Genomic DNA, 57,671 nt, shown 5'->3' on the forward strand with positions numbered 1-57,671 from the left:
CCAAAGGTCAGGGTCACAACTTGTCCCTGATAGCGCTCTAAGACCGCATCTACAAACTGCATTTCCTTTTCAAGGGGCCAAGCCACCATCGCTTCATAAGCATTTGCAAAGAGATCCTTTAAGACTCGTTGCTTGGTGACAAGGGTTGATTGGCGTTTTTTATTTTCGATTTGTTGGGTTTCACGTTGCAATTGACGTTGAATCCGCTTGAGCTGCTCGGAGCGTTGATTGAGTTTGTCTTGAATCAAACGCTCTTCTTGCGCAGTCTCTTCTTTTAGGATGGTTTCCTTGGCCTCTTCTAAGAGTTTACGCCCTTTTTCGTGGGCTTGGGCCAAGATTGAATCCTTTAATTGGGTTTGTTCATCCATATCGTTTTTTCTCCTATTGCATGCGTCTTGTGTTTTTCGCCTCGAAAGGCGAATCCATCAAAGCTAGCTCTTAGCCGACGCGTAGGGTCAATAGGAAGGACACAACGAAGGCCAAGATGGCGTAGGTTTCAACCATGGCCGCAAGGATAACCCCTTTCATCATGTCTTCAGGGCGTTTGGCCAAGATTTGCATCCCTGCTGTCGCTACATTTCCTTGGTGTTTGGCTGAGAAATAACCAACGATCGCAACTGGAAGAGCTGTAAAGAAGTAAGCAACCCCTGTTTCAAGTGGCATATCTGGCTTAATTTGCAACCAGATCAAGATCCCGATAACGAAACCGTACAAACCTTGTGTACCTGGCAACAATTGCAAAATCAAAGCTTGGGCAAATTTTTCAGGTTGTTCTTTCAAGAGTGCTGCTGCTGCTTGACCCGTTTTACCAACCCCAAGGGCAGATCCCATTCCACTAAGTGCAACGGCGATCGCCACACCAAATGCTGCAAAGAAGGCGCCCCCATGGGCTGAAAAATATGATGCTAAAGATTCCATGAATATACTCCTATTTATTAAAGATAATACTTATTTTTTTGTTTTAATATAGCGTTCAGAAGGTTTGAGAGGACGAAATGGCTTGCCTCCTCCTTCGTAGAACTTACCGAAGAACTCCACAAAGATCAGACGGGCTCCATGCACATATCCTGACAAGAAGGACAGGAACATATTAATGGCATGTAGGACGATAAAGAGCACAAGCCCTACCGTAAACCGTCCAAGTGGTGGGAATAGATTGACAATAAGGTTAAAGGCCGAACCGATACTCGCTCCAGACAAGCCCAAGGCCATCAAACGGGTAAAGCTGACCAAGTCTCCGATATAGCCACTAACATTGTAGAGGTTAAAGAGACCAGAAGCTAAACCGGACAGCTTCTTGGCACTGACAATGGAAACAATCAAGATCCCAATGGCATTCAAAATAGCTAACCACTTGCCAATCGGAACTAAAATGCTCATCCCTGGCAAGATATTGCCTACTGCTAGAAGCATTAAACCAAGTAGGATCAAGACCCAAGCAAAGCCAGCATTATAGGCTTCGGTGTAGTCTTTGAGGCGAACATTTTTCATTCCTCCTAGGAAGAGGCCCACTAAGACAGTGACAAAACCAAAGACCACTGAGAGGATCAGGATGGTCATGGCGTTACTGGTCGTACTGATCAAGGCAAAAGGCATCTCAAATCCAAAGAAAGAGCCATAGACCACACCCCAAAGGGCAACTGAAATTCCGAGGAGACTGAAGAAACGAAGGTTCTTGGCTGTAGCAGGCTTGAGCTTGAAGGCTTTAAGGGCAAAACCTGTCGCCAAGGTTAGCAACAATCCATAACCGATATCTGCGACCATCATGCCAAAGAAAACAAAGTAGAAGAGAGAAACGATTGGTGTCGGATCTTTCTCGTAATACTTAGGCAGGGCGTACATCTCTGTGACTAATTCAAAGGGCTCTACCAAGGCATTATTTCGCAACTGGATCGGAACGTCATCCCAATCTTTTTCCGTCACATCGCGCGTCTCTAGTAAGACCCGAGAACCAAAACCTTCTTGCAAGAAATCTCGCAATGAGGCCACTTGGGATGTTTCAATCCAACCCTCTAGGGCTACCAAGCTTTGCGTGCTGGCAAGAAGCGACTTGGCTTCCTCCCGAGCTCCCGAACTCAGCAAGTAATCCATCTGGTACTTAAGCTGGTCCAACTCCTTCTGGGAGTTTTGCAACTCTGCCAGGGTTGCTGCAACGACAGCTTCCTGCTCTTTGATTTCCCCTTCTAGGCGATCCAAGTAGACGGCCGGGACCTGCTCTTCTTCATAGTCCAATTCTTTGAACCCATGATCTTCTAGAAGCTCCTGAACAGCTACACGATCTCCCGAGCGATACAAGATGACATAGCCGTGTTCGGTTTCAGACGTAAAGACTTCTTCTAACTCCAGCTCAGGATGAGCTTTTAAGGAAGAACGAACAGCGTCTGTATCGCTATTTGGAATCGTCCCGATCAAGCCATGCACATAGTGAAAAGTAGCGAGGGCAGCTGGTGTCACCTCTAACGGTCGCCATTTTTCTAAGCGCTCTATCTCTCCCTTTGCATCCGCAATCTTCTGACGAGCCTTGTCTAACACGCGCAATTGGCGTTTCAACTTGGTCAATAGAAGATCCTCGTCTCGAATCATCCCATGGGCCTGCAGATCATCAAAAGACAAACTTAAAGGTTCCTCCTTCAGAGCTTGCAGGGCCTTCTTCTCAGGCATGTAAGGCTCCAGAGTCTGAATCATTTTTTCAACTTGTTCTTGACGTTTTTGTAGCTCTACCAAGGCTTGACGATTGTCCTCTGTCAAGGGTTGAGACAAGGTATTTGTCTCAAAGGCAGCCTGCCACTCTTCCTGTTCACTTAGGTCATAAATCTGGATTTTTGCCTCAGACTGTAGCGCTAGTAGGAGACTGTCCAAGTCATCTTTGGGCAAGATGAGAGACAGTTTTTTCATCTGACTAACGGCCATAGCTTGCTACCACCTTTTCTACAATGGCTTCAACTAACCCAGCTCGCTTGTCGGTCATCGCCTCTTGTACCCTGGCATCATTGCGCGCAACCGTTTCTTCCAGATCTTTCGTTAAACGGACGAGTCTTTCCTGGGCGTTTTTTTCTGCCTCTGTGACCAATTGCTTGGTTTCCTCATCGTAATGCTGTGCCACTGTTGCAAGTCGATCGCGCGAATCCGTTCGGATTTGTTCAACTTGAGCTTCATAGCCTACGATCACGCCCTGAGCAGCTTGCTCGATCTCTTGCATCATCTCGAGTGTTGCATTCGACATCGTCACACCTCCTTATTCAACTATTGTTCTTCCAACAACAGTACAATTATCTTAAATTATACCACAATTCATAGCGTTTGTTCAGGCCCAACCGGGAATTTTCAGAAAATTGTGGACAACCAACAAGCCCCTACTGCCAAGATTGGTAGCGTTCTCTTCTTTTCTTATATCCTGTTCCTAGTTTCAGTATTTCTTGATTTCTTTTACTTGAATAAAGCGGTTACCCATGTTATAATGTGTAATATATTATAGGAGTATCCTGTTATTTCATCTCGTGAGAAAGGAGGATTGCTGTGAAACAAGATCAAGATTTACGCGCCATTATCGCCAGCCATGAAGCTGAGTTAACAGATATGGAACGCGACATTGCCCAATATTTTTTATCGTCGGAAGCACGACAGCACTCCCTGTCCTCTTCTCGTGTAACGGAGTTACTCCACGTCTCAAAGGCAGCTTTAACGCGTTTCTCTCAAAAATGTGGCTTTTCCGGCTATCGGGAGTTTGTCTATCATTTTAATGAGGAAACAAAGAATCAAAAACAGGTGCAAGAGCATGACGAACTCACTCTCAGCGTCTTGCAACGCTACCACCATATCAGTAACGTCACTGAAAGTCTGGTAAAAGATTCCCAATTAGATCGGGTAGCTGAACTAATCGGTCAAGTAGACCGAGTCTATTTCTTCGGGATCGGTAGTTCCGGTTTAGTCGCTCGAGAAATGAAATTGCGCTTTATGCGACTGGGCGTCGTTTGTGAAGCCCTGACTGATCAAGATGGCTTTGCTTGGACGACCAGCATTCTCGATTCCTCTTGTTTAGTCATCGGTTTCTCATTGTCAGGAGGCACCAACTCCATTACAGACAGTCTCCTGGACGCCAAAGAAAAAGGGGCTAAAACGGTTCTTGTGACGGCTAACCCGGCTGCCATCCACCAAGGATTCACAGAAGTGTTACCGGCCGCACCTCTTCCTAGTAGTACCTATATCGATCGAATTTCTGCTATTTTACCACTTCTCATTGTGGTCGATTTGATCTATGCTCATTTCCTTAATAAAAGCCGAGAACAAAAGGAAATTGTCTTTAATAGCTACTGGGAAAACAAAAAACTTTCTAGTCAACGTTCTCGAAAATCTTAATATGGTCTCCCTATTTAAAAAGCATGAAAGATCTGGTTTTCTTCATCTTTCATGCTTTTTTTGATGAATCAAAAACAAGTCGCCAGCGCGACTTGTTTTATGTTTCATGTTTTTGTCTAAAGTGGTAGTAGGCCCCCAACATACCCGCAGCGTTTTGATGGTGGGCAAATTCCAAACGGATCTTATCTGCTAGGCTAGGAACCAGTTCGGCACACAGGGCTTGATAGATTTTTGGCTTGAGGATGGCTTCCTGGGCCATAATCCCCCCTCCAAGAACGATGACCTCTGGATTGACCACATAAACGATATTGGCCAGTCCTTTGCCAAGGTAGGTCACCATTCGATCAATTCCAGCCATACAGATCTTATCTCCTTCTGTTGCCTGCTTAAAGATCCGGCGGCCATTCCACTGTTCCACAGGATCACCGTGATGTTCTGCCACATACTCGACCAAAGCCGTCGTTGAAGCTAGATCCTGAAAGGCACCATCTGGCAAATGAAGATAGCCAACCTCACAGGCTGAATTGCTAAAGCCATGAAAGACCTGACCATCGAGCAAGAGGCAACCGCCGATCCCTGTCCCAATCGTCAGACAAACAGCATTGTTCGATCCTTTTGCATGGCCTGTGGTGACCTCTGCGAGACCGGCACAGTTAACATCATTTTCAATCTCGCAAGGGATCTGAAAGGTCTCTTCGATTTCCTTTTTGAATTGGGTGCCTGCATAGTTGGGAATTTGTGGGCCGGCATAAAAGATTTCTCCCTTATCAGGATCTACCATTCCGGCCGAAGAAATCGCCACCCCTGCCAAGGGATGCTTCTTCAAATAACGGGCTACGATTTCCTTTGTTGTGTTAAGAATGTGAGGTCCTCCTTTTTGAGCCTCCGTTGGCATTTCATGGGTCTCTTGGAGTTGCCCTTTTGCATCGGCTAAACCATACTTGATACTGGTCCCTCCGATATCAATTACAACATATGGATTCATCTAGACCTCCTTTGATCAAAGGAATCTGGCTTTTGTGTCCTGAATGAGTTGAGCAGCACGTTGGATCACTTCTTGATCCGCTTCTACTACTGGCGTCAAAGGGGAGCGAACAGATCCCAAGTCCAAACCTTCATTGATGCGCAAAACCGCTTTGATGACCGCATACATATTGCCATGAGCAGACGTCAAGACTCCGATAATGTCATTGATAGCAAACTGCAAGGCACGCGCAGTCTCTAAGTCTTTCTCAGCAATCAGCTGATTGAGCTTCAAGAAGAGCTCTGGCATCGCACCATAGGTACCACCGATCCCTGCATGTGCTCCCATGAGACGGCCACCTAAGAATTGTTCATCTGGGCCGTTAAAGACAATGTGGTCGTCGCCTCCTAAAGAAGCAAAGGTTTGAATGTCCTGAACAGGCATCGAAGAATTTTTCACCCCAATCACCCGTGGATTTTTCAACATTTCCTTGTAAAGACTCGGTGTCAAAGCGACCCCTGCCAATTGCGGGATATTGTAGATGACAAAGTCTGTATTGGGTGCGGCTGCACTGATTTCATTCCAGTAGTGGGCAACACTGTATTCTGGCAAGCGGAAATAGATCGGCGGAATGGCCGCAATGGCATCCACTCCTAGTTCTTCTGCATGTCGTGCCAATTCCACGCTATCCTTGGTGTTGTTGCAGGCTACGTGAGCAATGATGGTCAATTTTCCTTTAGCTACTGCCATCACTTCTTCTAGAATCAGCTTGCGATCGGCCACGCTCTGGTAAATACATTCGCCAGAGGATCCGTTGACATACAAGCCCTGCACACCTTTCGCGATAAAATATTCTACCAGCGCACGTACCCGCTCCGGGCTAATTTCTCCTTGGTCATCATAGCAGGCGTAAAAAGCGGGGATGACTCCTTCATATTTTTTTAAATCTGACATTTTTTCTCCTTTTGTCGTATCAGTAATATTATTAACCCATGATCTCTGATAATTTAACTTTTCGGTCCTCATTAATGGAACGAGTACAAGCATCAGCAGACGCAATCGCTTCTAACGCCGCTTCTCCGGTTAATAGTTTTTCAAATTCTTTTGATACAGGAGCACCATTCATTATGTCATGAAGGTATTTCATTTCTTTATCAATAACAGAAGATAGCCACAATGGAGTTCGTTTCCCTGGTTTACCATAGGCAATAGCACCATCCATCTCCGTGCTATGATAAATTCTTGTACGGTCATCATCTTCTTCCTGAGATTCATGAATTAAGAAATATGATTCTTTTCCATCTACTTTCAGAGTACCTTTACAATTAAATAGGTCTAATTTTATAGCACCCTTCGTTCCCTGAATCAAGACATAGTGTTCTCCCCAACGATAGGCAGAACCCCATTCAAGCAAGGCAAATCGCTTGCCAGGGAATTCCATATTGACAAAAATCATGTCATCTTCATCACCAAAGTTTTCTCCTTGGTGAGCTACATTTCCACCTGTCATCGTAACTGTTTCAGGAATACCTCCCATTAAAAATTGAACGCAATCCAACTCATGGATATGGTGGTAAAGATGGCCCCCTGATTTTTCACGAATTTTTTTCCATGAAATGGATGGTTGTTGTTCTTCCCAGCCATTTCTCGCTGTATGACAGTATAAAACGTCCCCAATAACCCCTTGATTAATCAATTCTTTAGCATGATGGACACCATTAAAGAAATTCATAATGTGACCAGCCATGAAAATCACACCATTTTCTTTACATGTTTCTACCATCTCTTTACAATCTTCATATGATAAAGCAATCGGTTTTTCACAAAATACATTTTTTCCATTCTGAGCAGCTTTAATCACGGGTTCTTTATGCAAATTATTAGGGGAAGCCACGATCACACAATCCACATCGTCACTTTGAACCAATTCATCTAGTGACGAAGCCACTCGTGCTCCTAATTCTTCTGCTACAGCTTCTGCATTTTCTGGATCATACACAACTGTAATTACTGCACCATCATTTTTTTTCATATATCTTGCTAATTCAGCACCAAAGTATCCTGTGCCGACAACACCATAATTTACAACCATTGTTTTTCTCCTATTCCTATTTTTACTATTTTACGGATCCTTCAGAAAGACCACTTGCGATTTTATTTTGGATAATTGAGAAGAAGATAATTGAAGGCAATACTACAATTACAGATGCCGCCATCATATCTCCCCAATCCAGTATTTCCGAACCATTTAATGAACGCAAAGCCACTGCAACAGTCATCTTACTTGTATCATTGATCAGGATCAATGCATAAAGAAATTCATTCCAGGCATTGATAAAGGTATAGATCGCTGTAGCAACAATTCCTGGTGCTACAATTGGTAATACCACTTTATAGAAGGTGACAAATTTATTCGCACCATCTATTTTTGCTGCTTCCTCGATTCCAATTGGAACTGTTTGAAAGAACCCTACTAACAACCACACTGCATAAGGAACACTAAATGAAAGATAAACAATCATTAAACCAATTAAACTATTGGTCAATCCAACTTTTGCAATGGCGATCGAATAAGGAATTGCCAATAAAATCGGAGGGAAGATATAGGTAATTACAAGCAACCGGGACATAATCGCCCCTAATTTTGGAAAGAATCGAACAATACCATAAGCAGCCATTGCAGAAATGATAATAGCGATAACTGTTGTCGTTAATGCGATTAACAAGCTATTTTTTATATTATTTATAAAATGTAGATCATTAATGACATGCGTAAAATAATCTAGAGTAAACTGTTTAGGCCAAAATCTTGTTGGAAATTGGGTTAATTCTCCTTTTCCTTTCACAGAAGATAGGAGGATCCAAACTAAAGGAAAAATTGCGATAATAGTTGAAATAACTAAAACAACATGTGACCCAATATCAAGGAGTACATTTGTTCTTCTCTTCATCATTTTCTACCCTCCTTCTCCCATTTACTAATTACTCCAAAGTAAATGAAACATACTGCCAATAAGAAAATAAATAGCAAGACTGTTACCGCTGAGGCACGCCCAAGGAGTTTTGTTCCCCATCCGAGATTATATGCAAATATTGGCAATGTTGTTGTTGCGTTTGAAGGGCCTCCACCTGTAATCAGATAGATAATATCAAAGTTATTAAAGATCCATACTGTTCTAAGTACAACAAGTAATCCGACTACTACTTTAATATGAGGTAAAATTACAAATCGAAAAACTTGCCAACTGGAGGCTCCATCAATCCTAGCCGCTTCAAACTGTTCCTCCGGAACCGTTTGTAAGGCAGATAGAACATTGACCATGATCATAGGGGCACCAAACCAAATATTAATAAACACTAAACAGATGAAAGCCCACGTACTTTCTGTCAAAAATCCAGGGACGTGATTCATCAGTCCTAATTTCACAATCAAGTTAGGTAGATAACCATATACTCCATTTAAGATCCATTGCCAAGAAAAGGCAATGACAATAGTTGGGAACGCCCAAGGAACAATCAACAATGTCCTATATAACTTCTTAAAACGTCTAACTCTATGCAATGCAAGTGCTAATACAAAACCAACAAGCACTTGTCCCACAAGAGAAAAGACTGTCCATTTAAGGGAGTTGAAGAAGGCATTGTAGAAATTAGGATCCGATAAAACTGCTTTATAATTTGCTAATCCTACAAATTTATACCGCGGCATGATCAAATGTTTGTTTGTAAAGCTAAAATAAATGCTGGAGAAAAATGGGTAAACAAATAATAGTCCAACAATGATAATAGCAGGTAACACAAACACCCATCGAGTCAAATTTCTATTTTTGACCATATGCTTTTTCCTCTCTAAAAACAGAGGCTACATTATTGTAGCCTCTGCTATTATTATTTAACATCAACTGCTACAGTTTCGAATAAATCGTTCAATTGTTTTTCTGCATCCTTAGCAGCCTCCATTGGATCTTTACCATTTGTAATAATATCTTGGAACATTTGTTCAATGATATGTTGGTTTGTTAACATTCCAGCTTGAACACTTGGACCATTTTCATATCCAATAGCTGTACCTTTTTCTGCTGCTTTTGTAATAACTTCTTCTGCATGTTGGAATTTCTTGCGAACGTCATTATCTTTATAGGCTGGATCATCACTAATTCCTTTGATGGCAGGCAACATTCCAACAGGAGTTGAATCTAAGAAGCTAATATAATCTTTCTTTTCATACAAAGATTCTAAGAATGCTTTCGCTACTTCTGGATGTTTGGAATTCTTCCAAACTACCAATGGAATATTAGAAGTTTCAATACCATAATCTTTATCTGATTCTTTTACTTTTGGAATCGGATAGGCGTCAATTGCATCAATCAATTGAGGGCTATTTGCTTGAATACCACCTACATGGAAACCTGAGTTAAAGTCAAAGGCTGTCTTTCCTTGATAGAACAAAGTAGCTTGCTGCAAGACATTAAAGTTCAATGAATCTTTAGGAGAAAATTCCTTGTACATCTTCACCCAATATTTAATTCCATCTTGGGCCAGCTTGCTTGTCAAGTTAGCTTTCAAATCTTTTGTCAACAGACTTCCGCCACCGCTTCGTACGTAGAAATTTAAGAAGCGTGTACCCATCAGGTCATTTGTCCCAAAAGGAACAGACAATCCATAAACTCCATTTTCTTTTAATTTTTTTGAAGCTTCATACAACTGGTCCCATGTTTTTGGAACTTCAATATTATATTGTTTCAATAAATCAGTGCGAACCCACATGACTTGAGCATGTGAATACAAAGGAACAGAATAAAAATTGCCATCAACCTTCGCTTCATCTAATGCTGTTTTATTAAATTTATCTTCTCCGATTTTCTTAACGGTATCATTCAATGGAACTAAGGCATCTGAATTTACCATTTCCATAACTTGGTTTGGCAAAGCTGTACTAATATCTGGAACATTGCCATTTGCTAATCCAGTCGTCCATTTTGTATAGAAGTCATTCCATGAAAATGTCTCAATCTTGATTTTAACTTTTGGATGCTTCTTCATGAACTCATCAGCTGATTTTTGAATACTTTCTAACCGAGGCCCCTGAGTAAATGAGTGCCACATTACAATTTCACCAGATAATTCTCCAGTTTTATTACTTCCTTCTGCATCATTTTTTGAAGATGAACATGCAGTGACAAACAATGCGAATAACGCGAGAACCAAAGCGAAAAGAATTTTCTTACTATTTTTCATTGTTTTCCTCTTTCTGTTTTAAATACAAAATATGTAATCAGCGCTTTGAAGACTTAACTTCTCCGAAAAAACTAACTATATTGCCTATCTCCTCCATTTTCTATTTAAGACATCTAATCAATCGCAATTTTGAATAAATATTTTCTGACTGTTTCTTCCTGACCTGAATAACCATTTGGTTGGTGAGGTTCACCAGGGAAGAAGACTGCAAAATTATGATAGCCCAAATGAAGTGGATAGAATTTCTCACAATGAACAAAGCCAATATCACTTGCTTCATCAAATGGAATAGCTTCATCTAGGATACGGGAACCGTAGCTAGAGAATTCATGCCCTTCAACTAATAAATGAAGGTCGGCATAACGGCGATGATGTTCAAAGCGATTATTTTCATCTTTGTTAAGGGTGTTTTCTTGAACAACGAGAAAGACCTTGTCACCGTCGATATCATATCTCCCTAGCTCAAAAGAATCTTTCCGGTGTTCATAGAGAAAATCAATCGCTTGATCCAGATTAGGATGAATCCCTTTGTACAATTTTATGTTTGTTAAATCATCAAATATCATCTATTTCTCCTTTAACACTAGATTTATGTTACAGAAAGTTAAGCAAATATGACTTCCTTCTTGAAATCTACATCGTTATCCCTTCACTGAAACATTCTCATTAAATGAATTCGACTACTCTCTATTGGGTCTCCTCCTCCTTCAATCTACTGTTTTGTTTTCTCATTTTAAGGCTGCGACAAAGCGCTCGGTGATCTCTTTTGGTCGGGTAATGGCGCCGCCTACAACGATCCCACGAACCCCAAGATCATGGATTTTCTTGGCCTGATCAGGATAGTGGATCTTGCCTTCTGCGATGACATCCACTCCTGCTTGACAGAGGCTATGGATCAGTTCAAAATCTGGCCCATCAACCTTCGGACTGTAGTCCGTATAGCCCGAAAGGGTCGTTCCGACAAAGTCTACTCCCGCTTCGACTGCTGTCAATCCTTCTTCCAGAGTAGAGGTATCAGCCATCAAGAGTTGGTCTGGATATTTCTCTTTGACTTGATGGATAAAATCACTAATCGAAAGACCATCATGACGGGGACGTTTGGTACAATCAAGAGCAATGACTGCGATATCCAAAGCTGCCAGCTCATCGACTTCTTTCATAGTAGCCGTGATAAATGGTTCTTCAGGTGGGTAATCACGTTTGATAATCCCAATAATTGGTAACTTGGTCACTTCCTTGATTTCCTTGATATCCCGGACACTATTGGCTCGGATTCCGACAGCTCCACCCTGTTCAGCCGCTTTGACCAAGAGAGGAATGACTCCTCCTGCTTCTGTATAGAGCGGTTCATGAGGGAGAGCTTGACAAGAAACAATGATGCCGTCTTTGATTTGTTCAATCAGTTCATCTTTTGTAATCTTTGACATAACTCCTTCTCCTTTGATAATAAGGCAACTCGAGTACTTGTAAATTGATTATAATCTATTTTTAAAGCGCTTACAATATTAATCGTGCAATTGGATTATAGTTTCACATTTTAGGGAAAAATAAAAAGATCTCTGAAACTAGTTTCAGAGATCTAGGACATGGTGATTCCCTAAGCCATCTTTTGAGTCGCTTTTTCCTTTACAACAAATACAAAGCCGATAGAGCCAACGACAGCTCCAAGCAAGATCCAATAGGCCATATCTGATGACGCAATTGGGCCTGCCAAGAGACCTGCTAATAAAAAGAGATCGATATAGAGTCTGATATCCCGATAGAAGGTCCAATTGAAATGGTAGCTACCTTCCGTGTACTTCCGTGTCGATACAGGCGGTTGAAAGACCTGCAACAGAATCAAAATCCCAACAAAAGCAAGATAAGCGAGGCTAACTACCGAAAGCGGAGCCCGCATCGTCAAAGCTACAGCCGCTAAAAGCAAGACCAAGATCCAGAAATGAAAGTCCAACCAGAATTCACGATGGTAACGAAAGCCCTTCATAAGATCACACCTTTCTATCCATATAATCGTTTTCTACACTTATATTATAAGACAAAGAAATTTTTTTGCAAGGAGAAATCGGTTAGCTGGAACTGAAAATAGGACCAGAATATCTCTGGCCCTACTAAAAAAACTATGAACAAAGAGTAATGAGCACATCATTCACTGATGTCATTTTCGATAATAACCTTGAGTGCATTGTTTTCACCCGCATGTTTAAAGACATCATAGGCCTTTTCGACTTCTGAGAGTTTGAAGTGGTGGGTAATGAGCTTGGTTGCATCGATCTTACCAGATTTTAGGACATTGAGCAACATTTCAGTGGTGTTGGCATTGACGAGACCGGTGTTGAGGGTAATGTTCTTGATCCACAATTCGTCCAAATTGAAGCTAACTGGTTTTCCGTGAACACCGACATTGGCGATGTGACCGCCGACAGAGATGACGTTTTGGCAGACATCAAAGGTAGCAGGATAGCCCACACATTCCATGGAGATATCGACACCACGACCTTCGGTCACTTCATTGATAAAGGCCTTGATTTCAGCGATATCGCTGGAGCAGATGGTGTGAGTTGCTCCAAATTTCTTAGCCGCTTCAAGACGAGATTCAGACAAGTCCACCATGATAATCGTAGCTGGTGAGAAGAACTGCACAGTCAAGAGAGCTGCAAGACCGATCGGACCAGCTCCAACGATACAGACATTGTCCCCAGGTTTTACATGAGATGGGAGGACCCCGATTTCATAAGAGGTTGGGAGAATATCTGAGAGCATGACCAAGGCTTCGTCATCCACAGTTTCAGGCGCATGATAAAGACTACCATCCGCATGTGGAATGTGGACATACTCTGCTTGGGTTCCGTTGATCAAGTGACCCAAAATCCAACCACCATCTTCACAGTGAGAAGGCAAATTACGTTTACAGTAGTAGCAGGTATTACAAGCTGTGACACAAGAGATGATGACCTTGTCGCCTACCTTGAAGTTATTCACTGCATCGCCGACTTCTTCGACGATCCCGATTCCTTCGTGGCCTAAAATCGTGCCTTCTTTACAAGCTGGCACATCTCCTCCTAGGATGTGAAGGTCTGTCCCACAGATGGTTGTCTTCAAGACACGCACAATGGCATCCGTTGGATTTTTGATCACTGGTTTTGGTTGATCCAGCAGTTGCAGATTGCCTGCAGATACATAAGTTGCAGCTTTCATAAGCGACTCCTTTTCTTTGTTGGTTTGATAAAACCATTTTATTTTCGTTTCTTTGTGAATATTATAACATATTAAGTAAACGCTTACAAGATTTTATGAGCACATTTTTAAAAGTTTTTTGAGCAAACAAAAACATTCCTCTTATCTCTACCAGAGGAATGTTTCAATCACCTTGTTCTAATTGTTGGCGCTGCTTATAGTACTCTTGCTGCTCGCGCTCACGTTCTTCTTCTAAACGCTCTTCATAGCGCTTTAGTTCTGCCTCAAACTCTTCTTGCAAGGCAAATAAACGCTCCAAGCCACTTTGAGCCTCCGCACTTGGGGCTTGAAAATGCAGGGCACTCAGCCAGTCTACTAAATTTTCTGTATGTTGGCGGACATCCATACGCATATCCGCATAATCCCACTCCAACTCGCTAAGTTTCTGGTTGAAGCGGTAATGTCGATCTTCTAGTTGTTCTAATTCACTATTTCCTGAATGGTACATCACATACCTCCTTTAATCGGACTCAATAAAATCGGCTTTTTCACTGATTTCAGTGCTGCTTCTGCCGCGTCCGCTGCTCCTCCTGTAAATCCATCTTTCAAATCATTAACTAGAGTTGTTGTAGCAAAAGAGCGCATTTTTTCGGATTGACCGCTCAAAGTCACCTGCAAACTCATCCCTTCCAACATCATCAAGGCTTTTTGCGTTGCAATCAAACTCCGAATTGCAATCCGCTCTTGCTCCTTTTTAATCTCTCGATGGAGCTCCTCAATTCGTTCTCTATCCTCTCCCAGGATCTCTAACATCTTTTTCTCCTACTTATGAAAATCAAAGGCCACTGCTTGTCCCTTATCCAAGTTCACCAATTGGGCTGATGCAGCTTCCAGTTGGCCTGCCAAATCTGACAGACGTGTCGAGTAGACCTTTGCTTGGGCCAGGTTTTCCGCCTCGACCGCTTGGTCCCAGCAAGTATCCATGGAGAACTCTCCTAATAATTGCTCCACTTCTGCATCTGTTAAAAATTGAGCCATGCTGTGGGCCATTTGAGACACCTCAGCAACCTTATGGGAAACCGTCTCCTTGGCCACTTCTAGCTGATCTTTGAGCTCGGCCTCAAAGACCGTCGCTTGCGCTGAAGCATTTTGCGCTACTGCCAGTACCAATTCCTCTCGTAATTGAATGGTCTGGGTACCAGATGCTCCTGCCAATTGCTGATGGAGACTCGGAATGCTGGGCCTTTCCTGCCCATACATGGAGACCACCGAAGCAGATGATGGCTGATTTTCTGAAGCGGACGTTGCCCGATCTCGTTGGGGCATTTCAATAATTTTCTGGGCCTGATCTTGCACTTCACCTTCTAACTCCATTTGAGATGGCCTCCTTTCTTGGATTTGTTTTTTCGTTTCCTATAACTGAAAAAGGATCCTAACCCTTCAGCTACAAGCAGATTCACACACTATAGGGTATCATAAATTAGCCCGGAATGCTATAAAAATAACACAATTTCTGAAAAAAAGTCTAATTTTTATGAAAAACGGTTCGGAGGTCTGAAAAGCAAAAAAAGACAGGCAATCCCTCAGCTCCCTTTTTTCGATCGAAACCTGAAAAGGCCATCAAAAATCCCCCGCTCTTTTGAACGAGGGATAGCTGATAAACATCAGTTGTTCGTTGGCGTCTTATTTACGACGTCCTGGACGTTCCTTGTAACCATAGTAAGCATCTTCGATGATTTCTTGCATATGGTCTACCATTGGAAGACGTGGGTTAGCTGGTGAACATTGATCTTCGTAAGCAAGGAAGGCCAATTCACGAGAATGTTTCTTCCATTCTTTTTCATCAACCCCTTGTGCTTTGAAGTTCATTTCAATACCACAGCGTTCACCAAGTTCGTACACAGCTTTTGCGTAAGCATCAACGGCTTCTTCTGGTGTAGAGCATGGAAGTCCTAACATACGAGCGATATCTTGGTATTTTTCATCTGCACGGTAGTAGTTGTACTTAGGCCATGTAGCTGTCTTGGCTGGGCGTGTACCGTTGTAGCGGATAACGTACGGAAGCAAGATCGCATTGGTCCGTCCGTGGATGGTATGGAATTGCGCACCGATCTTGTGGGCCATTGAGTGAGAAATACCGAGGAAGGCATTGGCGAAGGCCATACCTGCAATAGTTGACGCATTGTGCATCTTTTCGCGTGAATGGAAGTCCGCATTCTTCACTGAGCTTTCCAAGTTTTCAAAGACAAGTTTAATAGCTTGAAGGGCAAGACCATCTGTGAAGTCGCTAGCCATTTGTGATACGTAAGCTTCTGTCGCGTGCGTCAAGACGTCCATACCAGTGTCTGCTGCAACAGATCCAGGAACTGTCAATACCAAGGCAGGGTCTACGATGGCTACTGTTGGAGTCAATGAGTAGTCTGCGATTGGGTATTTACGGTTGTTTGCTTTATCAGAAATAACGGCAAATGGAGTTACTTCAGATCCTGTACCAGATGTTGTTGGGATGGCGATGAATTTAGTCTTCTTACCAAGCAATGGGAACTTGAAGGCACGTTTACGGATATCCATGAATTTTTGAACCAAGTCACGGAAGTCCACTTCTGGTTGTTCGTAGAAGAGCCACATAACTTTGGCCGCATCCATTGGTGACCCACCACCGAGAGCAATGATCGTATCTGGTTTGAAGGCACGCATGATCTCTGTACCACGTTCAACAGTTGTGATATCTGGATCTGGTTCTACGTCTGCAAAGATTTGGTAAACCACCTTGTTGCGACGAAGGTCAAGCTGTTCGATGATACGATCAAGGAAACCAAGCTCTACCATAGCGTGGTCTGTAACGATCATGACACGTTCAACGTCACGACATTTTTGTAAGTATTCAATTGAATCACGTTCAAAGTATGTTTTTGAAGGAAGTTTCATCCATTGCATGTTATTTCTCCGGCGTCCGACTTTTTTAATATTCAAGAGGTTGATGGCACTAACGTTGTCCCCAACAGAGTTGCGTCCGTAAGAACCACATCCAAGTGTCAATGATGGCAAGAAGGCATTGTAAACATCCCCGATACCACCGAAAGTCGAAGGAGAGTTGCAGATCACACGAATGGCTTTAACTGCTTTACCAAATTCTTTGGTCAATTCTTCATCAGCAGTATGGATGGCTGCTGAGTGGCCAAGACCGTTGAATTCAACCATTTGGCGAGCTTTGTTAATTCCGTCTTCACGGCTTTCAGATTTCAAAACAGCGATAACTGGTGACAATTTTTCACGAGTCAACGGTTCTTTTTCACCAACTTCTTTACATTCTGCAGCAAGGATATTGGTTCCTTCTGGGACTGAGAAGCCAGCTTGTTCAGCGATCCATGCTGCTGGTTTCCCAACGATGTCCGCATTCAACTTCGCACCCGCACAGTTTTTGCTGTTAGCTTTTACGCCGAAGCAGAACTCTTCAAGAAGGGCTTTTTCTTTTTTGTTGACAAAGTAAGTATGGTAAGATTTGAATTCTTCAACAAACTCATCGTAGATTTCTTTATCGATGATAACCGCTTGTTCAGACGCACAGACCATACCATTGTCAAATGATTTAGACATGACGATATCGTGTGCTGCTTGGCGGATATTGGCTGATTTTTCAACGTAAGCAGGAACGTTTCCGGCACCTACCCCAAGAGCTGGTTTTCCACAAGAATAAGCGGCTTTTACCATGGCGTTACCACCGGTCGCAAGGATGGTCGCAACTCCTTCATGGTTCATAAGGGCACTAGTTGCTTCCATAGAAGGTTGGGTAATCCATTGCACACAGTTCTCAGGTGCTCCAGCTGCAATTGCCGCATCGCGTACGATTTGTGCCGCATGAGCAGATGATTCTTGAGCAGATGGGTGGAAGGCAAAGACGATAGGGTTCCGTGTTTTCAATGAAATCAAGGCTTTAAAGATTGCTGTTGAAGTTGGGTTGGTTGTAGGTGTGATCCCGCAGACAACTCCGACTGGCTCAGCAATAAGGGTCAAACCAGTGACGTCATCTTCTGAAATGACACCAACTGTTTTCGTGTGACGCATGTTATTTACTACGTGTTCACAAGCGAACAAGTTCTTAGTCGCCTTGTCTTCAAAGACTCCACGACCAGTTTCTTCATAGGCATGAAGAGCGAGCTCACCGTGAGCGTCAAGAGCCGCTACAGATGCTTTCGCCACAATGTAGTCCACTTGCTCCTGATTCAATTTGCGCATCTCTTCAAGCGCCACCAGCGCTTTTTGCACCAACTCGTCTACGTGTTTTTCAGCAGCGAGTTTCTTTTCTTCAGGTGAGAGAGTTTTTTTATCAGCCATTTGATGCTTTCCTCCAATATTTGAAACCCTTATCCTTTTCTAGAACTTTTTCATGTTTTCGGAAATTTTCAAGAATAGTGTAAGAAATTTCGATTTGTTAATTATTTCACAATATAATTGTACTCTATTTTGAGATTTTTGTAAACACTTCCAAGCAACTTTCACAAAGAATTTTTCGAAGTTTGTGAAAACTTTATCAATCGTATTGCTGTGAAAGCAATTCTTTAGCAAAATTGTGAAGAAATAATTAAAAAATTTTTTTCTTCACAAAGTGATATTTTCAATTGATTTTTGTAAGCGTTTTCTTAATCTTACTAAAAAAAGCAGCTTTTTACAAGTAAAAAGTTGCTTTTTGTTTTATTTTGTTAGGATTTGTTTTGTTTCAGTTTCAGAGAAGCATTGTTACTTCTTGACCGGACCCTTTTCGGCCTTATCAAGGGCTTCTTTGACTGTTTGAGCATAGAGTTCCCCACCATTGGTTTCCATATTGAAGTGAACAGAGTCTGTTCCCACCCAAATGTTTGGATTTTCAATTGCTACTTGGTACCAGTCCGCAATGGTGATAAAGTCGTATTTCTTAGCTAGTTCCAACTCATAAAGACGCGTTTGAACCGATTCACTGGACTGATCGTTGGCATAGCGCCCATCATATGGTGTCACAAGGATCAAGCGACGGCCTTTTGGAAGTTTCTCAACATACTGATCCAGCAATTCTTTGTAGTTGCTTACAGTATTGGTTCCTAGGGCAATGACCACATTTTTTAGGAGAACTTTATTGGAGATATCGGTCTCAAAGACCTTCATTCCATTTTCCAACTGACGGCTCACCACTGCATCGATCTGGATGCCCGGGATCGCTTTGGTTAGGTAGTCCTGCGCTCGCAAGTTAACGGAATCACCGATCATGGTCACACCATTTGAGACGTTATAGTCTGTTGCAGTCGCATTGTCCACCTGCGTCCGCGTAACCTGCATTTTGCTATCTGCTTGATTGAGCCCACTCACTACCAAACTCTCATCAAAAGCTCCAACGGTTGGTGCAAAGGCGGAGATTCCGACCATCAAGAGAGCCAGAGGAATCATGAGGTAAAAGATCGGCTTGGTCAAAAAACTGAGATCCATCTTCATACCAAAGACCCGAGGTTCCTTGCCTGCAATGGTTGGCTCCAAAATATAGAAGGACAGAGCCGTTAGAATCAAGGAAACGATCGTCGTCACAAGGGCTGCCATCATATTTCCCAAATGTTGAGAGAAGATGATAAAGAAAGGCCAGTGGAAAAGATAGACACCATAACTGGTATCTGCCAAGAAATTGAGGATGGCTGGTTCTTTTTTATCTGGCGTCTTTTCGTGGAGAATACGGGCCGACAGAATCATGGCACAAGCTGCGATTGTCGCTGCTAAAAAGCCAAACAGATAGGTCCACAAGCTATCAAATGGCAAGAAAAGACTGAGCACAAACAAGAAGGCAAAGCTTCCACCCAAGACCGATAAGGTCTTTTTCATGCTCCAAGACTGCACCAGCTTTGTAAAGTTAGGGCTGACATTGGCAATCCCTGTCACCGTTGCTAGGCATGATCCCGCAAAGAAGGGGAAGATGTGAGTGAAGCTAGAAAAATAGATAGTAGAGAAATTAGCTGTCAGAAAGGCGCGGATGAACATGGACAAGAAGGTGAAGAGAAAGAGCCCGCTGGATGCCAGGAAGAGCATGCCTCGGTACTTTCCAACCGTCTTAGCCCGCTTAGCCAAGAACCATGCCAAAAGTGCCCATAGCACATAGTAATGCACTTCTAGAGCCAAACTCCAGGTATGAAGGAAGAGATGTGGAATGAAGTTGCTTTCGTAACTACCACCCGTTGCCATCTCAAAGAAATTGGTCACAAAACCGAAGACCGCCGCAATCTGAGTCCCAATACCAGCCACGTAGTCCCGTTGGACCATAAAGGTAAAGGGCATCACGACCAAGACCATAAAGACAAGGGGTGGTACGATCCGGTAAAAGCGCCGTTTCAAGAATGCCAGGTAGTCGATTCCTTGCTTGCGCGCAAATTCATCGATCAAGAGCGCTGTAATCAAAAATCCTGAGAAGGTGAAGAAAATATCTACCCCAATGAAGCCTCCAGGAAAGGCTTTTTGGAAGAAATGGTAAAGCAATACCAATAAGAGTCCTGTAACACGGACTAGTGAAAACCATTTAATGCGCATTTTGATAAATCCCCTGCTTGAATGTTCCTTTGTATACGACGTTGGCTTCTGTGGTTAAGGTGCCTTTGCCCTCCGGCTGGCCGTTAACAAACTGCCCTTCATAGGTCCAACCATCCTTGGACTTAAACTTACCATAGCCGCTAAAAGAGCCGTTGACGAGATTACCTGTATAGGTATCCCCATTTTTAAAGGTGACAGTTCCCTTGCCATTCATCTTGCCACGGACCAGACTTCCGTCGTAACGGATCGCCCCCTTGTCCAAGGTCAAGACACCCTGACCTGGAATGGCCGAAAAGAAAACCATCAAAGCAGATAAGACAATCACTACCAATGCTGCTATTTCTAAATTTTTTCGCGTCAGATAGACCTTATAGGTCTCATAAAATTCTTTCATATTCTGTATTCTCTCACATATCAAACTCTTAAGAAGTTGCTAGCTGATCCAACCAGGCCTTACAGCCAGTCAGAACTCTAGAATAGGTCTCTTCAAAATCACCGGTATACCATGGATCTGGCACACTTTCAGCAGCAAACAGATGAATCTTGTGCTCTGTCCCTGCAGGAGCCATTTGCTTCAGATCTGCTACATTGTTTTCGTCCATCCCTAAGATCAAATCAAAATTGTAAAAATCCTCTTCTTTGATCTGTAAAGAAGTCTTGGCTGGATCATACGGGACCTGGTGTTGTTGAAAGATTTTCTGGGTTCCCCTATGGATGGGATTGCCATGTTCCCAGCTAGAAGTGGCCCGGCTTTCAATCTCATACTGATCCGTCAAGCCCTTCATGACAAACTCTGCCATAGGGCTCCGACAAATATTTCCTAAGCAGACAAAGACGATTTTTTTCATGATTCCACCTAACTCCTTGTTCGGACTGCCCAACCTAGCTGAGCTCTTGGCTTTCCACTATGGAAAACCAGCATACTATTACCATTATAACAAAAATGTGACAGAAAGATGACAAAGGGACTCCATCATTTTAAAGAAAAATCAGATTCCTTTTTCAAATCTGATCTGTTTCTCTATTTTGGAAAACGAACCTCTAATGGAGGCCATTTACTCTGCCAATCCTTCTTTTTCATCCGCTCTGTATAAACCGCTAAACGCTCGGGGCTGGCTAAAAAATGTGGAGTCGGCTGAACGATGAAGTCTTCGATATCCTTTGTCCCATAAGGGAGAAAGAGCTCTAGCTGACCCTCTTTCCTTAAGCGAACCGCAAGAGCCGTACACTGCTCGGGGTATTTGGAAACCGCATCACAGGCACTATGATATGGAGCCGTCCCCGGGCTATGCTGGTGCATGTAGACTTGATTTTTCACTTCCCAAGCGTACTGGGGATAGGTCTTCTTTAATTCCTGCTCGATCTGGAGAGTCTCCTCATAGCTGATCTCAGGGTCATAAAAGACCAGATCCATATCGGTCGTCGCATCAAACCCTGGTTTTCCAGAGAGCTGGTTCCAGATGAAATTTCGCACCGCGCCCGCTGCTAACCAGGCATCTGCCAAGTCGAGATCTCGAATAATGGCCAAGACAGTCATCATCTCCGGATCCGCTTGGATCTGTTCTACTATCACTTCTTCCGTCAGCATCTTCTTTTAGTCTCCATTGTAGGGATATCCCAGGTGTTCATAGGCCTTGCGGGTCGCCACGCGCCCTGTTCGGGTCCGCATGATAAAGCCTTTTTGAATCAAGTAAGGCTCATACATGTCCTCAACAGTCTCTCGCTCTTCAGCAATATTGACCGATAGAGTCCCAAGCCCGACCGGGCCACCGCCGTACATTTCAATCATGGTACGCAGGATCTTTTGATCGACATAGTCCAGTCCTTCATGGTCCACATCTAGCATAGAGAGAGCCTTGTCGGTAATGGTATCGTCAATCAAGCCGTCGCCCATAATCTGGGCAAAATCGCGCACCCGTTTGAGCAACCGGTTAGCAATCCGAGGGGTCCCACGACTACGAAGAGAAAGCTCTTCGGCAGCTTCGTGGGTAATTTCCATCTCAAAGATTTCGGCGGTCCGCTCGACAATCTCTGTCAAATCATCTTGCTCATAGTATTCCATGTGCCCCGTAATTCCAAAGCGAGCACGCAAGGGATTGGACAGCATACCAGCTCGCGTTGTCGCCCCAATCAAAGTGAAAGGAGGAAGGTCCAGATGGACACTCCGGCTGCTCTCCCCAGCGCCAATCATAATGTCGATGTAAAAATCTTCCATGGCGCTGTAAAGCACTTCTTCGACTGACATAGGAAGACGGTGGATCTCATCGATAAAGAGGACATCCCCCGGTTCTAGATCATTGAGGATAGCTACCAAGTCACCGGCCTTTTCAATGACAGGACCAGAAGTCTGCTTGAGATTGACGCCCAGTTCATTAGCGATGACAAAGGCCATGGTGGTTTTCCCAAGCCCCGGAGGGCCAAAAAGAAGGACATGATCCAGCGCCTCATCCCGAAGCTTAGCCGCCTCAATAAAGATTTTCAGCTGGTCCTTGACCTTATCTTGACCGATATATTCATGTAAATATTGCGGGCGCAACGTCCGTTCAACGGCCTCTTCATCGCCCATGATTTCATTGTCTAAAATTCTACTCATACAGTCTATTATAGCAAAAAATGATACCTTCGGTACCATAAATAGAATGTGTTTTTTAAAGATCCTGGTTCTCACTAGCGTTCGTTAGAATAAGTTGAATGGTTGCCCTCATCGCCAACCTTTCTTTTTATTATACAGTCCCTTCTTCTTCTATCGCTCACCATTTCACTTTATAATTATTTCCTTTAATGATAAAATTAAAGCAACAACGTTTAGGAGGTAAATTTATGTTTACTAAAACAAAGAAGATCCTTTTCGGTTTCTTGGCATTCTTTGCAGTGCTCCTTATTGCAGGATGTCAGTCTTCTCCATCGCAGTCTTCTAAAACAAATAAGTCTTCTCAAACAGATAAATCTCCTCAAACAATCAAAGCACCACAAGATCTTACAAAGGATCAACAAGGAACTTGGAAATGGACTGACCAACAAATGACCATTCAAAAAGTATTCCTAGCTTCTAATATCAAAAAACTTGCCGCTGTACTAATGCTTGATGACTTCGATAAGGTTAAGATGACGATGACCATTAAAGATAAAACCGTTGAATTGAAGTACCATTTTGATTACAGAAAACTGTATGAGGATCAAGCATTTGCAACAGGAGAGAACAAAGCGAATTATGAATCGTATTTAAAAAATAAAACTGCTGAATTTAAGAATTATATTCCAAATTTGAAACATACAAAGATTACTCTTGACGAACCTAATTATGCCTATGATTACTCTCTAACTGGAGAAATCGATACACAGAAACATACTATTACGTTCCCTGAAACACCTACATTTTTAAGTAGAATTGTTATGGGAACCACGTATAATTCACTTGTACCCATTACTTATACTTACACCGTTGAAGGTAAGCAAATAACACTTTATGCTGAAGGGAAAGATGAACAAAGTCATTTTAGAGTAATGCGTCTTCGTTTCAACTACGTAGGAGACAATCATTAGAAGGAGTGATCAATCATGAACAATATGAAAAAAAGTTCCCTATGGATGTTTTCCCTTCTTGCTCTTCTATTTGTATCAGGATGTGGGCAAAAACAACAGAAACAACAGCAACAACAAACAACAGCTGAGACTACAACAGTTGCAGAAACTACCACAGTAGCACCGACCCCAGTCTCACTCGAAGGAGACTGGAAAGCTGTAGATTTTAGAGATACAGTGGAACGTACTTTCTTAATTTATTATGGTGATGCTAATAGTCGATTAAAGGTTACTGAAGCCTTCCAAGATATCGTTCCGACTCTAAAAATTACAGGAACAGATGTAACTTATTCTTATAGTGCCGATATGAATAAGTATATTGATTTTTATGCTGAACAGAATAAAGATAAATACCCTACAAAAGAAGAAGCTACTGCCATCCTTCTAGGCGTAAGAGAAAAGAAATTTGGAACTTTTAAACATCAAACTGGAACGTTTGATAACAATACAAAAGTGTTAACTGCAACATTAAATGATGGGGTTTTAAACGAGAATGCAAAAACGATCGTATTCCCTGAAGTCCCAAACATCTTTGGAGTTCTACCTCTTTATATTAATTCTACAGACGTACCAATTACTTATCACTACGAATTGAATGGTGACATCCTTACAATTTACGCTGAAAAAACATTCGAAGAAACAGGAGCACATCTCGTTTATCCAATGAAATTCAAGAAAGTTTCAGATCCTAAAACTAATTAAATAGCTCACTGAGAGTGGGACAGAAATCGGTAATTCGTTAGAATTCGATTTCGTCGTCCCACCTCCGCACAGTTGAGTAGGGCTGTAAAAGCTGATGAAATCAGCGTAGTAGAGCCCACTCAACCACTGCGTCTTGCTCGACAATCCAAAAATAATTGAGAGGCTAGGACTTTTGTCCCAGCCTCTTTTGTGTGTAAAAAAAATAATTTAGGAGGCCTTGAGAATCTCATCTATTGGGTACTCTGCTACATACAATTTTCCCGTTTCTTATGTTGAATAATCGGTCAAGTTACAAAACAAAATTGCGATTCGTTTGAAAGCCCTTGCAAAACATTTATGTTGCACTTATAATATAAGCGTAATACAATAATCTATTTTAAGGAGGTCTAACGATGATTAGGCATCACAGAAAATTCATCCTTGCTTTACTTACCCTCTTCTTAGTATTTATCATTGCGGGGTGTAAGAATAACCAAGAAAAAGTCAATACGAATTTCTCTCAACAACAAAGTGAAACAATTGACGGCAAATGGCAATTAATCGATATTCGCAATGCCGTGCAAAAGTCGTTTCTCACGATCAATATGAGCCCATCAACATTCGGGACATTACTCAATCAGTTTGACACACTTGATTTCCGTTTGAAGATAGAAGACGGGAAAGCAGATGCATCGTATCAGTTCGATTTGAATAAATACGCAGAAACCCGTATGAAAATAGACCCTGGTATTCATCCTGACGAAAAAGAATTTAAAAAGTCCCTCTTCAAAATAATTGGATCGCTTTCAAACAAATATAAAGCTTCAACAGTTTCCTTGGATGAATCAACAGGAATCTTCTCCTACGACACGAAAGGAACTGTCGATAAATCGAATAAGACTGTCACGTTTAGCGAAGGGCTAGTTTTAATTTCAACTTTCCCACTCTCGAATCCACTAGCAGAAACATCTTACACATACTCACTCAAGAACGGACTACTCGTCTTAAGTGTAGATGTCAAAGGAGTAGAGGACGTACCTACTCACTTCGAGCTTCGTTTCAAACGCGTTGGCGCTACAAAAGAAAAGAAAAAACCTGTTTCGCTTGAAGGAAAATGGGAAGCTCTTAACTTCAGAGACACCGCTGAACGCGCTGCTGGGTATACGGATTACCTAGAAAGCAATAATAAACCAACACGTCTCTACTATGTCAAAGGCGCTGAAAATATCGTACCAACCTTGGACATTAAAGGAAACGGTGCTACATATGAATACACTGTAGATTACAAAGTATTTATCGATCCTTATTTACAGAACTTCTTTAAGGATACTAAAACAGACGATGCGACGAAACAAGTGTACTACAACTTCAACCTTCACTCGTATCAAACGAACTTTAGCACGTTGAAGCATCATCATTTCGACTTTGATATGAATCAATCCATTGTGAAGAGCGTATTAAAGGATATTACGATTGACACGACGAACCAAACTATCACGTTCCCAGAAACACCAAATATTCTTGGCCTCCTCTTGTATGGTGGAGAAAAAATTGAAGAGGCAGCAACTTATCAGTACTCAATTGACGGAGATATCTTGACATTGACATTGGAGAAGGTTCCAGCAGAAAAAGACATCAATGTTGATCATTATCCTATTCGCTATGAAATGAAATTCAAAAAAGTGTCTGACACAACGAGCGATTAGTCATTCCACTGCCCTTTGAGATTTTCTCAAGGGGCTTTTTTGTGTGCAAATAAATTAATTTAAGAGGCCTTGAGAATCTCATCTATTGGGTACTCTGCTACATACAATTTTCCGTTTCTTATGTTGAATAATCGGTCAAGTTACAGAACAAAATTGCGATTCGTTTGAAAGCCCTTGCAAAACATTTATGTTGCACGTATAATATAAGCGTAATACAATAATCTATTTTAAGGAGGTCTAGCGATGATTAGACGTTATAAAAAATTATTTTTAGCATTCGTTGCTCTGCTCTCAGTCTTCGTACTAGCTTCTTGTTCTCAAGAACAAAGCGGCTCTAAAAATGCCGCTAAAACAGAAACACCAAAAGTCGAAACGATTGATGGCGAATGGGAATTAGTCGATACTCTCGATGCTTTAACGGAATCCATCGGAGCCTATACCCTCCATGGAATCCACTTTGCACACTTGCTTGAATCTGTTAAAGACTTCAAAATGGAAATGAAGATTGAAAATAATACGGCAACGATTAAATACGACTATAACATTGATAACTTTATTAAAGCTTTCTCCACTGTCACAACAGAAGCTAAAGGTAAGACTGAAGAAGAATTCAAAAAAGTCATGTATAACTCTCATGAAAATTTCGCAGCCGACTTTAAGAAATACAAAGTCAGCATGAATAAAGATACAGGCGTATTTAGCTACGAAGCAACAGGTTCTATTGATCAAGATGCCAAAACAATGACCTTTGATGAAGGAATTACCGTAACGAACTCATTCTTCTTCTCATTCGGTGAAAATCGCGTTTCGCCAAACACATATCACTACGAACTAAAAGATGATATGCTTTATGTCACGATTGACGGAAAAGCGAAGAAAGATAATCTTCCCGTTCACTATGAACTACACTTCAAACGTAAAGGAAGCACTACTCAAAAAGACCCCGTTCCAATTGAAGGAAAATGGCAAGCCATCGACTTCCGACCAGCTCTTGAACGTAGCTTAGCCTTTAAAGATTTTGACAATGATGATTCGGCTATCAAGCTGATCTATCCTGAGGCATGGAAAGATTTAAAACCAACGTTGAACATTACAGGTACATCTGTTGAATTCGACTATACTGTATCTCTAGCAGATGGTTTTGGAAGATTCTACGATTACTTAAAACAAAAAGATGCATCTAAAGTGACTCAAACGAAAGACGAATATATTAAAAATCAATTTACCAAATTATCAGTCAATCTACAGGATGGCGCTAAAGACTTGCCCAATACAACTTATGAATTTGATAGAGGTAATGCTAAAATTCATTCTGCATTGAAGAACGGTAAATTAGATACAGCAAACCAAACGATTATCTTCCCAGAAGCTATCAATATTGTGCAACTTGCAACCATGTCCATTGGACCTGTCGCTAAAGAAACTACGTATAAATACTCTATTGATGGAGATATTTTAACGTTGACGATTGAGCAACGCGATGGACGGAATAATCTAAATACGATTATTTCAGCAAAATTCAAAAAAGTGTCTGATGCAACGAGCAAGTAGTCATTCCACTGCTCCTTGAGATTTTCTCAAGGAGCTTTTTTCTGTGCAAAAAAATAAAGAGCTTACGCTCTATTAAAATACTTCGGTACCTTTGGTTCGGTTGAACTCTCTGAGTTCACCTCATTAATTTTTTAAAGATCGTAGTTCTCACTTGCGTTCGAACTGCGTCAATGTACCTAAGCTCGTCTACGTCCCTATCAGACTTGACTCACTAAGGTACATAGAAAAAAGCCACCGGTTTTGGTGGCTCTTATAGGGAGATTATTATGAAAAAGTTTTAGGAGTTTTATCATTCAAAGTTAGGAGGTCTTTGATGATGCTATTAGTATACGATAGGAAGCTTAAAATTTCCTTATAGTTTTTCTAAAAAATTTTTTCTAGAAAAAGAGGATGTCCCAAGCAAGATTTTCACATCCTTGTTTGGGTCACCCCTTTCCTCCTTATTTCTTAGCGATGGCATGGTAGCTAGTCTTGCTGGTGAAGACTTGACCTGCTCTCAAGATGACCTTTTCAGCCTGGTCACTGTGAATGGCATCTGGCACTGTTTGGAATTCTAGAGCCAAGCCATTGTGCTGAACCATTGGTTGGCCTTGCAGATGAACAGTTTCGTCTACGAAATTGGCTGAATATACCACCAAGGCTGGGGCTTCTGACCTGAAGGTCAAAAAACGTCCAGATGGCTGATGGTAAAGAAAGCCGGCATTTTCATGCCCTTCTGGAAGAGCAAATGGATGGTCTAATCCTTCTACCAGACGGATTTGCGGATCAGAGTCCTTAAAAAGATCCTCCAAGAGCATAGCTTGGTAGAGATGCTGGACAACCGGACTTTCTCTATCCACGGTCTGAAGAGGAACACCGTCTGGATGGATAGGGTAAAGCCCTTGATGGTTGATCTGAAAGACATGGTCATTGATCGGCTGGGTGAAGTTCCCAGATAGGTTGAAATAGCTGTGGTTAGTCGGGTTGACCAAGGTATCTTGATCCGTTTCTACCCGATAAGCAATCTCGAGTTCACCATCTTCAGTCAAACCATAGGTTACCCAGATCTTGAGATTTCCAGGGAAACCACCGGTTCCATCTGCACGTTCTGTGTATAGGGTAATTTCCTGATCCGTTACCGACTCCACGCTAAACAAAGCGCTGTCCCAACCCGTCGGTCCACTGTGGTTGCAGTTGGCACCGTTATTGGCCTCCAAGTGATAGGTCTCTCCATTGAGTTCAAAGCTAGCTCCTGCAATCCGACCTGCTACCGGTCCAATACTAGCCCCATATTTAGGGCTATTGCCCACATAGTCCTCAAAGCGATCAAAGCCTAGAATAATATTCGTAAACTGGTCTTCTTTATCCGGTGTCACATATTCTAAGATCGTCGCCCCATAGGTCATGACAGATAATTGGTAGCCCTTGTCATTTTCGAGGCGATAAGCCCGAACCTCTTGATTTTGCCATTCCCCAAACACGCTTTCTTGATACTGTTTCACTAACCTTCTCCTCTCACTGTTTTTCTCCATTGTATCAGTTTCACAAGAAGAAACACTCCACTTTTTATAGAAAATTAGTGGCTATTCTTTATGAAATGGATGAATGATCACCCCTTGAACAACCCGATTGACGGTACCAGTCGGTGAAGGTGTGTCTGGGCGATTTTGCACCTTGAGCGAAGTCAAAAGAGAAATCAATTGACCATAGATAATGTAAGGGAAGGCACGGTAGATATCTAATGAGTCTGCTGATGCTTCCACCAACACTTCCCGTACATGCTCGATCCCTGCAGCTTGATCAGCCAAGAGAACGACCTGACGGGCAATTTGATCTCCTGCAACTTCGCGAACCAAGTCCAGATCATACTGACGGGTATAAGAATCAATGGAGCCAAATACCAGGACCAGAGTCTGGTCATTGATGAGGGATTTCGGACCGTGACGGAATCCGACAGGACTTTCATACATGGTTGCAATTTTTCCTGCTGTTAATTCCAAAATCTTGAGCTGGGCTTCATGGGCTAGGCCAAAGAAAGGTCCTGCTCCCAGATAGATCACGCGCTCAAAGTCTAGATCGACCACTTCCTTGACCGTACGGTCCTGCTCCAAGATTTGTTCAGACAGATGAATCAGTTCTTCTACTCGTTTTTCTTTGATCTCTTCCTCGCTTGGATCAAAGACCAAGAGAGCTGTCAAGAGCATGGAGGTAAAGCTAGAGGTCATCGCAAAGCCAGCATCGTTGGTTTCTTTTGGTTGGAGAAGCAAGAGATTGCGCTCATCTCCGTGGGCTTGCTGGGCCAGTTTCCCTTCTTCGGCACAGGTAATGGTGATCTGATAGAGCTCATCAACCAAGTCTTGAGCTAACTGCACGGTTGCGACACTTTCTGGCGAATTGCCACTCCGGGCAAAAGATACTAAAACCGTTGGAACCTCTTTTTTCAAATAGGTTTGAGGATGAGCTACGATATCCGTCGTCGCAATGGATTGAAAATTCCAGTGGCGTTCATCGTGCACTTCCTGCAAGTAAGGAACCAAGGTATCCCCCACATATGCTGAGGTTCCTGCCCCTGTCAAGATGACCTTGATATAGTCATGCTCTTGCCCAATCTTTTCTAAGAAAGCTTTGATTTCCGCTTTTCTTTCTTGGTACAAGCGAGCCGTTTCTTTCCAAACACTTGGTTGTTGGTAAATCTCACGTGTTGTGATCTCTGCTCCTAGCTCCTGCAAGTCTTCTTTTGTATAGTCTAACATAGAAACTGTTGTTCCTTTCTACAATCTAACGTTGATAAATGGGAAAGGAGCCTGAGATGATGCTCCCAGACTCCCATACCAACCTACTCATCTTCATCATCATCAAGGTTTGACAAGAGGTCATTGACCTTGACAATACTTTCTTTTGCACGTTCAGGGTAGTCCCCTTCATTACCAGTCAGGCTACTATTGATGAATTCGATAACCATCGGAAGATTCATCCCTGCGTATAAGTCAATCGCACGTCCTTCAAGGATCAAGCGGCTCACGGTGTTGCAAGGAGTTCCTCCCAAGAGATCGGCAAATACAATATAGTCTTCTAGACCTTGGACTGTTGCTTCTAATTTAGCAGTAAAGTCTTCTGGTCCTTCTTCTGGTAAGAGTGCAACCGTATGGATGGATTCTTGTGGTCCCATAATCATCTCTGTGCTCGCTTTGAGCTCTTCACAAAAGCGACCATGGCTGACCAATACTAACTCTTTTGCCATACCTTACTCCATTATGCCATTCCAAAGAAGAAGTGGCCAAATGCTGAGAATGCGATTGCTGCAAGGATGATGAGCAAGATAGCTTTTGTAGAGTTCATACCCTTACGTCCAAGCAACCAGTAGATTACACCTGTGATGATAGCTGGTACCAAACGTGGGAAGATAAGGTTGAGCATATCTTGAATTTCAATCGCTTTGTCCCCAATGTGTGGAGTCCAAGAAACTTCAACACCAATCATGCTGGCAATCAAGGCACCAACCATGAAGATACCCAGAACGGCAGCTGCGTCGATCAAAGCTGTCAAGGTACTTTGCATATTGTTGATGAGGTTAACCCCTTCTTTATAGGCAAATTCCAACTGTTTCCAACGGAAAATGTCATAAGCAACTGCCACAGCGATCCACAAGAAGATACCGGCTGGGTTTCCTGCAATAGCCAAAGTTGCTGCGATTGAACCCATAATAGCTGGTACCAATGATCCAAAGATTGAGTCCCCAAGAGGAGCGAATGGTCCCATGAGACCTGTCTTGATCCCGTTCACCGCATCTTTTGATTTGACACCATCTTTTTCTTCCAGAGCAAGGTCAAAACCAGTGATAATGGTGTGGAAGAATGGTGAAGTATTGAAGAATTGCGTATGCAATTTCATCATTTCTTTCAATTCTGGAGTGCCATCACCATACATTTTACGCAACTGAGGTAAAAGCATATAAAGGTAACCAGAAGCCTGCATCCGTTCGTAGTTCCAACCCAATTGGAAGGTGAAGAGGCTACGTTTGTTGATTTGTTTAAAATCTTCTTTTGTTAGTTTGTAATTAGAATTCGTCATCTTCAATTTCCCCGCTTTCTACATTGCTTGCTGGAGCAGCTACGACTGTACGTTGACTGTTTTTGAAGTGTTGTACTGCAAGGAAGATACCGATAATGGCAATACCAATCATAGATACACTCTTGAAGTTGTTAACAAAAGTAATAGCTTGTTCTTTTGGAAGTTTAGCGAACACATCAGAACCAACAATGCTAGACACTGCAGCACCAAGGCTTTGAACATTGCTATAAAGCACTGTCAACATTGCTGTTAAGCCAAAGCCAAGTGCTAAGTAGTGAAGGTTACGACGAACAGGAAGGTAACGAAGCAAGATCGCAAATCCAAGACCTGGAAGCATTTGACCTGCAAGTTTCAGACCGTTTGCCAACCATTGTACATTAGCAAGACCTGTAACAACAGTTTCTACGAAAGAACCACCAAAGGCAAGCGCGAAGAAGACTGGAAGGGCACGAGAAAGAGCCCAAGGAACAGCACCAAGAAGGTAGTTGCGTTCAATTCCTTTATAGTCGTAACGTTCGATCGCAGCATCTACACGGTGAGCGAAGTAAGTTGTAGTCATACGACCAAGAATATCAAAGTAGGTCAACAAAGTTGCTACCGGCACAGCGATTGTAGCAATAGCAATCTCTGGATCAATCCCTTTTGCTACTGAGAAGGCAGTCGCAAGAACGGCACCAGATGTTGCGTCAATACGAGAAGCTCCACCGAAAGTACCTACACCGAGCACTGTCAATTGAAGAGAAGCTCCGATAAATAGACCTGTCTTTAAATCCCCCATGACAAGTCCTGTAATGAAACCAGCAAAGACTGGTGATCCTGCTGATGAAACAATCGTCAACTCATCACAGATTTGATAAGCTGAGTACAAAGTAAGTAGTAAAATTTGCCACCATTGTATCATGACAATTTCCTCCTAAAAATTTTCTTTTACTTTAATAACTTCATAAAGTCTTCTGCAGTGTCGTTTGGCACCATCTGAGACGTAATCTTTACACCTTTTTCGTGGATCTTGTTGAAGTCTTCCACGTCCGCGTCCACCACATTGATCGAGCGGGTAATCGCACGTGTCTCATCAGATTGAGACATATTGCCGACATTCAGCGTTTCAAGCTGAACGCCTGCTTCGATCAAACGAAGGAAACGATCAGGTTTGCGAGCTACGATAAAGAGTCGTTGGCTATCATATTTTCCAGCCAAGATATTTTCCGCAGCCTTTGCGACTGGCAAGATACTGAGCTTAACACCAGGTGGTGTCGCTAGTTTCAAGCCACTTTTTTCAATATCATTTTGAGCGACTTCATCATCGATCACCATGATACGTGAAACATTTAGTTTGGTAGTCCAAAGATTGGCTACCTGCCCGTGGATCAAACGTCCATCGATACGGCATCCTACAATAGTCATAAGTTTTCCCCCTTTACTTCTTTGAATGTAGGTTGTTGAACAAGTTGAAGTGTCTCTTGGTAACGCCCTTCTGTCTCAAAGACGATCAGGCTATTGGCTCCTTCTTTGAGGAAACCATGAGGCACATAAAGTGAAGTGGTCGGTCCGACCTCCCAGAAGCGACCAAGGTTATGGCCGTTGACAAAGACGACCCCTTTCCCAAATCCTGTCATATCCAGATAAGTGTCAAGGTTGTGGTCCAGCTGAAAATCATATCGGTAAAAGGCTGGAGCACCTGCCTGCCATTCCTTTGAAAAATCGAGCTGACTGAGATCTTGTAAATCCAGTGGGTACTGCTTCCAATGAAGGTGGAAGTGCAAATCCACACAGACACCTGTGCGAATGCCCTTGTGCTGGCTATCAGCTAAGAGCTTGTGGCCATAGTTGACACGGCCCATATTCTCAAGCAAGATTTTTAAATTCGTAACCGCTTTCTTTTTTCCTTTGATAAAAAGATCTTCACCGATCTCTGTTTGGTATTGTGTTGCTACATGTTGATCATCCAGGTAAATTTGTACCCGATCCCGACCATCAATGATGCGCAATTTTTCTTCTTCCGCATCCAACTCAAGGTCTGTCTCATATAGTAGATAACCTGTGGTTTGCCCCAACTCTTCCATCTTTTCAGGATAAAGGCTGGTCTCGACTTGAGCCAAATTATCCAGATTCCCAAAAAGACTAGTCTTGGCTGCCAATTGCAAGGTTTGTTCTGGCAAACACTCTTTGATGAGTGGTTCTTGCTGTGGGTATTCCGGATAATAGGTCGCCATCATTTTTTGAATAGCATAATACTTCTCCGTCGGATTGCCCTGCTCATTGAGCAAAGCCCCATAGTCATAGGACGTCACCTGTGGCAAGTCTAGCGTTCCCCGAGCTGAGCAACCATTCATGAAGCCGAAATTGGTTCCGCCATGAAACATATAGAGGTTGATGGAACCAAGCTCCAAGACCTCATGGACAGCTTCTGCCAACTCCTCTGGGTCCCTTTGAATCACGGGTTCCTTCCAGCGGGTAAACCAGCCATCCCAGAATTCCATACACATCAAGGGCCATTTCTTGCCGTATTCGTCAAAGAATTCTTTCATCTGACCAAAGTTATAGGCTGCTTTGGAACCGAAGTTTCCTGTCACGAAGAGGTCTTCTTCGATCAAGGTTCCTGCTCTTAGCGTTGCTCGCCATGGACCATCTGATGTAAAGAGAGGACAGGTCACGCCTTTTCCCTTCATCAAATCCCGAATGGCACGAAGATAATCCTTATCTTCTCCATAAGAGCCGTACTCATTTTCCACCTGCATCATAAGGATTGGACCACCCCGATCCACTTGGTAGGGTGTCAACAACCCAAGCAAGCGATCATAATAACGATCCACCGCTTCGATAAAGGCTGGGTCTGATGAGCGGATTCGCAGGTCTTCTTCTAAGAGCCAAGCTGGCAATCCACCAAATTCCCACTCTGCACAGATAAAGGGCGACGGCCTTACAATCATGTAAAGTCCTAGGGACTGGGCTGTTTGAATGAAACGCTCTAGATCCAATCGGCCACTAAAGTCAAACTGCCCTTTGCGGGGTTCATGCGCATTCCAAGGAACATAGGTCTCAACCGTGTTAAAACCCAAAGCTTTTAGATTATACAAGGAATGATACCAGTCTGCTGGGTCAATACGGAAATAATGGATTGCTCCGGATAAAATCTTAAAGGGTTGACCTTTTAAATAGAAAGCATCGCGAATCTCAAAAACTCCCATAAACGCCCCCCTTTCTTATATGTAACCCTTTTCATTTATTAATATAATAAATTATTTGAAAAATGTCAACACTTTTATAAAAAATATGTTAAAATAGGGTTAAATAAGAGAAATCTAAAGAGAGGTAGCACTATGGCAATTCCAAAGTACCAACACATCAAAGATGATTTGAAGCAGCAAATTATCTCAGGAAAATTTGAAAATGGAGATAAATTTTATACGGAAGCTGAACTCATCAAAATTTATGATGTCAGCTCTATCACCGTTGTCCGTGCTTTGAACGACCTCGCCGCCGATGGCTACATTGTCCGTCAGCAAGGAAAGGGAACCTTTGTTTCTCGTGCTCGAAAACACAAACTGGTAGAATTTTCAGATGTTGAAACCTTCCCAATCCAAAAGGCCAAAGTCAAAGTTCTCTCTATTAAACGTGGAAATACCTTGAGCATCCTAGACAAACTAGGCCTCAACCCAACGCAGTTCTACTATAAGATCGAACGGACTCGCCAGACAGGGGATGATACCTATATCTTCCACCAAACCTATATTCCTGAACAATACATCAATCCAAACTATCCAAATTTGGAATACTACAGCTCTATCTATGATCGCTTCAAAGAAGACTATCACATTCATATGAATGATGAGCACTTCGAAGAAGTCAACGAAATCGTCTTTCCTACACCAAGCAAGGTTGCTAAAGTATTGAAGATCGACGAAAATTTCCCAACGGTCAAACAAGTGAAGACGACCAAGCTAGAAGCGACTGGCCAAATCCTTGAATACACGGAAACCTATAAACGCGGTGACTACTACAAGATCAAGTTCATCTCCTGTGACCGCGATCACTAAGAACCAAAAAGACTGAGACATCTCGGTCTTTTTTATAGCTCCAGTATAGCATGTTGAAAACGATTTCTAAAGACCTCTTTAAAAATATATATAATTAGTGATAGTTTAGCTATAAAAAGTTTAAAAAGGGAGTGGGAAAGAACTCCGACTAGTTAAAAAGAGTTCGTCTTCCCCACCCCCGCACAGTTGATTAGGTCATCTTTGGAGCTTCATAAGCGAACAAAGATACCAATCAACCACTGCGTCTTGCAGTTAGTCTTATCAAACATCAAAGGCTGGACAGTTTTTGCCCAGCCTCTTTCGTCTATTTTTCAAATTCCCTTTTTCGTTGCGATTAGTCACCCAAACCGATGCGTTCGAAGATTTCATCCACTCGTTTGGTGTAGTAAGTTGGGTTGAAGATTTCATCGATTTCTTCTTGAGTCAAACGTGATGTTACCTCTGGATCTGCTTCAAGAAGTGGTTTGAAGTCTACTTGATTATCCCATGATTGGGCCGTCTTCGGTTGAACAAGGTCATAAGCTTGCTCACGCGTCATACCTTTTTCAATCAAGGTCAACATGGCACGTTGGCTAAAGATAAGACCAAACGTAGAGTTCATGTTGCGGATCATGTTTTCTGGGAAGACCGTCAAGTTCTTGACGATGTTGCCAAAACGGTTGAGCATATAGTCAATCAAGATGGTCGTATCTGGCGTGATGATACGCTCAGCTGACGAGTGAGAGATATCACGTTCGTGCCAAAGGGCTACGTTTTCATAAGCTGTTACCATGTGACCACGGATAACACGCGCAAGACCTGTCATGTTTTCAGAACCGATAGGATTGCGTTTGTGAGGCATTGCTGAAGACCCTTTTTGACCTTTAGCAAAGAACTCTTCCACTTCGCGTTGTTCTGATTTTTGCAAACCACGAATTTCAGTCGCCATACGCTCGATAGAAGTCGCGATACTAGCAAGAACTGCAAAGTACTCAGCGTGAAGGTCACGAGGAAGCACCTGTGTAGAGATTTCTTGAGCACGGATACCAAGCTTGTCGCAGACATATTGCTCTACGAATGGTGGGATGTTGGCAAAGTTCCCAACCGCACCAGAAATCTTACCAGCTTCCACACCAGCAGCCGCATGCTCGAAACGCTCGATATTGCGCTTCATTTCGCTGTACCATGTTGCTAATTTAAGACCAAATGTTGTCGGCTCAGCGTGCACACCGTGGGTACGACCCATCATGATGGTGAACTTGTGCTCCTTGGCCTTGTCAGCGATGATGTTGCTGAAGTTTTCAAGGTCACGACGGATGATGTCGTTGGCTTGTTTATAAAGGTAACCATAGGCAGTATCCACCACGTCGGTAGAAGTCAAACCGTAGTGTACCCACTTGCGCTCCTCACCAAGAGTCTCAGAGACCGCACGTGTGAAGGCAACCACATCGTGGCGAGTCTCTTGCTCGATTTCCAAAATACGGTCGATGTCAAAGTCCGCTTTTTCACGAATCAAGGCCACATCTTCCTTAGGGATTTCCCCTAACTCAGCCCATGCCTCGTCAGCCAAGATTTCCACCTCAAGCCAAGCACGGTATTTATTTTCTTCAGTCCAAATGTTCGCCATCTCAGGGCGAGAGTAACGTTCGATCATTGTTGTTTCTCCTTAATTTAAGATCATAAGTAATCATTCTTTATAACGTCAGAAGGTACGATAATTCCAGGGAATTCATTTAAATCTACACTATCCAAAGAATACGGGAAAGGAAATAATATAAATTGTAAAGATTGTAGTTCAGCTAACCTAATAAGGCTTCTCAATTGGAAATTAGAAACTCCACGTATACAATAATTCTCTTTGTCAGGTACATTTTCATAATAATATTGAGCCATCTTTTTTGAATAAAATAATGGTAATGTTACATGTGAATCTTGTATATTTGGATATTGATAAAACGATCCTGTAACTTCTCCATTACGTTGTTCCATCAACATCCAAAAGGGTTCCCCCTGTACTTTCTCATCAGGCAAAAATCCTTTTTTAATTGTTCTAGCCACTATGTCAACTATTGTCGGCAGTTCGTCAACCGTCATCAATTTAATACCGTTTGATTCTGCAAAAATTTTTGTTCCTTCTTGAAAACCAACCTTTGAAATCATTATTCCAATTATATTACCCAATCCAACATCTTGTAGCTTTGTAGAAAAATCACGTATTTCCTTTATTGACACTTTATTTTTCCAATCTTTACATTCTATAGCTACTCTACACTCTATATTTAAATGTGTGAATTGATAGTAAACATCAAATTCATTAGTTGCTCCACTCTGACCTTTAATGGTTACTTTTGTTGATACTAATGTATTTTCATAATCATTCAATTCTAGTAAGCGAGAATATACATACTGTGCATAATCCTCTAATGATTTTCCTGTATTAACCATAAATTTATAAACTTTTCCCCTTATTACTCAACTAAAGATAAAAACTCTTTGACAATTTCTGTTAATTCAAAATGTTCTATACCGTCTTCATCTATATATTTTTCTTGTTCATGAATTTGGTCTACTGTCATCTTTGGCCAGTTATTTTGTAAAACCTTATTTTCATTAGTTTGATTAAAATTCTTAACCTCCTCTTTCACATCGTTATAATCAGTTATATTTACGTGCCCATCAAAGATATCTGGATGAAGATAATTTTCAGCCTCACGTTTTCGAGTACAAAATGCAGTTCTTCCATGTTTTCTATTCTTTTCAACGGTAGAAGTATTTTTTGTTCGATTGGCGGGAGAAATTCTATCTGAATCTAAAAATATTCCAAAAGGAAGACCAAACTGATCTACAGTTCTCATTGTAATCCAAGATTTTAAATTATCACAACCACCAGTAGGTACTAGTGCGATATTTGCCTCCTGAAAAGTCCTATCTATTTCTCCACTTTCTTTTAAAACCTTGCATAAATGATTAAAGAAAATTATATCTGTTTTACCTTCTATTAAAATTAATGCCTTTGTTTCTTTTGAAATTGGATCCGGTAAAACACCTAAAGTTTCTGTGATTTTTTTTAAAACCTCATCACCTCCACTACTAACTTGTGACTTATCCGATTTTTCTACTAATCGAAGACTAGCAGTGGGTAATAGTCCACCTAGAGCTGGAGTATGGGTTGTTAAAATTATTTGAGTATTTTCCTTGGATGCTAACTCTAGAAAAGCTTCTATGAGTAATATTTGATGCGATGGGTGTTGAGAAGTCTCTGGTTCTTCAAAAGCATAAATTATGCTCTTATTCCTCTCTGCTTCTGATAATTTTCTTTCTGCCTCTGCCCGAAAGAAATTTAGGAGAATTAAACGACGAACTCCACTTCCTCTTTTATTGATAGATATATCATCATCCGATTTTATTGATAATTTAAAAAGCGAATCAAACTTAGGCTCTGATTTAAACTCTGGAACTAGAGAAGCAGCCAGATCCTCATCCATCTCTTGCAACTTAGCTAATGTACGTCCTGCAGTTTCAATTGCTTTCCGTTGAACTTCACTTTTTATTTTATTAATCTCAGTTTGCAACTCTTGTAATGCTTGAGATACCGCAACAGACATAGGATCTGCAATTTCTTTATCTGAATCTGAACTACTTCGATCTGATTGAAACAACGCATAAATTGGTAAAAAAGTCTCAATTACTCCATATACTTTTTTTGCATCCTCTTTTGTAACTTCTAATTCAACCTCTTTAATTATTAAATCTCTTTTAGAAGATAAAATCGCCTGTCGAATAGAGACATTACTTCTTTTATCGTATTTATCCTCATCAATACCTAAATCAACCGCACGCTTTTTTAAATCAGCTTGTTTTAACAATAACAAATCATTGTAATTATCATCTATAGGATGATTGCAAATAATTTTCGTCTCCGGTTTTGGTTTTGCAGATGAACATTTGAAAGTTTTTTTAATTTCCAAATCACCATTCGAATTCAAAAGATTTTCATCTTCCAAGCTAGTTTTAGAAGAAGCATCAACTACTATCTCATCTGGTAATTCATCAAAAATACATGTTATAAAAATAGAATCCGAATTCGCTCCAACAGATAAATCATCTCTCTCACAAACAACTAATTTGTTATTAAAAAAGATTTCTAATGCTTCCAAAATTGTTGATTTCCCTGCATCGTTCTTACCTATAAAAGCTGTCAAATTATCAAAATCAACAATTGTTTCATCTTTATAACCGCGAAAATTTTTAATTTTTATTTGCTTAAGCCTCATAATCTGTTTACTCCTCAAACTCCTCTTTCCCAATCCACACAGATGGATAATGACCCAATGTATTCAAATCCGTATCCAGAGGCAGATCATAGATGGCTAAATAGTTTTCAGGAAATTGTGCAACTAGCTCTTCATACTTAGCTTTCACCTTTTCGCGATCGCTACTAGCATACAAGACTTCGACGACTGCTCCAGTCTTTTCTTTTTCAACAAATGCGTTGACAATGAGTTGAATCATAAAAACCTCCTAAAGCGAAATGCCCTTCATATTTGCTTCCAAAATAGGCATCTTCACACCTAACTCCTGACCAGTCTGATAAACACTTTGACAACAGTAGAAAATGTCCTGTTTATCATTGTGCAAGGTCATAATTTTGCGGGTCAGTTCATTTTTCGCAAACATGATTTTCATGGCTTTTCCTGCAATCCAAGCGGGAATTTTGTAAGGTAAGAGTTCCGCTTTATAAAGCTTCAAATTTACGCCACGTGCTTCTACGACTTTCAAAGCCTCTCGAATGGCCTTGATGGCCAATGACAATTCCGAAGAACTATTCATCAAGTTCAGAGCCAGCTCTTCTGGATTTTCCAATTTTCCCGAACGAGCAGCTGTCGAAGTAACACCTGCATTAATCGCCATGTGAATCCAAATCCACTCAACCATATCATGAGGAACTTCCCACTTCAAATCTGCAGAAGTCAGTAAAGTCGTCAGATCACCATAGTTAGAAATCTGTGCTTTTGCTCACCTTCTAGCATTAAATGGTCAAACAAGACACCATCTAAATGATTCCCCTGCATATGACCTCCAGCAGTCGGAAAAGCCAGAATATAGTCGTAGTCCCCTGCCCATTCTTGAACCTCTTTTCGAGTATCCCAGAAATTACAGAAGAAAACAAGGGTACCTTTGATATTATTTTTTCGCAAGGTTTCTACAGCTTCTTTGACAAAGCCGTGACGCACACTGAGCAAAATAAAATCATATTCCGAATTAGCTTCTGCCACATGAACCTCATAGGTGTCATGCTTGTTTTCACCCTTGGAATGATAGCGGCCATCTAGCAAATCAACCGACAACTCCTTCGGAGCAATGTTTTTCTTACTATCTCTCAATACATGTTCTACTTGATGACCCGCTTTTTGAAAAGCATAGGCATAAGTGGTCCCGATCACTCCAAGTCCTAAAATTGCTATTTTCACCTAAAAATCAATCCCTTTCCCAAATTCCTCAACCTCATCCGGCACATCACTAAACAAAGTCACATGTCCCATCTTGCGGTTGTGCTTCGCTTCTATTTTACCATACATGTGGAGGTGGGCGCTTGGATTTTCTGTCACATATGTTTCAGCAGCCTCGACATGTTGGCCGAGGACGTTAAGCATGACAGCCGGTGCATGGAGGTGGATTGCTGGAAGTGGTGCTCCGAGAACACCCAAAATATGAGTATCAAACTGGGAGAAGTCGCAGGCTTCAATCGAGTAGTGTCCTGAATTATGTGGTCGTGGGGCAATCTCATTGACAATGATGTCATCAGCTGTCGCAAACATTTCCACACAAAGGGTTCCAGACAAGTTGAGTTGTTCTGCAATTCGCACTGCCATGGTTTTAGCTTTTTCAGCTAGATTTTCTGAAATGCGGGCTGGCACAATCGTTTTAGAAAGAATGTTGTTGCGATGGATATTTTCCTGAACTGGGAAAACTGTCACATCCTTACCATTACCAGACACAATAACAGAAATCTCAAGGTCAAAGTTGACAAATTCTTCCAAAACACAGTCTGCTGAGTCTGCTGAGTCAGCTAGAGCGTAAGCTTCTTCCAAATCTGCTTCTGAACGAATAACCTTTTGTCCATGTCCATCGTAGCCACCGGTCGCCGTCTTGAGGACATAGTTTTTCGACAGGTCGATATCTGCTAAGTCTTGGCTTGAGGTCACAACCTTGTAAGGTGCCACGGTGACTTGTGCCTTGTTTGAGAGGAAGTCCTTTTCAAAAATCCGATTTTGAGAAATGCGAAGTAGGTCTGTCCCTTGAGGGAGTTGACCATCCTTGATGACAGTATCCAAACCGTCAGCGTCTACATTTTCAAATTCATAGGTCAGGATATCACAGCGGTCCGCCAACTGACGAAGGGCATCCACATCGTTATAAGGCGCCACGATGATTTCCGCCACGCGAGAGGCCGGGCAATCCGCCGCAGGATCCAGCGCGATAACCTTGTGCCCCATGTAGATAGCAGAAATGGCCATCATCTGACCCAGCTGACCGCCACCGATAATTCCGATTGTTTTAGATGAGCTCATTTGTAGACTCCTCTGCGATTTTTCCTTGTTCTTCTGCGAAATCAGCCAAAGCTTTCGCAATAGCCTGATCCTCTACTGACAGGAGACGGAGGGCAAAGAGGGCCGCATTGGTCGCGCCTGCTTCACCGATAGCCATTGTCGCAACAGGCACACCGCCCGGCATCTGAACGATAGAATAGAGCGAGTCCACGCCACTAAGCGCGCGTGATTTGACTGGTACACCAATGACTGGAAGGGTTGTTTTGGCAGCTACCATTCCTGGTAAATGGGCTGCGCCTCCAGCACCTGCGATGATGACCTTAATCCCACGGCTACGGGCTTCCTCCGCATGTCTGAACATGAGATCAGGTGTGCGGTGGGCAGAGACAACTTTCTTTTCGTAAGCAACGCCGAAGTTGTCTAGAACTTCCGCTGTTTTTTGCATGGTTGCCCAGTCAGATTTTGAGCCCATGATAATGGAAATTATTGGTTTCATTTCTTCTCCTTTTTTAATAATCGTCTATTGTAGTGCGGACGTAAGCGACCGCCTCTGGCGTTCCATTACTAAAGCTGGAGCCTGAGTCTCCAGTTTTCCGCTCCTAGTAGCAGAGCTACTAGGAGTTCCACTACTGCGACGAATTATCCTATACTAGCTCGCTAACGCTCGCAAATCAAACGACCATTATCGGGTTGGCGACTTCGTCACGTTATTCTTGTACTTTTACTTTATTGCCTTGCTTCCGATATCGGTTCGGTAAAAGAGGCCTTCCGTGTTTTGTTTGTCGAGTTGGCTGTAGATGATGTTTTGCCCGTCTTTGACGGTGTCTGCTGTGGTGACCAGCATGTAAACACGTCCACCGTTTGAAAGAAGGTCTTGGCCATTTTCAGCGAATTTCGCTCCCGCATAATAAGTGATGATGTCACCCTCTGTCTTGGCTGGAAGATTGACACCTTTCTCATAAGCCAGTGGGTAGCCGTTTGATGCGACAACCACACCCAGAGTCACACCCTTGTCCGTCCAAGTGATAGCTGGCTCCTTGCTATCTAAAATATCCGTAATATTTTGTGCAAAGTCAGATGTTAAACGAGGCAAGATGATTTGCGTTTCAGGATCGCCAAAGCGAGAGTTGAACTCGATGACCTTCGGCCCATCAGCTGTCAAGATAAGCCCTGCGTAAAGAACACCCAGATAAGATCGACCTTCCTGAATCATCCCTTCGAGGACTGGCTTGACAATGGTTTCAACCGCTGTGTCAACCACGCTCTTTGGCAAGTGAGGAACTGGCGCATAGGCACCCATCCCACCAGTGTTAGGTCCCTTGTCGCCATCATAGGCACGTTTGTGGTCCTGAGCCGTTGGCATGATGTAGAACTTGTCCCCATTGACAAAGGCAAAGAGAGAAAACTCTTCTCCATCCAGGAATTCCTCGATGACCACACGCGCACCCGAATCACCGAATTTATTGTCCAAAAGCATCTCGTGAGCAGCTTCGACGGCTTGCTCCACTGTCTCCGCAACGACGACACCTTTCCCAAGAGCCAAACCGTCTGCCTTGACGACAATTGGAGCACCCTTTTCTTCGATGTAGGCCTTAGCTTCCTCGAAATCCGAAAATGTGCCATAGGCTGCTGTCGGAACGTCATATTTGACCATGATTTCCTTAGCAAAATCCTTAGACCACTCCAGCTCAGCTGCAGCCTTGGTCGGACCAAAGGCTTTGAGACCAGCTGCATTGAAATCATCCACGATACCAGCCGCAAGGGCATCATCTGGACCGATAAAGGTCCAAGCAATATCGTTGACTTTTGCGAAGTCAATCAGATTAGAATGTTCGGAAATTCCGATATTGATCAAATCCAGACCATCTAATCGCATCCCGTCATTACCAGGAGCCACAAAAACCTGCTCAACGTCTGTAGACTCCAACAATTTCTTAGCAATCGCATGCTCACGACCGCCAGATCCAACAACCAAAAGTTTCATCTCGAACCTCTTTTGCGAATTATTTTATTAAATTATATCATAATCGTTCGTTTTATTCTAATGATTTCAGCAAAAGTCTCCTATTTTCAGTAGAATCCAAACATTTTTTGCTATTTTCTCCTATTTCTCATTTTTTTCCGAATAGTATAGGTGAGACCTACTAATTGACGAAAAGGAGTATTATGCAAACAATCAAAAAATTTGTCGTACTGACTTGTGCGACATGGGGGATGCAAGCCTCTATTGCTCATGCAGATCAAGCGACCAATGCTATCTATGCCGAAAAAGGGCAGCTGATGATTCATCTTGGAAACGTCCCGGATAAATATCAAAAGATCCAAGTTCCCGTCTGGTCTGACCAAAATGGTCAAGATGACCTGATTTGGTATCCTGTGCAACGCAGTGACAAGGGATTTGACCTACAAGTGCCATTGACCAACCATTCTGATCAAGCCGGACTTTATCATGTCCATGTCTATGGGGTGGAGGCAAATGAACAGTTAACCGGTCTTTACCCTCTCACGACCAGCGTCCAGCAAAAAGACCTGGCTTCTTCCCAGCCCAAAATCACGATCACACCCATCTCCTCACAAGAATTTGAGGTAGACCTGAAGTTATTCGAAGACGTTGACGAAATTGTCTTCCCCATCTGGTCTGAAGAAAATGGGCAGGATGATCTGGTCTGGTACCCCGCAAAGAAGATTGCACCTGGACATTTCCAACTTCGCTTTCAGGCTCAAAAACACAAGGGAAGTGGTCTATTTCATCTCCACGTATACCAGAAAAGCCAGGGACAATTAAAAGGGCTATTCCCCACTACATTTCAAGTAGAAAAGGCAAAGCTAAAGCTCACTCCACTCGCAACACATCCGGGAAACACCTATCCCATTGGTGAGTGCACCTGGGGAGCCAAAGAATTAGCCCCTTGGGCCCACAACTGGTGGGGAGACGGTGGCATGTGGGCAACTAGTGCACGCGCTGCTGGATTCCGGACAGGAGACACTCCAGAGGTCGGCGCTATCGCCTGTTGGGACAATGGAGGATATGGCCATGTCGCCTTGGTTACGGACGTCGAACATGACCAAAAAATTCAGATCCAAGAGGCTAACTACAACGGCCATCGCTATATCGACAACTTCCGCGGTTGGTTCGATCCGACCAACCCTATCTGGGGAACCGTCACCTACATCTACCCAGATTAAGGTCTTCTTAACCAACAAAAAAGGCACCATCCATTGATGCGTGCCTTTTTTGATTAATGTCTAAAATGTCTCACTCCTGTGAAGATCATGGTCAAGCCGTATTTATCAGCCGCTTCGATTGACTCTTGGTCACGAACTGATCCACCTGGCTGGATGATCGCTTTAATCCCTGCTTTAGCGATTTCTTCCACATTATCTGCAAATGGGAAGAAGGCATCTGAAGCAAGAACAGCACCATCAAGACGGTCTTTGGCTTGGTCAATAGCGATGCGGACAGATGCCACACGATTGGTTTGACCTGGGCCAACCCCAAGGGTCATGTGGTCATTGGTCACGATGATCCCATTTGATTTGACGTACTTGATCGCCTTCCAAGCAAACTCAAGAGCTGTCGCTTCTGTCTCAGTTGGTTGGCGTTTCGTCACCACTTGCCAGTCAGCTGGACTTTCTTTCACCACGTCTTGGTTTTGAACGAGGAGACCACCAACAACACCAGTGTATTCTGCTTCCACTTCACTAGCATCTTGAGCGTCAAATGGCAGCTCAAGGATCCGCAAGTTTTTCTTCTTAGTTGTCAAGATTTCAAGCGCTTCGTCTGTGTAGCTTGGTGCAATGATGATTTCAAGGAAGACACCGTGCATTTTCTTAGCTGTCGCAGCGTCTACTTCACGGTTGAGAACGACAATACCACCAAAGATGGATACTGGGTCAGACTCATAAGCGTAGTCCCAAGCCGTTTCGATATCGTCAGCTTGACCAATCCCACATGGGTTCATGTGTTTCAAGGCCACAACTGTTGGACGGTCTTTGAAATCACGGATGATCCGGATAGCCGCATCAGCGTCACGGATATTGTTGAAGGACAATTCTTTCCCGTTCAACTGTTTCGCTGAAGCGATGGAGTAATCCGTTGGCAAAGCTTTTTGATAGAAGTCTGCGTCTTGTTGAGGGTTTTCACCGTAACGCATTGGTTGCTTAAGATCATAAGTCAATGTGAGTTTTTCAGGTTTTTCTTCACCCACTTGAGCAGTGAAGTATTCTGCGATCAAAGCATCATAGGCTGCTGTGTGGCGGAAGACTTTCGCTGCCAAACGTTGGCGAGTTTCGTAACTTGTTTCGCCGTTGGCTGCCAATTCGTCCAAAACCACAACATAGTCAGCAGGGTCTACCACAACTGTTACGCTAGCGTGGTTTTTAGCTGCTGAACGAAGCATAGATGGCCCACCAATATCGATATTTTCAACCGCATCCGCGTAAGTCACGTCTGGTTTAAGGATGGTTTCCTTGAATGGGTAAAGGTTTACCACCACAAGGTCGATCAATTCAATCTTGTTGTCCTTAGCAGCCTCTAGGTGGCTATCGAGGTCACGACGAGCGAGGAGACCACCGTGGATATTTGGGTGGAGAGTCTTCACACGACCGTCCATCATTTCTGGGAAACCAGTCACATCGTCAATGGCAATAGTGTCTACTCCAGCATTATCAAGGGCAACTTTAGTACCACCTGTTGAGATAATGTCCCAACCGAGTTTTTTGAGTTCTTGGGCAAATTCAACAATGCCCGCTTTGTCTGAAACACTAATTAGTGCGCGTTTAGTCATTTTCTTTCTTTTCCTTTTTTAAAAAAGTTCTTTATCAGCTACAGTCGAAAATGTTTTTTCCGATCAATGGCTTCCTTATTTTCGTGCTACTCCCAAACGTTCCAAGACTTCAGGATAGAGTTTGTACTCTGTTTCGTGGATGCGAGTTTCAAAAGTATCAAGGGTATCCCCTTCAAGGCGTGGCACACGGACTTGTTTGATGACCTTCCCAGTATCAACGCCAGAATCCACCCAGTGAATGGTCACACCGCTCTCAGCAACGCCTGCATTCCAAGCATCCTCAATACCATGAGCACCTGGAAATTCAGGGAGATAAGCTGGGTGAATATTGATGATACGGCCTTCATAAGCTGCTAGCAAGGTGGGGCCAACGATTTTCATATAACCGGCCAAACAAACCAAATCAATCTGGTGTTCATTCAAGAGTTTAACGATAGCTTCTTCATAAGCTGCTTTATTATCAAATTCCTTGAGTTCAAAGGCATGGCTCACCACGCCAAGGTTTTTGGCACGTTCTAAGACATAGGCATCCCGGTGATCGGAAAAGACAAATTCTACTGGAAATTGTTCCGCAATCACCTGAAAGTTTGAGCCGTTGCCAGAGGCAAAAACAGCAATTTTCATATTCGATACAAAGGGACGTTTCGGCTAGCCGAACAGTTTCGTAGAAGAATAGGAAATCATTGCTGGGTGCTTGCACACAAAATGATTTCTCTTTTTTCCTAGAAAATGAGTCCCGTGTTCAGTTAGGCTTGCTAACTAAACATTCCTTTCTACAATTTCTCCGTATAAAATGGTGATAGCACCATTATTTAATCACCACACTTGCGCCATCTTTCTTCACAATCCGACCGATTTCATAAACAGGCTCGTCAAGAAGTTCTTTGACACGTTCCACATTTTCTGGTTTCACTGCAAGCATGAGACCAATCCCCATGTTGAAGATTTCAAACATTTCTTCATGTTTGATTTGGCCATATTTTTCAAGGGCTTTAAAAATTGGAAGGACTGGCACTTTGCTTTCATCAATTTCAGCAGCCAAGTCATCTGCGAACATACGTGGTACATTTTCGATGAAACCACCACCTGTGATGTGGGCAATTCCGTTCACCAATTCTTCTTTGATGAGTGGCAAAGCTGCTTTGACGTAGATACGAGTTGGTTCCAAAAGAACGTCTTTAAGTTTCTTCCCTTCCAATTCTGGGAGAACTTCTTCACCTGTGTAATCTGCAAAGACACGACGAACCAGTGAGTAACCATTTGAATGGATGCCGCTTGAAGCAAGTCCAAGAATCACATCCCCTTCAGCTACTTTTGAACCGTCGATGATTTGAGATTTTTCTGCAACACCGACAGCAAACCCAGCCAAGTCATAGTCATCTTCACCGTACATGCCAGGCATTTCAGCCGTTTCCCCACCGATGAGGGCTGCACCAGCTTGCACACAACCTTCTGCAACACCAGCTACGACTTGCTCTAATTTAGCAGGTTCATTTTTCCCAGTTGCGATATAGTCTAGGAAGTAAAGGGGCTCAGCACCTGCAGCGATGATATCGTTAACACACATAGCGACACAATCTTGACCAATCGTATCGTGTTTGTCGTACTTAATAGCAAGCATGAGTTTAGTACCAACACCATCTGTACCTGAGATTAAAACAGGCTCTTTGACACCTGTTTTTGAAAGGTCAAACATTCCACCGAAACCACCAAGAGCTCCCATGACACCCGCACGTTCCGTACGAGCCACGTGTTTTTTGATCCGTTCAACAACTTCATAACCCGCTTCAACATCCACACCAGACTGTGCATACGCATTTTTATTTGTCATTTGTTTCATTCCTTTTCTTTTGCACTGCTCTTAATAGAAAGAAGTATGTTCTTTCAAACTTTCCACATAGCGTTCTTCGTAGTCATACAAAGGAGTTGGATATTTTCCATCAAAGTAAGCCACACAAAGACCGCCATTTGGAGCATCTGTATCGATTCCAATAGAATCAATCAAGCCATCGATTGACAAATACGTCAAACTATCTGCACCAATGATATCGCGGGTTTCCTCTACTGTATGATTGGCAGCAATTAATTCCTTACGTGTTTGAATATCGATCCCGTAGAAACATGGATAAGCCAGAGCTGGACTTGCGATTGCCACATGGACTTCTGTAGCTCCTGCTTCTTTCAATAACTTCACAATCCGACGTGATGTTGTCCCACGTACGATAGAATCATCAATCATGACAACTCGTTTGCCTTTCACGACACCGGATACGGCAGAGAGCTTCATCCGAACCCCTTGCTCACGTAGTTCTTGTGTTGGTTGAATAAAGGTCCGTTGGGTATATTGGTTTTTAATCAAGCCCATTTCATTTGGTAATCCTGATTCTTCCGCAAATCCCATGGCTGCGCTAAGTGATGAATTAGGTACACCGACCACAATATCTGCTTCATGTTTAAATTCACGTGCCAATTGAGCTCCCATACGTTTACGAGCTGTATGGACATTGACCCCTTGGATATTGGAGTCCGGACGGGCAAAGTAGATATACTCCATCGAACAAACAGCCAATTGGGTGTCCGTTGTATAGTTATCGTAAGTGATGCCATTATCATCAATGATCACGACTTCACCCGGATTTACATCGCGGATCCACTCTGCTCCAACCACTTCAAAGGCACAAGTTTCAGATGAAACCACGATAGCTCCATTGGCCATTTTCCCAATCGAAAGAGGACGGAAACCATTTGGATCCAAGGCCGCAATCAGCTTATCTTCCAGCATGAGAAGGTAAGCAAATCCACCTTTCACCGTATTCAGGGCTTCTTTCACCTTACCCATGAAAGAAGGGTTGTGGCTCCGACGAATCAAGTGGGCCAAGATTTCTGAATCAGAAGTTGAGCTAAAGATCGCCCCGTTATTTTCCAACTCCCGTTTGAGGGACTTGGCATTGGTCAAATTCCCGTTGTGGGCCAGTCCAAACTGGGTATCATGAAAGCGAAAGAGGAAGGGCTGGATGTTATCCACCGAAGCTTCCCCAGCTGTCGCATAGCGAACATGGCCAATCGCTCCCGTTCCTGTTAACTTATCCAAGTTAGCAGGATTTCGAAATACTTCTGAGAGAAGACCCGTATCACGATACCGTTTTAGTTGACCCGCATCATTCGAAAGGATCCCCGCCCCTTCTTGACCACGGTGTTGAAGACTGTGTAATCCGAAATAAGTCAGTTTTGCAGCATCTGGGTGTCCCCAGATCCCAAAAATACCACATTCTTCATTAAGAGATTTAACTTCGTATGTCATTTTGTATACCTTTTATTTTCCAGTAAAGTATTGAACCGCTGATGCAAAGAGATGTTGGTCTTTATTTCCTGGAATATTTTGGAAGAGACCATCTTCGAAACGTTCTGAGTGACCCATCTTCCCAATAATTTGACCGTTCTTACTTGTGATACCTTCGATAGCATTTACAGATCCGTTAGGATTATATTTAGAATCCATGCTTGGTTTACCTTCGAAGTCAACATATTGGGTAAAGATTTGACCATTGTCACGAAGCTCTGCGAATTCCTCAGCTGTCACGACAAACTTCCCTTCACCGTGTGATACTGGAATGGCATGGATGTCACCAACTTCTACTCCGGCAAGCCATGGTGAGTTGGTGTTGGCAATCCGTGTTTCAACCATCTTAGCCACGTGTTGGTTGGCATCATTGTAGAAGAGGGTTGGACTGGTGCTACTTGCATCTTCAAAGTTACCGTATGGAAGAAGACCTGATTTAACAAGAGCTTGGAATCCATTACAGATACCGATGATCAAACCACCTCGTTCGATGAAGCTATCAATGGCTGCACGTACTTTTTCATTGAGCAAGATGTTCACGATAAATTTAGCTGATCCATCTGGTTCATCCGCTGCTGAGAAGCCACCTGCAAAGAAGATAATGTTAGCTTTTTCGATATTGTCAACCATAGTGTCAACAGACTTGACAATAGCTTCTTCATTCAGTGTGACAAATGGTACCAAGTTGACTTTTGCACCTTCTTTTTCAAAGGCCTTAGCTGAATCGTACTCAGAGTTAGTACCTGGGAATACTGGGATGTAAACCACTGGTGTATCAACTGTTTCTTTAGCTTTGATCACAGCATCTGATGCCACAGCTGGTACTTCTTCCAACTCAGTTGCCTGTGCAAATTCCGTTGGGTAAACTTCTTCCAATTTACCTTGGAAAGCACTGTCAAGTTTATGTCCATCAAGCGTTACACCATTGACAGTAAGTGTAAAGTCAGCTGCTGTTTTTCCGATCGTAGCAACACCTGCAATTTCTTCAGGCGAAGTGAAAACGAATCCACCCAATTGGGCTGTCAAGCTAGTGTCAAGATTATCTAATTCAACATTAGCTCCGATATGGTTACCAAATGTTGCAAGGGCAAGAGCTTCAACCACACCACCATATTTAACAGCTGATGTTGCTGTCACTTTGTGGTTAGTTTGGATGGCTTCAAATTGAGCAAAGTTAGACTTGATGAGATCAAAGTCAATTTCTTGTGCCAAAGCTTGACCTGGGATGTAATATATATTTTCACCAGCAGCTTTAAATTCTGGAGAAAGAACCTTACGGCTATCCGCAGTTGTTACCCCAAAAGCAACCAAGGTTGGTGGTACTGTCAATTCTTCAAAGGTACCAGACATAGAGTCTTTTCCACCGATAGATGGCAAACCAAGTTGAATCTGAGCTTCGATTGATCCAAGGAGAGCTGAGACTGGTTGACCAAAACGCTCTGCTCGTTTATCCATACGCTCGAAGTATTCCTGATAAGAGAAACGAGCCTTAGACCAGTTTGCACCAGCAGCAACCAAACGAGCTGTGGCTTCGATGACCGCATAAGCAGCGCCATGATATGGAGACCATTCTGCTACATAAGGGTTGAATCCTTGCGCCATAACAGATGCAGTTGTTGTCACGCCATGTTGGACTGGCAATTTCTGTACAGAAGCTTCCGTTGGTGTGATTTGGTAGCGACCACCAAGTGGGTGATTGACTGTTGAACGACCAACCGAGCTATCAAAGATGGTTTGTAAACCTTTTTGACTGGCATGGTTCAGGTCAGCCAAGACTTCAAGAGTATCCGCTTCAAGGGTTTCAGCAGATGTTTGACGTTCTTCTGGAAGCTTGACATCCTTGTCAACCACCTTAGCATCTACAACCACACGTACACCGTTTGTATCAAGGAAACGACGTTCCAAATCAACGATGGTTTCACCATTCCAGTGCATGACAAGATTTGGTTTTTCAGTTACTGTTGCAACGACAACAGCATCAATATTTTCTTTGTTACATTCAGCAACGAAAGCATCTACATCTTCTGGACGAACCACTACAGCCATCCGTTCTTGAGATTCTGAGATAGCAATTTCTGTACCGTTCAAACCTTGGTATTTCAATGGCACTTTGTCTAGATCAATTTCAAGACCATCTGCCAATTCACCGATCGCCACACAGACACCACCGGCACCAAAGTCATTTGATTTCTTGATCAGACGGGTCACTTCTCCATTACGGAAAAGACGTTGAATCTTACGTTCTTCGATGGCATTCCCTTTTTGAACCTCAGCACCAGCTGTTTCAACAGATTCAACCGTTTGAACTTTAGAAGAACCTGTCGCACCACCGACACCGTCACGTCCAGTCTTACCACCAAGCAAGATAATCACATCACCTGCTTCAGGTTTTTCACGAACCACATTTTCTTTAGGAGCCGCACCGACAACTGCACCTAGCTCCATACGCTTAGCAACAAAACCTGGGTGGAAGTATTCACGAACATAAGTTGTCGCCAAACCAATTTGGTTACCGTATGAAGAATAACCGTGAGCCGCTGTTTTAGAAATCACTTGTTGTGGCAATTTACCAGCGCGAGTTTCTGAAATTGGAGCTGTAATATCACCAGCACCTGAGATACGCATGGCTTGGTAAACGTAGGAGCGCCCTGACAATGGGTCACGAATGGCACCACCGATACAAGTAGCCGCTCCACCAAATGGTTCGATCTCCGTTGGGTGGTTGTGCGTTTCGTTCTTGAACATGAGAAGCCATGGTTCTTTGACACCATTGACATCCACTTCAATTTCAACAGAGCAGGCATTGATTTCATCAGACACTTCCATGTCATCCAAACGACCATTAGCACGCTCATAACGGCCAAAAATAGTTGCCATATCCATCAAGGTTTGAGGTTTTTCTGTACGTCCCAACTCATCACGCATGGCAATATACTTGTCATAAGTCGCTTGCAATTGTTTTTTAAATTTAGAAGCTGAGAAGTCGATGGTTTTCAACTCAGTTTCGAAAGTCGTGTGACGACAGTGGTCAGACCAGTAAGTATCCAAAACCTTAAGCTCAGTCTCAGTTGGTACACGTTCAATAGATTTGAAGTAATCTTGAATGAAGAGAAGGTCATCCACTTCCATTGCCAATCCTTGCTCAGCCTTATACTGTGCAAAATCTTCTGCCGTATAAGTTTCAAAGAAATCCAAGCTTGGAATGGTCTTGTCAGACTCAGAGAAATCCTGTTTCGCAATACCAACAGTGATATCTTTGAAACGAGAATCCACTGGGTTCAAAAGGTAGTTTTTGACAGCTTCCAACTCATTCGCATCAATATCCTTGTTAACCAAGTACAATTGCGCTGTATTCACTGTTACATCATTTGAACTACCAAGCAAAAGCAAAGCTTCTTGTGAAGATGCCGCACGTTGGTCAAATTGACCAGGCAAGCTTTCGATAGCAAAGAAAGCATATTTCTCAAGATCAGCCTGAACCTCAGCTTCATCTAAAACAGTATCAGTCACTTGCTCAGAGAAGATATGTTTTTCCGCACGCGCAAACAAGTCCTCTACCAAACCAAAGACATCGTAAACCTGAACAATCCGAAGATCATTCAACGTTTTCAACTGAAGATTATGCTGTAATTCTTTTACTAAAGAGTCCGATTTCACACGAAAATCAGCTTTTTTCTCAACGAAAATACGTTTATCCATTTTATTTCCTTTATTTCTATTCAAATAGGTTATCGAAGACGAAGGTTTTCTATTTCAAAAAGATCACTTCAAACCTTGCAATTTTTCCAATACAACCTGATATACATCCGTTAAACTGCCCAAATCTCTACGGAAAACATCCTTGTCCATATGGTGCCCTTCAGCATCCCAAAGGCGGCAGTTATCTGGAGAGAATTCATCCGCCAAGATGATCTTGCCATCCTTATCAAAACCAAATTCCAATTTGAAGTCAATCAAGCGAAGACCAATTTGTGCAAACCAATCCTTCAGCAATTCATTGATACGACGCGTTTCTTCCTTAATATAAGCAATTTGTTCATCATTGGCAATATCCAAAAACTTCACATGCTCATCATTGATGAATGGGTCATCCAACTCATCGTTTTTATAGTAAAATTCAACGATTGGAGTTTTCAAGTCCAAGCCTTCCTCCACGCCAAAACGTTTAGAAAAGGAACCCGCAGTCACGTTACGAAGAACAACTTCCAAAGGAATAATTTTTACTTTCTTGTTGAGTTGTTCTGTGTCAGAAATACGTTCGATAAAGTGAGTAGCTACACCCGCAGCATTCAATTTTTCAAAAATAAGAGACGAAATCTGATTATTTAGCACACCTTTTCCTTTAATAGTCTCTTTACGAGCCCCATTTAGCATGGTTGCCTGGTCCTTGTAGACCGACTTAATCACATGTTCGTCCTCAGTAGTATAGATATCCTTAGCTTTTCCAGTATAAATCAGTTGATTGGTCATGACTTTGTTCGCCTTTCGTATTTTATCACCTTCATTCTATCACATACAAAGTGTATTTTCAATAAAATTCCGTACAATATAAGCAGAATCCGAATAAAAAGGACAGAAAAAAAGATCATCCAGAATAATCTCTGAACGATCCCTTTTTCATTAGTGACCAGCAGTTCGTTTTTCGATATAGTCGACAACATCCCCTACTGTGTTAAATTCATCAATAGCCTTGTCCGGAATCTCAATTTGGTATTCATCCTCAAGATTGATAATAAATTCCATCAATTCAACAGAATCCGCCTGTAAATCCTTACGTAAGTCAGATTCCAAAGATACTTGAAAATCTGGTCCCTTGCGGTCTTTGAGAAATTCCTCAATAGTAGCTAAAATTTCGTTTTGTTTACTCATACATTACCCTTCCTTCGATAATTCCTTCACTGATTTTCCAACAACATCTGTCTCTAACATAGTCCGAATCTGACGAATCGTGCTATAGACAGCTTTGGCATCACTCGAACCATGCGTTTTAACAACAGGTGCTTGAAGGCCAAACAAGACCGCTCCTCCAACATCTGAGAAATCCAAGGTTTGCTTCAATGATTTCAAACGGTCCTTGAGCAGAAAAGCTCCCAATTTCGCCTTCCAGTTTCCTGTGGCAATTGCTTGTTTCAATTGCTTCAAGATCCCAAAAGCCGTTCCTTCCATCGTTTTCAAGACAGCGTTTCCTGTAAAACCATCCGCCACAACGACATCAGCAACGCCATCCATCAAGTCACGCGCTTCCACGTTTCCAACAAAATGAATCGACTCATCCTCAGATAACAATTGGTAGGTTTCCTTGCGCAAAGGATCTCCCTTACTAGCTTCTGTCCCATTGTTCAATAGACCCACACGCGGTTTTTGAATCCCACGAACATTTTCAGCATAATAAGACCCCATCACAGCATACTGATGCAAGTGCTCTGGTGTATTTTCCGCATTAGCACCCAAATCTAACATGTCATACCCACGACCATCAACCGTTGGAAGTGTCGACATCAAACCTGGACGTTCCACGCCCTTGATGCGCCCAACAATAAAGAAACCTGCTGCCAACAAGGCACCTGTATTTCCCGCAGATAGCATGGCATCCACCTCACCAGCCTTCACATCCTTGGCAGCCAAGACCATCGAAGCCTGTTTCTTCCGACGAATGGCACGCGTTGGCTCATCATCTGAATCAATTTTTTCTTCCGTGTGCACAATCGATACACGTTCGGTTGCGGTTAAATAGTCTTTGATTTTTGCCTCATCGCCATATAAGACAATCTCAATATCATCAAAATCACGAATGGCTTGATTCACACCTTCTACCAAGGCTTGAGGTGCATTATCGCCCCCCATTGCATCTACTGCAATTTTTTTCATGTTTCACCTCCAGATGAATCTTTCATAATCGCTCCCCAGTCACTCAAGGAATCGATAAACTTTTTAGCTTTTAAATGGATCCCTACATACTCCTCATACAACTGATCAATTGCCTGACGCAGAGCTGTTTTCATCTCCGCTTGTAGGGAAATCGTCTCTAACTCACTGAATCGTACTGCTTGAAACTGATCCAATAAATAGAGAACATTCGGATGCCAGTGAGCACGTCTCTCATCCTGATCATAATGATCCGGACAAAGGACCCCACTATAGCGAAAAGAGTAATCAAAAGGAAGTCCAACCCGATGACAGAAACAGCATTCATGCAGATTCAAGACAACTCCAAATCGTGATAGAATCTGAATCTCAAAAATATTGGTTAAAACCTCATAATCCAGTCCCTCTTCCATCAAAGACAAGGTCTTTTCCAAAAAAGCAAACAGGGCCGGATCCACCTGATTATCCTGAATACTTGCATCTGCAAGCGCCAGAACATAGGTCGCATAAGAAAGGGCAAAAAGATCTGCATTAATTTTCTTATAAATCTGCACATCTTGAAAATCATCAATATAACTCAACCCATCATCATTGATTTTCAACAACATATCTGCCGTTACCAAAGGTTGCAACATGGGATTCAACCGTGATTTTCCCGCATGTTTCACAAAAAACATCCGCTTCCCTGACTTCTCTGTGAAGATTTTGACCAGCTTGTCATCCTCACGAAACTCCCGATTATACAGGACAATTCCCCGGGTCTCAATTGACTCCAGCATGTTCTTCCATATACTCCTTCAAGCGTTTCATTGCTTCCTTGATAACCTCCATGCTGGCTGCATACGACAAACGCACATAGCCTTCACCATATTGACCAAAAGCAGCACCAGGAATGAAAGCAACCGCTTTTTCACGCGCAAAATCCTGCAAGAAAGCAAAGGAATCTTGATTATAACCAGCTGGGATTTTAGCAAAAATATAAAAGGCTCCATCTGGCTTAATAATCTCAAACCCAAGTGCGGACATCTGTTCGATAATATAATCCCGACGCTTCACATATTCCTTCTTCATTGGCTCCGCATCATCCCGACCTTCCGTCAAAGCTTCGATCGCAGCATACTGGTTCATGGTTCCAGCAGCCGTTACCAAATACTGATGGCTCTTGATGAGTTGGGCCGTCAATGCAGCAGGCGCAAAGATAAAGCCAAGCCGCCAGCCTGTCATGGCATGAGATTTGGACAAGCCATTAATGACAATAGTCTGCTCAGGA

General features: G+C 42.6%; 54 protein-coding genes and 1 pseudogene (2 of these 55 cut by a window edge). 7 read left to right on the plus strand and 48 right to left on the minus strand.

All coding sequences use genetic code 11. The features are described from left to right. From O3646_RS06575 to O3646_RS06590, 4 genes are all read right to left on the minus strand, one after another. Nucleotides 1–368 carry the 5' portion of a hypothetical protein gene (locus tag O3646_RS06575; RefSeq protein WP_195529478.1) on the minus strand. Its footprint begins 223 nt before the window's first position, so only the first 368 of its 591 coding nucleotides appear in the window; the start codon lies at nt 366–368; the stop codon falls past the left edge of the window. Nucleotides 369–438: 70 nt separating this feature from the next. Further along, complete coding sequence (locus tag O3646_RS06580; protein WP_003009435.1) at nt 439–918, minus strand: V-type ATP synthase subunit K; 480 nt, start codon at nt 916–918, stop codon at nt 439–441. A gap of 30 nt (nt 919–948) precedes the next feature. Next, the gene (locus O3646_RS06585) at nt 949–2,910 is read right to left on the minus strand and encodes a V-type ATP synthase subunit I (RefSeq protein WP_371610699.1); all 1,962 of its coding nucleotides are present in this window, start codon (nt 2,908–2,910) and stop codon (nt 949–951) included. Then, the gene (locus O3646_RS06590) at nt 2,900–3,223 is read right to left on the minus strand and encodes a hypothetical protein (protein ID WP_024055125.1); all 324 of its coding nucleotides are present in this window, start codon (nt 3,221–3,223) and stop codon (nt 2,900–2,902) included. Before O3646_RS06590 ends, O3646_RS06585 begins: the two co-directional genes overlap by 11 nt. 293 nt (nt 3,224–3,516) lie before the next feature. Between O3646_RS06590 and O3646_RS06595 the strand changes: the two genes are divergently transcribed. Next, nucleotides 3,517–4,356, plus strand: a complete 840-nt coding sequence (locus O3646_RS06595) for a MurR/RpiR family transcriptional regulator (protein ID WP_201088027.1) — start codon at nt 3,517–3,519, stop codon at nt 4,354–4,356. Between the two features lie 97 nt (nt 4,357–4,453). On the opposite strand, the gene O3646_RS06600 is transcribed toward O3646_RS06595, so the two are convergent. The 19 genes from O3646_RS06600 to ruvB all read right to left on the minus strand — a co-directional run bounded on the left by O3646_RS06600 (nt 4,454) and on the right by ruvB (nt 22,865). Next, entirely contained in the window at nt 4,454–5,341 is an 888-nt protein-coding gene (locus tag O3646_RS06600; RefSeq protein WP_201088028.1) for an ROK family protein, read from the minus strand. Nucleotides 5,342–5,356: 15 nt separating this feature from the next. After that, on the minus strand, nt 5,357–6,274 hold the full coding sequence (locus tag O3646_RS06605) for a dihydrodipicolinate synthase family protein (protein WP_037608222.1): 918 nt from the start codon (nt 6,272–6,274) through the stop codon (nt 5,357–5,359). A gap of 31 nt (nt 6,275–6,305) precedes the next feature. Beyond that, on the minus strand, nt 6,306–7,412 hold the full coding sequence (locus tag O3646_RS06610) for a Gfo/Idh/MocA family protein (RefSeq protein ID WP_045760115.1): 1,107 nt from the start codon (nt 7,410–7,412) through the stop codon (nt 6,306–6,308). Between the two features lie 25 nt (nt 7,413–7,437). Then, nucleotides 7,438–8,271 (minus strand): carbohydrate ABC transporter permease, encoded by an 834-nt coding sequence (locus O3646_RS06615; protein WP_045760232.1) that lies wholly within the window; start codon nt 8,269–8,271, stop codon nt 7,438–7,440. Beyond that, nucleotides 8,271–9,155: a carbohydrate ABC transporter permease gene (locus O3646_RS06620; RefSeq protein ID WP_023920083.1), complete on the minus strand. Its 885-nt coding sequence runs from the start codon at nt 9,153–9,155 to the stop codon at nt 8,271–8,273. Before O3646_RS06620 ends, O3646_RS06615 begins: the two co-directional genes overlap by 1 nt. Nucleotides 9,156–9,208: 53 nt before the next feature. Beyond that, nucleotides 9,209–10,558, minus strand: a complete 1,350-nt coding sequence (locus O3646_RS06625; RefSeq protein ID WP_023920080.1) for an ABC transporter substrate-binding protein — start codon at nt 10,556–10,558, stop codon at nt 9,209–9,211. Between the two features lie 113 nt (nt 10,559–10,671). After that, complete coding sequence (locus tag O3646_RS06630) at nt 10,672–11,124, minus strand: YhcH/YjgK/YiaL family protein (protein WP_023920078.1); 453 nt, start codon at nt 11,122–11,124, stop codon at nt 10,672–10,674. 162 nt (nt 11,125–11,286) lie between these two features. Beyond that, nucleotides 11,287–11,985: an N-acetylmannosamine-6-phosphate 2-epimerase gene (locus O3646_RS06635; RefSeq protein ID WP_009731987.1), complete on the minus strand. Its 699-nt coding sequence runs from the start codon at nt 11,983–11,985 to the stop codon at nt 11,287–11,289. Nucleotides 11,986–12,155: 170 nt separating this feature from the next. After that, entirely contained in the window at nt 12,156–12,542 is a 387-nt protein-coding gene (locus tag O3646_RS06640; RefSeq protein ID WP_154859253.1) for an ABC transporter permease, read from the minus strand. Nucleotides 12,543–12,700: 158 nt separating this feature from the next. Next, nucleotides 12,701–13,753 (minus strand): zinc-dependent alcohol dehydrogenase family protein, encoded by a 1,053-nt coding sequence (locus tag O3646_RS06645; RefSeq protein ID WP_272108632.1) that lies wholly within the window; start codon nt 13,751–13,753, stop codon nt 12,701–12,703. A gap of 163 nt (nt 13,754–13,916) precedes the next feature. Continuing rightward, nucleotides 13,917–14,240 (minus strand): hypothetical protein, encoded by a 324-nt coding sequence (locus O3646_RS06650; protein WP_003009394.1) that lies wholly within the window; start codon nt 14,238–14,240, stop codon nt 13,917–13,919. Then, nucleotides 14,240–14,545 (minus strand): hypothetical protein, encoded by a 306-nt coding sequence (locus tag O3646_RS06655; RefSeq protein WP_023920072.1) that lies wholly within the window; start codon nt 14,543–14,545, stop codon nt 14,240–14,242. The genes O3646_RS06650 and O3646_RS06655 overlap by 1 nt, the downstream gene beginning before the upstream one ends. A 9-nt stretch (nt 14,546–14,554) precedes the next feature. Next, the gene (locus O3646_RS06660) at nt 14,555–15,106 is read right to left on the minus strand and encodes a hypothetical protein (protein WP_195327300.1); all 552 of its coding nucleotides are present in this window, start codon (nt 15,104–15,106) and stop codon (nt 14,555–14,557) included. 309 nt (nt 15,107–15,415) lie between these two features. After that, complete coding sequence (gene adhE / locus O3646_RS06665; RefSeq protein WP_371610700.1) at nt 15,416–18,067, minus strand: bifunctional acetaldehyde-CoA/alcohol dehydrogenase; 2,652 nt, start codon at nt 18,065–18,067, stop codon at nt 15,416–15,418. Between the two features lie 402 nt (nt 18,068–18,469). Next, a complete protein-coding gene (locus O3646_RS06670) occupies nt 18,470–20,272 on the minus strand; it encodes an acyltransferase family protein (protein WP_049472667.1) in 1,803 nt (600 codons plus the stop codon). After that, nucleotides 20,262–20,666, minus strand: a complete 405-nt coding sequence (locus O3646_RS06675; RefSeq protein ID WP_045760107.1) for a membrane protein — start codon at nt 20,664–20,666, stop codon at nt 20,262–20,264. Before O3646_RS06675 ends, O3646_RS06670 begins: the two co-directional genes overlap by 11 nt. Before the next feature lie 28 nt (nt 20,667–20,694). Further along, complete coding sequence (locus tag O3646_RS06680) at nt 20,695–21,120, minus strand: low molecular weight protein-tyrosine-phosphatase (protein ID WP_371610701.1); 426 nt, start codon at nt 21,118–21,120, stop codon at nt 20,695–20,697. A gap of 173 nt (nt 21,121–21,293) precedes the next feature. After that, nucleotides 21,294–21,860: a nucleotidyltransferase family protein gene (locus O3646_RS06685; RefSeq protein WP_313790597.1), complete on the minus strand. Its 567-nt coding sequence runs from the start codon at nt 21,858–21,860 to the stop codon at nt 21,294–21,296. A 6-nt stretch (nt 21,861–21,866) separates the two neighbouring features. Then, nucleotides 21,867–22,865, minus strand: coding sequence for a Holliday junction branch migration DNA helicase RuvB (ruvB, locus tag O3646_RS06690; RefSeq protein ID WP_021154208.1), 999 nt, complete (start codon nt 22,863–22,865; stop codon nt 21,867–21,869). A 227-nt stretch (nt 22,866–23,092) separates the two neighbouring features. On the opposite strand from ruvB, the gene O3646_RS06695 reads away from it, so the two are divergent. From O3646_RS06695 to O3646_RS06710, 4 genes are all read left to right on the plus strand, one after another. Then, nucleotides 23,093–23,815 (plus strand): hypothetical protein, encoded by a 723-nt coding sequence (locus O3646_RS06695; protein ID WP_313790596.1) that lies wholly within the window; start codon nt 23,093–23,095, stop codon nt 23,813–23,815. 15 nt (nt 23,816–23,830) lie between these two features. After that, complete coding sequence (locus O3646_RS06700) at nt 23,831–24,556, plus strand: hypothetical protein (protein ID WP_349977319.1); 726 nt, start codon at nt 23,831–23,833, stop codon at nt 24,554–24,556. 392 nt (nt 24,557–24,948) lie between these two features. Then, a complete protein-coding gene (locus O3646_RS06705) occupies nt 24,949–26,241 on the plus strand; it encodes a hypothetical protein (protein ID WP_247923724.1) in 1,293 nt (430 codons plus the stop codon). 243 nt (nt 26,242–26,484) lie between these two features. Beyond that, nucleotides 26,485–27,792 carry a hypothetical protein gene (locus O3646_RS06710; RefSeq protein WP_368397844.1) on the plus strand — a complete coding sequence of 436 codons (1,308 nt, stop codon included), beginning with the start codon at nt 26,485–26,487 and terminating at the stop codon, nt 27,790–27,792. 440 nt (nt 27,793–28,232) lie between these two features. Here O3646_RS06710 and O3646_RS06715 read toward each other — a convergent pair whose 3' ends face one another. The 7 genes from O3646_RS06715 to O3646_RS06745 all read right to left on the minus strand — a co-directional run bounded on the left by O3646_RS06715 (nt 28,233) and on the right by O3646_RS06745 (nt 35,030). Further along, complete coding sequence (locus tag O3646_RS06715) at nt 28,233–29,273, minus strand: aldose epimerase family protein (RefSeq protein WP_118398187.1); 1,041 nt, start codon at nt 29,271–29,273, stop codon at nt 28,233–28,235. Nucleotides 29,274–29,354: 81 nt separating this feature from the next. Beyond that, nucleotides 29,355–30,524 (minus strand): SIS domain-containing protein, encoded by a 1,170-nt coding sequence (locus O3646_RS06720; protein ID WP_371610702.1) that lies wholly within the window; start codon nt 30,522–30,524, stop codon nt 29,355–29,357. Between the two features lie 83 nt (nt 30,525–30,607). After that, on the minus strand, nt 30,608–31,012 hold the full coding sequence (locus O3646_RS06725) for a PTS sugar transporter subunit IIA (RefSeq protein WP_003009328.1): 405 nt from the start codon (nt 31,010–31,012) through the stop codon (nt 30,608–30,610). An 11-nt stretch (nt 31,013–31,023) separates the two neighbouring features. Continuing rightward, nucleotides 31,024–31,842 (minus strand): PTS system mannose/fructose/sorbose family transporter subunit IID, encoded by an 819-nt coding sequence (locus tag O3646_RS06730; RefSeq protein WP_023920055.1) that lies wholly within the window; start codon nt 31,840–31,842, stop codon nt 31,024–31,026. After that, entirely contained in the window at nt 31,829–32,743 is a 915-nt protein-coding gene (locus tag O3646_RS06735; protein ID WP_049483971.1) for a PTS mannose/fructose/sorbose/N-acetylgalactosamine transporter subunit IIC, read from the minus strand. Before O3646_RS06735 ends, O3646_RS06730 begins: the two co-directional genes overlap by 14 nt. 26 nt (nt 32,744–32,769) lie before the next feature. Then, the gene (locus O3646_RS06740) at nt 32,770–33,246 is read right to left on the minus strand and encodes a PTS system mannose/fructose/N-acetylgalactosamine-transporter subunit IIB (RefSeq protein ID WP_003009322.1); all 477 of its coding nucleotides are present in this window, start codon (nt 33,244–33,246) and stop codon (nt 32,770–32,772) included. After that, nucleotides 33,243–35,030, minus strand: coding sequence for a beta-galactosidase (locus tag O3646_RS06745; RefSeq protein ID WP_049483972.1), 1,788 nt, complete (start codon nt 35,028–35,030; stop codon nt 33,243–33,245). The genes O3646_RS06740 and O3646_RS06745 overlap by 4 nt, the downstream gene beginning before the upstream one ends. A 132-nt stretch (nt 35,031–35,162) precedes the next feature. Here O3646_RS06745 and O3646_RS06750 point away from each other — a divergent pair, with 132 nt between their 5' ends. After that, nucleotides 35,163–35,879, plus strand: a complete 717-nt coding sequence (locus tag O3646_RS06750; RefSeq protein ID WP_070594681.1) for a GntR family transcriptional regulator — start codon at nt 35,163–35,165, stop codon at nt 35,877–35,879. Nucleotides 35,880–36,213: 334 nt separating this feature from the next. Here the strand turns inward: O3646_RS06750 and purB are convergent, their stop codons facing one another. The 8 genes and pseudogenes from purB to purD form a co-directional block, all read right to left on the minus strand. Further along, entirely contained in the window at nt 36,214–37,512 is a 1,299-nt protein-coding gene (purB, locus tag O3646_RS06755) for an adenylosuccinate lyase (RefSeq protein ID WP_155168322.1), read from the minus strand. Nucleotides 37,513–37,535: 23 nt separating this feature from the next. Beyond that, entirely contained in the window at nt 37,536–38,303 is a 768-nt protein-coding gene (locus tag O3646_RS06760) for a restriction endonuclease (RefSeq protein WP_155168320.1), read from the minus strand. 23 nt (nt 38,304–38,326) lie between these two features. Further along, a complete protein-coding gene (locus tag O3646_RS06765; protein ID WP_155168318.1) occupies nt 38,327–40,132 on the minus strand; it encodes an AAA family ATPase in 1,806 nt (601 codons plus the stop codon). 7 nt (nt 40,133–40,139) lie between these two features. After that, nucleotides 40,140–40,370, minus strand: a complete 231-nt coding sequence (locus O3646_RS06770) for a phosphoribosylaminoimidazole carboxylase (protein WP_155168316.1) — start codon at nt 40,368–40,370, stop codon at nt 40,140–40,142. Between the two features lie 9 nt (nt 40,371–40,379). Continuing rightward, a pseudogene (locus tag O3646_RS06775) lies at nt 40,380–41,329 on the minus strand (ketopantoate reductase family protein). Then, entirely contained in the window at nt 41,330–42,430 is a 1,101-nt protein-coding gene (gene purK, locus O3646_RS06780) for a 5-(carboxyamino)imidazole ribonucleotide synthase (protein WP_201037276.1), read from the minus strand. Beyond that, nucleotides 42,417–42,905 (minus strand): 5-(carboxyamino)imidazole ribonucleotide mutase, encoded by a 489-nt coding sequence (gene purE / locus O3646_RS06785; RefSeq protein ID WP_155168313.1) that lies wholly within the window; start codon nt 42,903–42,905, stop codon nt 42,417–42,419. Before purE ends, purK begins: the two co-directional genes overlap by 14 nt. 225 nt (nt 42,906–43,130) lie before the next feature. Further along, the gene (purD, locus tag O3646_RS06790; RefSeq protein ID WP_155168311.1) at nt 43,131–44,393 is read right to left on the minus strand and encodes a phosphoribosylamine--glycine ligase; all 1,263 of its coding nucleotides are present in this window, start codon (nt 44,391–44,393) and stop codon (nt 43,131–43,133) included. A 182-nt stretch (nt 44,394–44,575) separates the two neighbouring features. On the opposite strand from purD, the gene O3646_RS06795 reads away from it, so the two are divergent. Next, complete coding sequence (locus tag O3646_RS06795) at nt 44,576–45,595, plus strand: GBS Bsp-like repeat-containing protein (protein ID WP_155168309.1); 1,020 nt, start codon at nt 44,576–44,578, stop codon at nt 45,593–45,595. A 53-nt stretch (nt 45,596–45,648) separates the two neighbouring features. Here the strand turns inward: O3646_RS06795 and purH are convergent, their stop codons facing one another. The 10 genes from purH to O3646_RS06845 form a co-directional block, all read right to left on the minus strand. Next, nucleotides 45,649–47,196 carry a bifunctional phosphoribosylaminoimidazolecarboxamide formyltransferase/IMP cyclohydrolase gene (purH, locus tag O3646_RS06800; protein ID WP_134974858.1) on the minus strand — a complete coding sequence of 516 codons (1,548 nt, stop codon included), beginning with the start codon at nt 47,194–47,196 and terminating at the stop codon, nt 45,649–45,651. 75 nt (nt 47,197–47,271) lie between these two features. Then, nucleotides 47,272–47,820 (minus strand): phosphoribosylglycinamide formyltransferase, encoded by a 549-nt coding sequence (purN, locus tag O3646_RS06805; protein WP_368397849.1) that lies wholly within the window; start codon nt 47,818–47,820, stop codon nt 47,272–47,274. 184 nt (nt 47,821–48,004) lie between these two features. Next, nucleotides 48,005–49,027, minus strand: a complete 1,023-nt coding sequence (gene purM, locus O3646_RS06810) for a phosphoribosylformylglycinamidine cyclo-ligase (protein ID WP_024054723.1) — start codon at nt 49,025–49,027, stop codon at nt 48,005–48,007. Between the two features lie 30 nt (nt 49,028–49,057). Continuing rightward, nucleotides 49,058–50,497 carry an amidophosphoribosyltransferase gene (gene purF / locus O3646_RS06815; protein WP_004219473.1) on the minus strand — a complete coding sequence of 480 codons (1,440 nt, stop codon included), beginning with the start codon at nt 50,495–50,497 and terminating at the stop codon, nt 49,058–49,060. A gap of 12 nt (nt 50,498–50,509) precedes the next feature. Further along, nucleotides 50,510–54,235 (minus strand): phosphoribosylformylglycinamidine synthase, encoded by a 3,726-nt coding sequence (locus O3646_RS06820; protein ID WP_313790581.1) that lies wholly within the window; start codon nt 54,233–54,235, stop codon nt 50,510–50,512. Between the two features lie 63 nt (nt 54,236–54,298). Further along, nucleotides 54,299–55,006, minus strand: a complete 708-nt coding sequence (purC, locus tag O3646_RS06825) for a phosphoribosylaminoimidazolesuccinocarboxamide synthase (RefSeq protein WP_049475212.1) — start codon at nt 55,004–55,006, stop codon at nt 54,299–54,301. A gap of 150 nt (nt 55,007–55,156) precedes the next feature. After that, a complete protein-coding gene (locus O3646_RS06830; RefSeq protein WP_024054589.1) occupies nt 55,157–55,405 on the minus strand; it encodes an acyl carrier protein in 249 nt (82 codons plus the stop codon). A gap of 3 nt (nt 55,406–55,408) precedes the next feature. Then, a complete protein-coding gene (gene plsX, locus O3646_RS06835) occupies nt 55,409–56,404 on the minus strand; it encodes a phosphate acyltransferase PlsX (protein ID WP_003009280.1) in 996 nt (331 codons plus the stop codon). Next, nucleotides 56,401–57,180 (minus strand): DNA repair protein RecO, encoded by a 780-nt coding sequence (gene recO, locus O3646_RS06840; protein WP_049490644.1) that lies wholly within the window; start codon nt 57,178–57,180, stop codon nt 56,401–56,403. Before recO ends, plsX begins: the two co-directional genes overlap by 4 nt. Next, nucleotides 57,164–57,671, minus strand: the 3' portion of a protein-coding gene (locus O3646_RS06845) for a pyridoxal phosphate-dependent aminotransferase (protein ID WP_150904989.1). 674 nt of this gene lie beyond the right edge of the window; 508 of the gene's 1,182 nt are visible here — the last part of the coding sequence; its start codon lies off the right edge, out of view; it ends in the stop codon at nt 57,164–57,166. The genes recO and O3646_RS06845 overlap by 17 nt, the downstream gene beginning before the upstream one ends.

The organism is Streptococcus sp. 27098_8_148, from assembly GCF_041432105.1.
In the GTDB taxonomy this organism is placed as follows: Bacteria; Bacillota; Bacilli; order Lactobacillales; family Streptococcaceae; genus Streptococcus; species Streptococcus parasanguinis_AE.

Bases quoted from the DNA above. Each gene is read 5' to 3' on its own strand.
- O3646_RS06625 (WP_023920080.1), bottom strand. From the start codon at position 10,558: ATGAAAAATAGTAAGAAAATTCTTTTCGCTTTGGTTCTCGCGTTATTC.
- O3646_RS06725 (WP_003009328.1), bottom strand. From the start codon at position 31,012: ATGGCAAAAGAGTTAGTATTGGTCAGCCATGGTCGCTTTTGTGAAGAG.
- purE (WP_155168313.1), bottom strand. From the start codon at position 42,905: ATGAAACCAATAATTTCCATTATCATGGGCTCAAAATCTGACTGGGCA.
- O3646_RS06750 (WP_070594681.1), top strand. From the start codon at position 35,163: ATGGCAATTCCAAAGTACCAACACATCAAAGATGATTTGAAGCAGCAA.
- O3646_RS06670 (WP_049472667.1), bottom strand. From the start codon at position 20,272: ATGCGCATTAAATGGTTTTCACTAGTCCGTGTTACAGGACTCTTATTG.
- ruvB (WP_021154208.1), bottom strand. From the start codon at position 22,865: ATGAGTAGAATTTTAGACAATGAAATCATGGGCGATGAAGAGGCCGTT.
- O3646_RS06635 (WP_009731987.1), bottom strand. From the start codon at position 11,985: ATGTCAAAGATTACAAAAGATGAACTGATTGAACAAATCAAAGACGGC.
- purF (WP_004219473.1), bottom strand. From the start codon at position 50,497: ATGACATACGAAGTTAAATCTCTTAATGAAGAATGTGGTATTTTTGGG.
- O3646_RS06605 (WP_037608222.1), bottom strand. From the start codon at position 6,274: ATGTCAGATTTAAAAAAATATGAAGGAGTCATCCCCGCTTTTTACGCC.
- O3646_RS06675 (WP_045760107.1), bottom strand. From the start codon at position 20,666: ATGAAAGAATTTTATGAGACCTATAAGGTCTATCTGACGCGAAAAAAT.
- purD (WP_155168311.1), bottom strand. From the start codon at position 44,393: ATGAAACTTTTGGTTGTTGGATCTGGCGGTCGTGAGCATGCGATTGCT.
- O3646_RS06745 (WP_049483972.1), bottom strand. From the start codon at position 35,030: ATGGGAGTTTTTGAGATTCGCGATGCTTTCTATTTAAAAGGTCAACCC.
- O3646_RS06735 (WP_049483971.1), bottom strand. From the start codon at position 32,743: ATGATACAATGGTGGCAAATTTTACTACTTACTTTGTACTCAGCTTAT.
- O3646_RS06655 (WP_023920072.1), bottom strand. From the start codon at position 14,545: ATGTTAGAGATCCTGGGAGAGGATAGAGAACGAATTGAGGAGCTCCAT.
- O3646_RS06830 (WP_024054589.1), bottom strand. From the start codon at position 55,405: ATGAGTAAACAAAACGAAATTTTAGCTACTATTGAGGAATTTCTCAAA.
- O3646_RS06680 (WP_371610701.1), bottom strand. From the start codon at position 21,120: ATGAAAAAAATCGTCTTTGTCTGCTTAGGAAATATTTGTCGGAGCCCT.
- O3646_RS06600 (WP_201088028.1), bottom strand. From the start codon at position 5,341: ATGAATCCATATGTTGTAATTGATATCGGAGGGACCAGTATCAAGTAT.
- O3646_RS06640 (WP_154859253.1), bottom strand. From the start codon at position 12,542: ATGAAGGGCTTTCGTTACCATCGTGAATTCTGGTTGGACTTTCATTTC.
- O3646_RS06610 (WP_045760115.1), bottom strand. From the start codon at position 7,412: ATGGTTGTAAATTATGGTGTTGTCGGCACAGGATACTTTGGTGCTGAA.
- O3646_RS06795 (WP_155168309.1), top strand. From the start codon at position 44,576: ATGCAAACAATCAAAAAATTTGTCGTACTGACTTGTGCGACATGGGGG.
- purH (WP_134974858.1), bottom strand. From the start codon at position 47,196: ATGACTAAACGCGCACTAATTAGTGTTTCAGACAAAGCGGGCATTGTT.
- O3646_RS06580 (WP_003009435.1), bottom strand. From the start codon at position 918: ATGGAATCTTTAGCATCATATTTTTCAGCCCATGGGGGCGCCTTCTTT.
- recO (WP_049490644.1), bottom strand. From the start codon at position 57,180: ATGCTGGAGTCAATTGAGACCCGGGGAATTGTCCTGTATAATCGGGAG.
- O3646_RS06730 (WP_023920055.1), bottom strand. From the start codon at position 31,842: ATGACGAATTCTAATTACAAACTAACAAAAGAAGATTTTAAACAAATC.
- O3646_RS06585 (WP_371610699.1), bottom strand. From the start codon at position 2,910: ATGGCCGTTAGTCAGATGAAAAAACTGTCTCTCATCTTGCCCAAAGAT.
- O3646_RS06770 (WP_155168316.1), bottom strand. From the start codon at position 40,370: ATGATTCAACTCATTGTCAACGCATTTGTTGAAAAAGAAAAGACTGGA.
- O3646_RS06685 (WP_313790597.1), bottom strand. From the start codon at position 21,860: ATGCTGACGGAAGAAGTGATAGTAGAACAGATCCAAGCGGATCCGGAG.
- purB (WP_155168322.1), bottom strand. From the start codon at position 37,512: ATGATCGAACGTTACTCTCGCCCTGAGATGGCGAACATTTGGACTGAA.
- O3646_RS06765 (WP_155168318.1), bottom strand. From the start codon at position 40,132: ATGAGGCTTAAGCAAATAAAAATTAAAAATTTTCGCGGTTATAAAGAT.
- O3646_RS06705 (WP_247923724.1), top strand. From the start codon at position 24,949: ATGATTAGGCATCACAGAAAATTCATCCTTGCTTTACTTACCCTCTTC.
- O3646_RS06615 (WP_045760232.1), bottom strand. From the start codon at position 8,271: ATGAAGAGAAGAACAAATGTACTCCTTGATATTGGGTCACATGTTGTT.
- O3646_RS06820 (WP_313790581.1), bottom strand. From the start codon at position 54,235: ATGGATAAACGTATTTTCGTTGAGAAAAAAGCTGATTTTCGTGTGAAA.
- purC (WP_049475212.1), bottom strand. From the start codon at position 55,006: ATGACCAATCAACTGATTTATACTGGAAAAGCTAAGGATATCTATACT.
- O3646_RS06590 (WP_024055125.1), bottom strand. From the start codon at position 3,223: ATGTCGAATGCAACACTCGAGATGATGCAAGAGATCGAGCAAGCTGCT.
- O3646_RS06660 (WP_195327300.1), bottom strand. From the start codon at position 15,106: ATGGAGTTAGAAGGTGAAGTGCAAGATCAGGCCCAGAAAATTATTGAA.
- O3646_RS06700 (WP_349977319.1), top strand. From the start codon at position 23,831: ATGAACAATATGAAAAAAAGTTCCCTATGGATGTTTTCCCTTCTTGCT.
- O3646_RS06710 (WP_368397844.1), top strand. From the start codon at position 26,485: ATGATTAGACGTTATAAAAAATTATTTTTAGCATTCGTTGCTCTGCTC.
- O3646_RS06620 (WP_023920083.1), bottom strand. From the start codon at position 9,155: ATGGTCAAAAATAGAAATTTGACTCGATGGGTGTTTGTGTTACCTGCT.
- adhE (WP_371610700.1), bottom strand. From the start codon at position 18,067: ATGGCTGATAAAAAAACTCTCTCACCTGAAGAAAAGAAACTCGCTGCT.
- O3646_RS06740 (WP_003009322.1), bottom strand. From the start codon at position 33,246: ATGACTATTGTAGGATGCCGTATCGATGGACGTTTGATCCACGGGCAG.
- plsX (WP_003009280.1), bottom strand. From the start codon at position 56,404: ATGAAAAAAATTGCAGTAGATGCAATGGGGGGCGATAATGCACCTCAA.
- purM (WP_024054723.1), bottom strand. From the start codon at position 49,027: ATGACAAATAAAAATGCGTATGCACAGTCTGGTGTGGATGTTGAAGCG.
- O3646_RS06630 (WP_023920078.1), bottom strand. From the start codon at position 11,124: ATGATATTTGATGATTTAACAAACATAAAATTGTACAAAGGGATTCAT.
- O3646_RS06760 (WP_155168320.1), bottom strand. From the start codon at position 38,303: ATGGTTAATACAGGAAAATCATTAGAGGATTATGCACAGTATGTATAT.
- O3646_RS06650 (WP_003009394.1), bottom strand. From the start codon at position 14,240: ATGTACCATTCAGGAAATAGTGAATTAGAACAACTAGAAGATCGACAT.
- purK (WP_201037276.1), bottom strand. From the start codon at position 42,430: ATGAGCTCATCTAAAACAATCGGAATTATCGGTGGCGGTCAGCTGGGT.
- O3646_RS06695 (WP_313790596.1), top strand. From the start codon at position 23,093: ATGTTTACTAAAACAAAGAAGATCCTTTTCGGTTTCTTGGCATTCTTT.
- purN (WP_368397849.1), bottom strand. From the start codon at position 47,820: ATGAAAATTGCTGTTTTTGCCTCTGGCAACGGCTCAAACTTTCAGGTG.
- O3646_RS06720 (WP_371610702.1), bottom strand. From the start codon at position 30,524: ATGTTAGACTATACAAAAGAAGACTTGCAGGAGCTAGGAGCAGAGATC.
- O3646_RS06645 (WP_272108632.1), bottom strand. From the start codon at position 13,753: ATGAAAGCTGCAACTTATGTATCTGCAGGCAATCTGCAACTGCTGGAT.